This window comes from Myroides fluvii (genome assembly GCF_009792295.1).
Taxonomy (GTDB): domain Bacteria; phylum Bacteroidota; class Bacteroidia; order Flavobacteriales; family Flavobacteriaceae; genus Flavobacterium; species Flavobacterium fluvii_A.
This window is the reverse complement of sequence record NZ_CP039934.1, coordinates 1949633-2007303: the sequence shown is the minus strand read 5'-3', so window position 1 is coordinate 2007303 and position 57671 is coordinate 1949633. Positions and strand designations below refer to the sequence as shown.

41 protein-coding genes and 4 tRNA genes (2 of these 45 running past the window's edge) are annotated in these 57671 nt (G+C 36.8%); 5 read left to right on the top strand and 40 right to left on the bottom strand.

Going from position 1 to position 57671, the window contains the following annotated elements:
* The 23 genes from FBR08_RS09125 to FBR08_RS09015 all read right to left on the bottom strand — a co-directional run.
* Positions 1-1111 carry the 5' portion of a dihydrolipoamide acetyltransferase family protein gene (locus FBR08_RS09125; protein ID WP_158962444.1) on the bottom strand. 518 nt of this gene lie to the left of the window's left edge, so only the first 1111 of its 1629 coding nucleotides appear in the window; the start codon lies at positions 1109-1111; the stop codon falls past the left edge of the window.
* Between the two features lie 9 nt (positions 1112-1120).
* Entirely contained in the window at positions 1121-2119 is a 999-nt protein-coding gene (pdhA, locus tag FBR08_RS09120; protein WP_158962443.1) for a pyruvate dehydrogenase (acetyl-transferring) E1 component subunit alpha, read from the bottom strand.
* A 1045-nt stretch (positions 2120-3164) separates the two neighbouring features.
* Entirely contained in the window at positions 3165-3476 is a 312-nt protein-coding gene (locus tag FBR08_RS09115; protein ID WP_158962442.1) for a DUF3467 domain-containing protein, read from the bottom strand.
* Between the two features lie 3 nt (positions 3477-3479).
* Positions 3480-7775 (bottom strand): DNA-directed RNA polymerase subunit beta', encoded by a 4296-nt coding sequence (gene rpoC, locus FBR08_RS09110; protein WP_158962441.1) that lies wholly within the window; start codon positions 7773-7775, stop codon positions 3480-3482.
* Positions 7776-7845: 70 nt separating this feature from the next.
* Positions 7846-11658, bottom strand: a complete 3813-nt coding sequence (gene rpoB / locus FBR08_RS09105) for a DNA-directed RNA polymerase subunit beta (RefSeq protein ID WP_158962440.1) — start codon at positions 11656-11658, stop codon at positions 7846-7848.
* A 127-nt stretch (positions 11659-11785) separates the two neighbouring features.
* Positions 11786-12154: a 50S ribosomal protein L7/L12 gene (gene rplL / locus FBR08_RS09100; RefSeq protein WP_002987565.1), complete on the bottom strand. Its 369-nt coding sequence runs from the start codon at positions 12152-12154 to the stop codon at positions 11786-11788.
* Positions 12155-12239: 85 nt separating this feature from the next.
* On the bottom strand, positions 12240-12728 hold the full coding sequence (gene rplJ, locus FBR08_RS09095; protein WP_158962439.1) for a 50S ribosomal protein L10: 489 nt from the start codon (positions 12726-12728) through the stop codon (positions 12240-12242).
* A 22-nt stretch (positions 12729-12750) separates the two neighbouring features.
* The gene (gene rplA, locus FBR08_RS09090) at positions 12751-13440 is read right to left on the bottom strand and encodes a 50S ribosomal protein L1 (RefSeq protein WP_115091729.1); all 690 of its coding nucleotides are present in this window, start codon (positions 13438-13440) and stop codon (positions 12751-12753) included.
* Positions 13441-13458: 18 nt separating this feature from the next.
* Positions 13459-13896 (bottom strand): 50S ribosomal protein L11, encoded by a 438-nt coding sequence (gene rplK, locus FBR08_RS09085; protein ID WP_115091730.1) that lies wholly within the window; start codon positions 13894-13896, stop codon positions 13459-13461.
* A 54-nt stretch (positions 13897-13950) separates the two neighbouring features.
* On the bottom strand, positions 13951-14505 hold the full coding sequence (nusG, locus tag FBR08_RS09080; RefSeq protein WP_002987569.1) for a transcription termination/antitermination protein NusG: 555 nt from the start codon (positions 14503-14505) through the stop codon (positions 13951-13953).
* 12 nt (positions 14506-14517) lie between these two features.
* Positions 14518-14715: a preprotein translocase subunit SecE gene (secE, locus tag FBR08_RS09075; RefSeq protein ID WP_158962438.1), complete on the bottom strand. Its 198-nt coding sequence runs from the start codon at positions 14713-14715 to the stop codon at positions 14518-14520.
* 15 nt (positions 14716-14730) lie between these two features.
* Positions 14731-14801 (bottom strand) — tRNA-Trp (locus FBR08_RS09070).
* A gap of 55 nt (positions 14802-14856) precedes the next feature.
* Positions 14857-16044 carry an elongation factor Tu gene (gene tuf / locus FBR08_RS09065; protein ID WP_158962437.1) on the bottom strand — a complete coding sequence of 396 codons (1188 nt, stop codon included), beginning with the start codon at positions 16042-16044 and terminating at the stop codon, positions 14857-14859.
* A gap of 58 nt (positions 16045-16102) precedes the next feature.
* Positions 16103-16174, bottom strand: a tRNA-Thr gene (locus FBR08_RS09060).
* A gap of 23 nt (positions 16175-16197) precedes the next feature.
* Positions 16198-16278 (bottom strand) — tRNA-Tyr (locus FBR08_RS09055).
* 31 nt (positions 16279-16309) lie between these two features.
* Positions 16310-16383 (bottom strand) — tRNA-Thr (locus FBR08_RS09050).
* A 93-nt stretch (positions 16384-16476) separates the two neighbouring features.
* Positions 16477-16776: a ribosome hibernation-promoting factor, HPF/YfiA family gene (gene hpf / locus FBR08_RS09045; protein WP_002987573.1), complete on the bottom strand. Its 300-nt coding sequence runs from the start codon at positions 16774-16776 to the stop codon at positions 16477-16479.
* A 22-nt stretch (positions 16777-16798) separates the two neighbouring features.
* A complete protein-coding gene (locus tag FBR08_RS09040) occupies positions 16799-17698 on the bottom strand; it encodes a tyrosine-type recombinase/integrase (RefSeq protein WP_158962436.1) in 900 nt (299 codons plus the stop codon).
* 68 nt (positions 17699-17766) lie between these two features.
* A complete protein-coding gene (gene rpsU, locus FBR08_RS09035; protein WP_158962435.1) occupies positions 17767-17961 on the bottom strand; it encodes a 30S ribosomal protein S21 in 195 nt (64 codons plus the stop codon).
* A 160-nt stretch (positions 17962-18121) separates the two neighbouring features.
* Positions 18122-18868 (bottom strand): LytR/AlgR family response regulator transcription factor, encoded by a 747-nt coding sequence (locus tag FBR08_RS09030; RefSeq protein WP_158962434.1) that lies wholly within the window; start codon positions 18866-18868, stop codon positions 18122-18124.
* Entirely contained in the window at positions 18865-19950 is a 1086-nt protein-coding gene (locus FBR08_RS09025) for a sensor histidine kinase (protein WP_158962433.1), read from the bottom strand. The genes FBR08_RS09030 and FBR08_RS09025 overlap by 4 nt, the downstream gene beginning before the upstream one ends.
* 53 nt (positions 19951-20003) lie before the next feature.
* Positions 20004-20627, bottom strand: coding sequence for a tetratricopeptide repeat protein (locus FBR08_RS09020; protein ID WP_158962432.1), 624 nt, complete (start codon positions 20625-20627; stop codon positions 20004-20006).
* A 96-nt stretch (positions 20628-20723) separates the two neighbouring features.
* Complete coding sequence (locus FBR08_RS09015) at positions 20724-22856, bottom strand: TonB-dependent receptor (protein WP_158962431.1); 2133 nt, start codon at positions 22854-22856, stop codon at positions 20724-20726.
* 325 nt (positions 22857-23181) lie between these two features.
* On the opposite strand from FBR08_RS09015, the gene FBR08_RS09010 reads away from it, so the two are divergent.
* The gene (locus FBR08_RS09010; protein ID WP_158962430.1) at positions 23182-24369 is read left to right on the top strand and encodes a dicarboxylate/amino acid:cation symporter; all 1188 of its coding nucleotides are present in this window, start codon (positions 23182-23184) and stop codon (positions 24367-24369) included.
* 98 nt (positions 24370-24467) lie between these two features.
* On the opposite strand, the gene FBR08_RS09005 is transcribed toward FBR08_RS09010, so the two are convergent.
* From FBR08_RS09005 to FBR08_RS08955, 11 genes are all read right to left on the bottom strand, one after another.
* Complete coding sequence (locus tag FBR08_RS09005; protein WP_158962429.1) at positions 24468-25610, bottom strand: acyl-CoA dehydrogenase family protein; 1143 nt, start codon at positions 25608-25610, stop codon at positions 24468-24470.
* An 11-nt stretch (positions 25611-25621) separates the two neighbouring features.
* On the bottom strand, positions 25622-26443 hold the full coding sequence (locus tag FBR08_RS09000) for a ComEA family DNA-binding protein (protein WP_233266072.1): 822 nt from the start codon (positions 26441-26443) through the stop codon (positions 25622-25624).
* Between the two features lie 133 nt (positions 26444-26576).
* Positions 26577-26798 (bottom strand): PspC domain-containing protein, encoded by a 222-nt coding sequence (locus tag FBR08_RS08995; protein WP_158962428.1) that lies wholly within the window; start codon positions 26796-26798, stop codon positions 26577-26579.
* 28 nt (positions 26799-26826) lie between these two features.
* Positions 26827-28116 carry a DUF2851 family protein gene (locus FBR08_RS08990; RefSeq protein WP_158962427.1) on the bottom strand — a complete coding sequence of 430 codons (1290 nt, stop codon included), beginning with the start codon at positions 28114-28116 and terminating at the stop codon, positions 26827-26829.
* Between the two features lie 102 nt (positions 28117-28218).
* Positions 28219-30255 carry a putative porin gene (locus FBR08_RS08985; protein ID WP_158962426.1) on the bottom strand — a complete coding sequence of 679 codons (2037 nt, stop codon included), beginning with the start codon at positions 30253-30255 and terminating at the stop codon, positions 28219-28221.
* A 204-nt stretch (positions 30256-30459) separates the two neighbouring features.
* Positions 30460-31917 carry a RagB/SusD family nutrient uptake outer membrane protein gene (locus FBR08_RS08980; protein WP_158962425.1) on the bottom strand — a complete coding sequence of 486 codons (1458 nt, stop codon included), beginning with the start codon at positions 31915-31917 and terminating at the stop codon, positions 30460-30462.
* A gap of 5 nt (positions 31918-31922) precedes the next feature.
* Positions 31923-34970 (bottom strand): SusC/RagA family TonB-linked outer membrane protein, encoded by a 3048-nt coding sequence (locus tag FBR08_RS08975; RefSeq protein ID WP_158962424.1) that lies wholly within the window; start codon positions 34968-34970, stop codon positions 31923-31925.
* Positions 34971-35312: 342 nt separating this feature from the next.
* The gene (locus tag FBR08_RS08970) at positions 35313-36815 is read right to left on the bottom strand and encodes a SusD/RagB family nutrient-binding outer membrane lipoprotein (protein WP_158962423.1); all 1503 of its coding nucleotides are present in this window, start codon (positions 36813-36815) and stop codon (positions 35313-35315) included.
* Between the two features lie 13 nt (positions 36816-36828).
* Positions 36829-40011, bottom strand: coding sequence for a SusC/RagA family TonB-linked outer membrane protein (locus FBR08_RS08965; RefSeq protein ID WP_158962422.1), 3183 nt, complete (start codon positions 40009-40011; stop codon positions 36829-36831).
* A gap of 566 nt (positions 40012-40577) precedes the next feature.
* Positions 40578-42098, bottom strand: coding sequence for a RagB/SusD family nutrient uptake outer membrane protein (locus tag FBR08_RS08960; protein ID WP_158962421.1), 1521 nt, complete (start codon positions 42096-42098; stop codon positions 40578-40580).
* Positions 42099-42104: 6 nt separating this feature from the next.
* Positions 42105-45164, bottom strand: coding sequence for a SusC/RagA family TonB-linked outer membrane protein (locus FBR08_RS08955; RefSeq protein WP_158962420.1), 3060 nt, complete (start codon positions 45162-45164; stop codon positions 42105-42107).
* Positions 45165-45607: 443 nt separating this feature from the next.
* Here FBR08_RS08955 and FBR08_RS08950 point away from each other — a divergent pair, with 443 nt between their 5' ends.
* Positions 45608-46207, top strand: a complete 600-nt coding sequence (locus FBR08_RS08950) for a ribonuclease HII (protein ID WP_158962419.1) — start codon at positions 45608-45610, stop codon at positions 46205-46207.
* Positions 46208-46321: 114 nt separating this feature from the next.
* Here the strand turns inward: FBR08_RS08950 and hemL are convergent, their stop codons facing one another.
* Genes hemL through FBR08_RS08935 form a run of 3 tightly spaced genes read right to left on the bottom strand, consistent with a single transcriptional unit; the run spans position 46322 to position 49421 of the window.
* A complete protein-coding gene (gene hemL / locus FBR08_RS08945; RefSeq protein ID WP_158962418.1) occupies positions 46322-47602 on the bottom strand; it encodes a glutamate-1-semialdehyde 2,1-aminomutase in 1281 nt (426 codons plus the stop codon).
* Between the two features lie 6 nt (positions 47603-47608).
* Complete coding sequence (locus FBR08_RS08940) at positions 47609-48532, bottom strand: glucosaminidase domain-containing protein (protein WP_158962417.1); 924 nt, start codon at positions 48530-48532, stop codon at positions 47609-47611.
* A 4-nt stretch (positions 48533-48536) separates the two neighbouring features.
* Positions 48537-49421 (bottom strand): 1-aminocyclopropane-1-carboxylate deaminase/D-cysteine desulfhydrase, encoded by an 885-nt coding sequence (locus FBR08_RS08935; protein ID WP_158962416.1) that lies wholly within the window; start codon positions 49419-49421, stop codon positions 48537-48539.
* A gap of 218 nt (positions 49422-49639) precedes the next feature.
* Between FBR08_RS08935 and FBR08_RS08930 the strand changes: the two genes are divergently transcribed.
* On the top strand, positions 49640-51628 hold the full coding sequence (locus FBR08_RS08930) for a urocanate hydratase (RefSeq protein WP_158962415.1): 1989 nt from the start codon (positions 49640-49642) through the stop codon (positions 51626-51628).
* Positions 51629-51648: 20 nt separating this feature from the next.
* Positions 51649-52209: a DUF4136 domain-containing protein gene (locus FBR08_RS08925; protein WP_158962414.1), complete on the top strand. Its 561-nt coding sequence runs from the start codon at positions 51649-51651 to the stop codon at positions 52207-52209.
* A gap of 1034 nt (positions 52210-53243) precedes the next feature.
* On the opposite strand, the gene FBR08_RS08920 is transcribed toward FBR08_RS08925, so the two are convergent.
* Positions 53244-54374, bottom strand: a complete 1131-nt coding sequence (locus FBR08_RS08920) for a hypothetical protein (RefSeq protein ID WP_158962413.1) — start codon at positions 54372-54374, stop codon at positions 53244-53246.
* A 345-nt stretch (positions 54375-54719) separates the two neighbouring features.
* Here FBR08_RS08920 and FBR08_RS08915 point away from each other — a divergent pair, with 345 nt between their 5' ends.
* A complete protein-coding gene (locus FBR08_RS08915) occupies positions 54720-56468 on the top strand; it encodes an aromatic amino acid hydroxylase (RefSeq protein WP_158962412.1) in 1749 nt (582 codons plus the stop codon).
* A gap of 1 nt (position 56469) precedes the next feature.
* On the opposite strand, the gene FBR08_RS08910 is transcribed toward FBR08_RS08915, so the two are convergent.
* Both FBR08_RS08910 and FBR08_RS08905 read right to left on the bottom strand, forming a co-directional pair.
* Positions 56470-57102, bottom strand: a complete 633-nt coding sequence (locus FBR08_RS08910; protein WP_158962411.1) for a DUF4230 domain-containing protein — start codon at positions 57100-57102, stop codon at positions 56470-56472.
* Between the two features lie 12 nt (positions 57103-57114).
* Positions 57115-57671 carry the 3' portion of a GSCFA domain-containing protein gene (locus tag FBR08_RS08905; protein WP_158962410.1) on the bottom strand. The gene runs 400 nt beyond the window's last position, so only the last 557 of its 957 coding nucleotides appear in the window; its start codon lies off the right edge, out of view; its stop codon occupies positions 57115-57117.

Here is a 57671-nt window from a genome sequence, read left to right as displayed (position 1 = left end):
CTCTTGTATCTGGTAATTCATTAATCAACTTACGAGAAGTCATGGCATTGTCCATGTCCATTTCGATGGTCAAGTAATAGTGTGGTGCAGTAAATTTAGATTCCGCCAAACGACGTGCAATAGTTTTGCGCATTTGAGAGTTTTTCACTTCTTCGAAGCTTACTTCTCCAGCAGGAATAAATGGCTGTACTGCAGCTACTGTTGCCGTTGCTTGTGCAACTGGAGCAACTGTTTGAGCAGGAGCTTGTGCTGTAGTAGGAGTAAAGTTTTCAACATCGCGTTTGATGATGCGTCCATTTTCTCCACTACCTTTTACTTGCGTCAAGTTAATTCCTTTCTCTTCTGCTATTTTTTTAGCTAAAGGTGAAACAAAAACTCTCCCACCTGTTGCCGTTGCCGTCACTACAGGTGCTACAGTGGATGTTGTTTCTTTTGGTGCTTCCACAACTGTTTCAGTCCCTGTCGCCACAACACCTCCATTTTTAGCTCCTTCTACTAAAGCCGTAACATCTGTTCCCGCAGGACCTAAAATAGCTAATACACTATCAATAGGTGCGGACTGACCTTCTTGTATTCCAACGTATAATAGCGTTCCTGATTCAAAAGCTTCAAATTCCATTGTTGCTTTATCTGTCTCAATCTCTGCTAAAATATCACCTTCTTCAATCTTATCTCCTACTTTTTTAATCCAGCTAGCCACCGTTCCTTCTGTCATTGTATCGCTCAAGCGCGGCATCGTGATTACTTTCACACCTGCTGGAATAGCTGGTGCTGCAGCAGTTGGTTTTTCTTCTGCTTTAGGAGCTTCAACCACTACTGTTTGTTCAGCGACAGCAGCTGTACCACCACTAAGTAAAGCAGAAATATCTTCACCTTCATTTCCAATAATAGCAAGAAGCGAGTCTACTGGAGCAGCTTCCCCTTCTTGTAATCCAATGTATAACAATGTTCCTTCATAGAAAGATTCAAATTCCATTGTTGCTTTGTCTGTTTCAATTTCTGCAAGGATATCTCCTTCTGAAATCTTATCTCCAACTTTCTTTAACCAAGCTGCAACAACACCTTCTGTCATGGTGTCGCTTAAGCGTGGCATTGTAATTACTTCTGCCATATTATTTTATTATAATCTATGAGGTAAAAAAGGGTAATTTTCTTGTTCGTACACTACATCGTACATCACGTTCAACTCTGGGAATGGAGACTCTTCAGCGAATTTTTCACATTCAGCTACTAAATCTTTCACTCGTTGATCCATTGCCTCGATTTCGTTTTCTGACGCATATCCGTTTGTTCTAATTACATCTAAAACTTGTGTAATTGGATCAATCTTTTTGTATTCTTCTACCTCTTCTTTTGTTCGATAATTTTGTGCATCAGACATAGAGTGTCCTCTATAGCGATACGTTTTCATCTCCAATAAAGTAGGTCCATCTCCACGACGTGCTCTTTCAATCGCTTCGTACATCGCTTCTGCTACTTTTACAGGATTCATTCCATCTACTGGTCCACTAGGCATTTCATAACCCAATCCCAATTTCCAGATTTCAGAATGATTAGCTGTACGCTCTACAGAGGTTCCCATTGCATATCCGTTATTTTCAATAATGAATACCACTGGTAACTTCCAGTTCATTGCCATATTAAAAGTTTCGTGCAATGATCCTTGACGTGCCGCACCATCTCCAAAGTAACACATGGTTACTGCTTTTCTATCAAAATATTTATCTGCGAATGCTAATCCAGCTCCCAAAGGAATTTGTCCACCTACAATACCATGTCCGCCATAGAAGTTATGTTCTTTAGAAAAGATGTGCATTGATCCACCTAAACCTTGAGATGTACCAGTACCTTTTCCTAACAACTCTGCCATGATTCTTCTTGGGTCAACACCCAATCCGATAGGTTGTACGTGATTTCTGTATGCTGTAATCATTTTGTCTTTTGACAAATCCATTGCGTGTAAAGCTCCAGCCAAAACCGCTTCTTGCCCATTATATAAATGTAAGAATCCTCTTACTTTTTGTTGAATATATAAAGCGGCAAGCTTGTCTTCAAACTTTCTCCAAAATAGCATGTCTTCATACCACTTTAGATAAACTTCTTTTGTAATTTCTTTCATATGACTTTACTTTTCATGAGTAGATCAGCTACTCTAAATACAGACTTTGCTAAATACCCACTATACTGTGGAAAGGCAAAAATAGCACATCTACTTTAGATTGAAAAATTTATTTGAAGTATTTTAAATTACAGGTATTATTCTTTATATTTTTTAAGAAAATATTTAATATTAGTTAAAAACACCCTCCTTAACATTACTACAAATATAGCGCCCCAAATAGCTTTTAGACTAATTATTCACAGCCGTTTCATTCTTTTTATACGAAAGACACAGCCCAAATACAAACCCCATCATTTTCTTTAAAAATTAATGCAATTACACACTGTGAGCAAACAAAATAAATCGCAAGATACGCGATTACAATACGCTTACTATAAAAACAAAAAATAAGCCCTTCTAGAGAGGATTCTCATCAAAGGGCTCGATTCACGCTTAAAATAAAATATAAATTAGGTCATTACTTGCTGCTTATACGAATATAAAAACGGGCAGTAACAACGACTATCCTAATTTCAGCTTTATTGCAAGGCAAATGAAAGGCTCTATCGCTCACACTTAGCTTTGCTATTTTGCCTATTTTCACACTTACGTGCTATACAAGGTATGCGGTGTAGTTCTTTCATTTTAGTAAGACAAAACAAGTCAATTTCAGGGGCAATTCCAATAAAATCAAATTAAGCTATAGTTAACCCATATCAAATTTAGGTTATGGAATCCATCCAATTCTTCCTATAAAAAACACCCCTTTTCAGATTTCGCAACCGCTATATTTTTACTTTTTCAATAAACATGACAACACATCACCTCATTAATCAAAAGAAACCTTCTATTTGGCAATAAAAAAGCTTGTATCAGCCTAAAAAAGCAATCCGAGCGCTTGGTTATACGCTTTAATATTGGGATAACATTTGGCGACATTTGAGTTGCATGTTAGTAAAACATCAAAAAATTGTAAACAGCAAACGAAACAAAAACCGTCAATCTTCGAACGAACAAAAAAAGCCTCACACTTTCGTGTGAGGCTTTTCTTATATCGCGTTAATTAAGCTTCTCCTTTGGGTCCAAAATTAATTGGTGGCATTGAACTATTACTAGCTTCATAATCCTTTATTTCACCATTAGACTGTTCAAACCTAGTGATATTATCTTCTAGCGCTTGTAAGAGTCTCTTTGCATGTTGTGGAGTTAAGATGATTCTCGACTTCACTTTAGCTTTTGGCACACCAGGCATGATGTTCACAAAATCGACAACAAATTCAGTGTTTGAATGATTGATTATTGCCAGATTTGAATAAGTTCCCTCTGCCGTTACTTCATCCAATTCGATATTGAAGTTATTTTGATCGTCCGTCATGTTTTAGAAATTTAATTCTTGTTCTTGCGTTAATAAATCTCCGTTTTCATTAGAAGAAACAATAATACTTTCATACTCACGCATACCAGTACCAGCAGGGATTCTATGTCCAACAATTACGTTTTCTTTTAATCCCATTAACGTATCAATCTTACCAGCAACAGCTGCTTCGTTTAACACTTTTGTTGTTTCCTGGAACGACGCTGCAGAGATAAATGACTTCGTTTGTAACGATGCTCTAGTAATACCTTGTAGAATTGGCGTACCAGTTGCTGGCATTACATCTCTAGAGATTACTAAGTTTTTATCTTCGCGTTTTAACAATGAGTTTTCATCGCGTAATTCACGCATAGAAACAATTTGTCCTTCTTTCAGATTCTCAGATTCACCAGCATCCACAACAACTTTCATACCGAATAAACGATCGTTTTCAACGATAAAGTCACTTGTGTGAACCAATTGATCTTCTAAGAATAAGGTATCTCCCGGATCTTGAATTTGAACTTTACGCATCATTTGTCTAATAACAACCTCAAAGTGTTTGTCATTAATCTTCACCCCTTGTAAACGGTAAACTTCTTGAATCTCGTTTACTAAGTACTGCTGTACAGCAGAAGGTCCTTGGATACGTAAAATATCATCTGGAGTAATTGCTCCATCTGACAACGGTAAACCAGCTCTTACGAAGTCATTCTCTTGAACTAGAATTTGATTCGAAAGTTTAACTAAATACTTTCTTACATCTCCTGTTCTTGATTCAACTACGATTTCTCTGTTACCTCTCTTCACTTTACCGAAAGATACAACCCCATCAATTTCAGAAACTACAGCTGGATTCGACGGATTACGCGCTTCTAAAAGCTCTGTAATACGAGGTAAACCTCCTGTAATATCCCCTGCTTTTGATGTATGACGAGGAATTTTAACTAATACTTTACCAGCCTTAATTTTCTCTCCGTCATTTACCATTAAGTGAGAACCTACTGGTAAGTTGTATGAACGAATTAACTCACCATCTTTACCGTAAATTAATAAAGTAGGAATTAATTTTTTGTTTCTTGATTCGCTAATTACTTTTTCTTGGAAACCTGTTTGCTCATCGATTTCAACCATGAACGTTTGTCCTTGTTCGATATCTTCATAAGCAACCTTACCGGTGAATTCAGAAACGATTACCCCGTTATATGGATCCCATTTACAGATAGTAGCACCCTCTTCAACAATATCTCCATCGTTTACATAGATTGTTGAACCATAAGGAATATTGTTTGTTGTTAACAAAATTCCAGTATTTGGATCAAATAATTTAACCTCTGTAGAACGAGAAATTACAATATTGATTGCTTTTCCTTCGTTGTCTTCACTTTCAACAGTTCTAAGTTCTTCAATTTCTAAACGACCTTTAAATTTCGTCGTAATTGTAGAAACCTCAGAAATATTTCCTGCAGTACCCCCAACGTGGAACGTTCTTAAGGTTAACTGTGTACCTGGCTCCCCAATTGACTGAGCAGCAACAACTCCAACAGCTTCTCCTTTTTGAACCATTCTAGCCGTAGCTAAGTTACGTCCATAACATTTCGCACAGATACCAACTTTAGCCTCACAAGTTAATGGAGAACGAACTTCAACAGCCTCAATAGGAGATGCATTGATTGCTTTAGCAATAGCTTCTGTGATTTCCTCACCAGCACCAACAATTACTTCAGAGTTCAATGGATTAACTACATTATTCAATGCAACACGTCCTAATACTCTTTCTCCTAACGATTCAATTACTTCTTCGTTTTTCTTTAATGGAGTTACATCAATTCCTCTTAAAGTACCACAATCTACAGAGTTAACGATAACATCTTGTGCAACATCGTGTAGACGACGAGTTAAATATCCGGCATCCGCCGTTTTTAACGCCGTATCCGCAAGACCTTTACGAGCACCGTGGGTAGAAATGAAATACTCTAAAATCGATAAACCTTCCTTAAAGTTAGAAAGAATCGGGTTTTCAATAATTTCACCACCACCAGCTGTTGATTTTTTCGGCTTAGCCATCAAACCACGCATACCAGTTAACTGACGAATTTGCTCTTTTGAACCCCTCGCTCCAGAATCCAACATCATGTATACTGAGTTAAATCCTTGTTTATCTTCGCGAATATTCTTCATTGCTAATTCCGTCAACATCGCGTTAGTAGATGTCCAAACGTCAATAACTTGATTGTAACGCTCATTATTTGTGATAAGCCCCATGTTATAGTTCACTGTAATATGATCTACTTGTAGGTTTGCGTCATCAATCAAATCTTGTTTTTTCTCTGGAACAATAATATCACCCAAACTGAATGACAATCCTCCTCGGAAAGCATAACCATACCCCATTCCTTTGATATCATCTAAGAATGCAGCAGTTGTAGGTACATCAGTTGTAGCCAAAATACCTCCAATAATATCACGTAAAGATTTCTTAGTCAATACCTCATTGATATACCCTGCTTTTTCAGGAACTACCTCGTTAAACAAGATACGTCCAGCGGTTGTTTCAATGATTCTATATGCTAATTCACCTTTTTCGTTATAATCTTTAGCACGTACTCTTACTCCTGCGTTCAAGTCAAGTTTCCCTTCGTTGATTGCGATGTGTACTTCTTCTACTGAATAGAAAGTCAGTCCTTCACCTTTTACGATTTCTTCTGGTGTCGACTTACGTAACTTAGTCATATAATATAGACCAAGTACCATGTCTTGAGAAGGTACCGTGATAGGCGCACCATTCGCAGGGTTCAAGATATTATGTGAAGCCAACATTAATAATTGAGATTCCAAGATTGCCTCAGGCCCTAACGGTAAGTGAACGGCCATCTGGTCACCATCGAAATCGGCGTTGAATGCCGTACACACTAATGGGTGTAACTGAATCGCTTTACCTTCAATCAATTTTGGTTGGAACGCTTGAATACCTAAACGGTGTAAGGTAGGGGCACGGTTCAATAGAACTGGATGTCCTTTAATTACGTTTTCAAGAATATCCCAAACCACTGGTTCTCTCTTATCAATAATTTTCTTAGCAGATTTTACTGTTTTTACAATTCCTCTTTCAATCAATTTACGGATTACGAAAGGTTTGTATAGTTCAGCTGCCATGTCTTTTGGCAATCCACATTCGTATAATTTCAATTCAGGTCCAACGACAATTACCGAACGAGCAGAATAATCCACACGTTTACCTAGTAAGTTTTGACGGAAACGTCCTTGTTTACCTTTTAATGAATCTGACAACGATTTTAATGGTCTGTTTGATTCTGTTTTAACAGCAGACGATTTTCTCGTGTTGTCAAATAGTGAATCTACAGCCTCTTGAAGCATACGTTTTTCGTTACGCAAGATTACTTCAGGAGCTTTGATTTCCATTAAACGTTTTAAACGGTTGTTACGGATAATCACACGACGATATAAATCATTCAAATCCGACGTTGCAAAACGACCACCATCTAATGGCACTAATGGACGTAATTCAGGTGGAATAACAGGAATCACTTTTAAGATCATCCATTCCGGTCTATTCTCGCGATTCTCATTAGATTCACGGAAAGCTTCAACCACTTGAAGGCGTTTTAACGCTTCCGTTTTTCTTTGTTTAGATGTTTCGTTATTAGCTGCGTGACGCAGAGTATAAGACAATTGATCTAAATTAGTTGTCGCTAATAAGTCCATGATACATTCAGCACCCATTTTGGCGATGAATTTATTTGGATCATTATCATCTAAGAATTGATTTTCCATCGGAAGAGAATCAGCAATATTCAAATACTCTTCTTCTGTTAAGAAATCAAGGCGATTTAATGGTTCACCCTCAGCATTTTTAGCAATACCTGGCTGAATTACTACATATCGCTCGTAGTAAATAATCATATCAAGCTTCTTAGAAGGAAGCCCTAAAATGTAACCAATTTTATTAGGTAAAGAACGGAAATACCAAATATGTGCGATAGGCACAACAAGGTTGATATGCCCCACTCTATCTCTACGTACTTTCTTTTCAGTAACTTCAACACCACAGCGGTCACAAACGATCCCTTTGTAGCGAATTCTTTTATACTTACCACAAGCACACTCGTAATCCTTTACAGGTCCAAAAATACGCTCGCAGAATAAACCATCACGTTCTGGTTTATGCGTACGATAGTTAATTGTTTCTGGCTTTAGAACTTCCCCTCTTGATTCTGCAAGAATCGATTCAGGTGAAGCCAAACCAATTGAGATTTTATTAAACCTTTTTACGGTATTTTTCTCTTTATTTCTATTCATGGTAAACTTACTTGTTAAAGTGTATGATAAAGAGTAAGCAGCAAAAACTGCTTACTCTAAAATCTATAGTTTATTCTTCTAATCTGATGTCTAATCCAAGACCTTTTAATTCATGCATTAATACATTGAATGATTCAGGTAATCCTGGTTCTGGCATAGTTTCACCTTTAACGATAGCTTCGTAAGTTTTCGCTCTACCAATAACGTCATCCGATTTTACCGTCAAAATCTCACGTAATGTACTTGATGCTCCGTATGCTTCTAGAGCCCAAACCTCCATCTCACCAAAACGCTGACCTCCAAATTGAGCTTTACCTCCTAATGGTTGTTGCGTAATTAACGAGTATGGTCCGATTGAACGCGCGTGCATCTTATCATCAACCATGTGTCCTAATTTCAACATGTAAATAATTCCTACTGTTGCTCTCTGGTGGAAACGTTCTCCTGTTCCTCCATCGTACAAATAAGTATGTCCAAATCTAGGAATACCAGCTTCATCCGTAAGAGCATTGATTTGATCTAAGTTAGCACCGTCGAAAATTGGAGTAGCATATTTTTTACCCAATTTTTGTCCAGCCCATCCTAATACAGTTTCATAGATCTGACCAATATTCATACGAGATGGTACCCCTAATGGGTTCAACACGATATCAACAGGTGTACCGTCTTCTAAGAATGGCATGTCTTCATCTCTAACGATTCTAGCAACAATACCTTTGTTACCGTGACGTCCTGCCATCTTATCCCCAACTTTCAATTTACGTTTTTTAGCAATATAAACTTTTGCAAGTTTTAAGATTCCCGATGGTAATTCATCCCCAACGGTAATCATAAATTTCTCTCTACGCAAAGCACCTTGTAAGTCATTCAACTTAATTTTGTAGTTGTGAATCAAGTCAGTAATCATACTGTTTGTCTCTTCATCAACTGTCCATTGTCCTTTGGTTAAGTGAGCGAAATCATCTACTGCATGTAACATTTTTTGAGTAAATTTCTTTCCTTTTGGTAAGATTTCCTCTCCTAAATCATTCAATACACCTTGTGAAGTTTTACCATTCACAATAAAGAATAATTTTTCAACTAAACGATCTTTTAATTCATTGAACTTCACTTCGAATTTAGTTTCTAGTAAAGCCAAATCATCTTTATCTTTTGAACGTTTGCGTTTGTCTTTTACAGCTCTTGCAAATAATTTCTTGTCTAATACAACCCCTCTTAATGAAGGTGAAGCTTTTAATGATGCATCTTTAACATCTCCAGCTTTATCTCCGAAGATAGCGCGTAATAACTTCTCTTCAGGTGTTGGATCAGATTCACCTTTCGGTGTAATTTTACCAATCAGGATATCACCAGGTTTAACTTCAGCACCGATGCGGATCATACCGTTTTCATCTAAGTCTTTCGTTGCTTCCTCACTTACGTTCGGGATATCATTAGTCAACTCTTCGTTTCCTAATTTTGTATCTCTCACTTCTAGTGTATAGTCATCGATGTGGATAGATGTAAAGATATCTTCACGCACTACTTTTTCTGAAATTACGATAGCATCCTCGAAGTTGTACCCTTTCCATGGCATAAAAGCCACTTGTAAGTTACGTCCAAGCGCTAACTCTCCATTTTGTGTAGCATATCCCTCACACAATACTTGTCCTCTTGTCACTCTATCTCCCTTGCGAACGATAGGTTTTAAGTTGATACAAGTACTTTGGTTAGTTTTTCTAAACTTAATTAGATTATATACTTTCTCGTCTGGATCGAAGCTGATTAAACGCTCCTCATCCGTACGGTCGTACTTAATAATAATTTTTTGTGCGTCCACATACTCAACAACACCTTCACCTTCTGCATTAATTAAAACACGTGAATCTGAAGCTACTTGTCTTTCTAAACCTGTACCAACGATTGGAGAATCCGCACGCAATAAAGGCACAGCCTGACGCATCATGTTTGATCCCATCAAAGCACGGTTGGCATCATCGTGTTCTAAGAACGGAATCAAAGAAGCCGAAATCGAAGCAATCTGATTCGGAGAAACGTCTGTAAAGTGTAAATCTTTCGGTTCAACCACTGGGAAATCCCCTTCTTCTTTTACAACTACGCGTTCTTCCGTAATTTTCCCTTCGCTATCCATCGGAACGTTCGCTTGCGCGATTAACATTCCTTCTTCTTCTTCTGCACTTAAATATATAGGCGCATTAACGATATCCACTTTTCCATCCACAACTGGACGGTATGGAGTTTCGATGAATCCCATATTGTTCACTTTTGCATACACCGCAAGTGAAGAAATCAAACCAATGTTTGGTCCCTCAGGTGTTTCAATAGGACATAAACGTCCGTAGTGTGTATAGTGAACGTCACGCACCTCAAATCCAGCTCTTTCTCTAGATAAACCTCCAGGTCCTAATGCTGATAAACGACGTTTGTGTGTAATCTCTGCCAATGGATTCGTTTGGTCCATAAACTGAGATAACTGGTTTGTTCCGAAAAATGAATTAATCACTGAAGACAAGGTCTTCGCGTTAATTAAGTCGATTGGAGTAAACACTTCGTTGTCACGTACGTTCATACGCTCGCGAATTGTTCTAGCCATACGTGCCAAACCAACACCAAATTGAGCTGACAACTGCTCACCTACTGTACGTACACGACGGTTTGATAAGTGGTCAATATCATCAATCTCAGCTTTTGAGTTAATCAATTCAATCAAGTATTTAACAATAGTGATAATATCCTCTTTTGTCAATACCTGTTTGTCAATTGGGGTATCAAGATTAAGTTTCTTATTCATTCTGTAACGACCCACCTCACCTAGATTGTAACGTTGATCGGAGAAGAATAATTTATCAATAATACCACGTGCAGTTTCCTCATCAGGCGGTTCTGCGTTACGCAACTGACGGTAGATGTGCTCTACAGCCTCTTTTTCAGAGTTTGTAGGGTCCTTCTGTAATGTATTATGAATGATGGCATAATCTGCCTGATTATTGTCTTCTTTATGTAGGAGGATATTCTTAACGTTCGCCTCAATGATTTCTTCGACATTATCTTTATCTAGGACTGTATCACGGTCTAAGATAATCTCATTTCTCTCAATTGAAACTACTTCTCCTGTATCTTCATCTACGAAGTCTTCATGCCATGTATTTAACACACGCGCAGCAAGACGACGACCGATGTACTTTTTCAACCCTGTTTTTGATACTTTCACCTCTTCTGCTAAGTCGAAAATCTCTAGGATATCCTTGTCTCTTTCGAATCCAATAGCACGGAATAAGGTAGTAACAGGTAATTTTTTCTTTCTATCAATGTAAGCGTACATTACGCTATTGATATCAGTAGCAAACTCAATCCATGATCCTTTGAAAGGAATTACTCTCGCCGAGTACAATTTTGTACCATTAGCATGGAAAGACTGTCCAAAGAACACACCAGGTGAACGGTGTAATTGAGATACTACCACACGCTCAGCTCCATTGATTACGAATGTACCGCTAGGCGTCATATACGGTATTGTTCCTAAATACACATCTTGAACGATAGTTTCAAAATCCTCGTGTTCAGGGTCAGTACAGTACAATTTTAAACGCGCTTTTAACGGAACGCTATACGTTAGTCCTCTATCAATACATTCTTCAATTGAATAGCGAGGAGGATCAACAAAGTAATCAAGAAACTCCAATACAAACTGATTTCTCGTATCAGTGATCGGGAAGTTCTCCATGAAGGTATTATATAAACCTTCATTACCTCTTTCTTCTGATTTCGTTTCTAACTGAAAGAAATCTTTAAAAGACTTAACCTGGATATCCAAGAAATCTGGGTATGCAGGAATATTCTTTGTAGAGGCAAAATTTAATCTTTCATTCTGATTTGTGATCATCAATGGACAATAAATTTTGTTTATAATGTTTAATAAGATTTACGCACAAATCACTTTATACGCAAAATGGTTTAGGCCTTTGGGATTGCTCCCAAGACCTAAACCTAAAATATTTTGGTTAAAAAGCTTATTTAAGCTCAACAACAGCTCCAGCTTCTTCCAATGCTTTTTTAAGACCTTCAGCCTCATCTTTAGAAACACCTTCTTTGATGTTTGCAGGAACTGAATCAACCATATCTTTAGCTTCTTTAAGACCTAAACCAGTTAATTCTTTAACTGCTTTAACTACTGCTAATTTAGAAGCACCAGCTTCTTTTAATACTACTGTGAATTCAGTTTGCTCTTCAGCAGCACCAGCGTCTCCACCAGCAGCTACAACTACAGCAGCAGCTGCAGGCTCAATTCCGTATTCATCTTTTAATATAGTTGCTAACTCGTTAACTTCTTTTACTGTTAAGTTAACTAATTGTTCTGCGAATTGTTTCAAATCTGCCATTTTTTCTATCGTTTAAATGATTTGTAAAAATATAATTTATTAATGTGCGTTCGTTTATGGAACATTCAAACACAAGAATCTTTTTTTATTCTTCGTCTTTGAATTGATTTTGTAGAGCTGAGATAACTCTTTGAGCAGGTGATTGTAGTAATCCGATGATTTCTCCAATAACTTCCTCTTTCGATTTAATTGCTACTAACGCGTCTAATTGATTGTCACCAATATAGATTTCTTCGTTAATATAAGCTCCTTTTAAAGCAGGTTTATCGCTTTTCTTTCTAAAGTCTTTGATGATTTTAGCCGGTCCGTTAGCAACGTCCGAAATAAAGATAGCGCTGTTCCCTTTTAAAACTGAAGCTAAATCTTCATAGTTTCTCTCAGATGCTTCCATTGCTTTAGCAAGCAACGTATTCTTAACTACTTCTACCGTGATTCCCGCTTTGTTACAAGCTCTTCTCAAGTTAGTTGTAACATCTGCATTTAATCCTGAAATATCAGCAATATAAAAGATATTAGCATCTGCTAATTTTCCTTTAATGTCTTCTATCGCTACTGCTTTTTGTTCTCTAGTCATACGTAAAAATTTTTTCTACCAATTATACTGCTTTAGGATCTAAAGCAATAGCAGGGCTCATAGTACTAGATATATGAATAGACTTAACATAAGTACCTTTAGCTGCTGTTGGTTTTAATTTGATTAATGTTTGAATCAATTCAGCTGCATTCTCTTGAATCATATCAGCACTAAACGATACTTTTCCAATACCTGCGTGAACGATTCCCGTTTTATCAACTTTAAAATCGATTTTACCAGCTTTCACTTCTTGAACTGCTTTCGCTACGTCCATAGTTACAGTACCAGTTTTAGGGTTAGGCATTAATCCTCTAGGACCTAAAATACGTCCTAATGGTCCTAATTTACCCATAACAGCAGGCATTGTGATGATAACATCCACATCTGTCCAACCGTCTTTAATTTTTTGTAGGTACTCATCTAATCCAACATAGTCTGCTCCAGCTGCTGTAGCTTCAGCTTCTTTATCCGGAGTAACTAATGCTAACACTCTAACATCTTTTCCAGTTCCGTGTGGTAGTGTAACTACTCCACGCACCATTTGATTTGCTTTACGTGGATCTACACCCAAACGCACAGCGATATCAACAGATTCGTCAAATTTTGCAGAAGCAACTTCTTTAATTAAAGTAGAACCTTCTTTTAAAGAATAAAATCTACCTTTCTCAATTTTAGCAGCAGCTTCCTTTTGCTTTTTTGTTAATTTTGCCATTTCTTTTTTCTTTTACAATTAAAAAGGAGCTGTTCCCGTTACTGATATACCCATAGATCTTGCAGTACCCGCGATCATTGACATCGCTGATTCAACAGAAAATGCGTTCAAATCCGGCATTTTGTCTTCTGCGATAGCACGTACTTGTTCCCAAGTTACGCTAGCTACTTTTTTTCTATTAGGCTCACCAGATCCAGATTTCACTTTTGCAGCCTCTAATAATTGAACAGCAGCAGGTGGCGTTTTAACAACAAATTCAAATGATTTGTCTTTGTACACAGTAATTTGTACTGGTAAAACTTTACCGGGTTTATCTTGTGTTCTAGCATTAAATTGCTTACAGAACTCCATGATGTTAACTCCAGCAGCCCCCAAAGCAGGTCCAACCGGTGGCGAAGGATTCGCAGCACCTCCCTTAACTTGTAGTTTAACTACTTTACTAATTTCTTTTGCCATTTCTAAAAAAATTTAGCACATCTCTTTTGGAAGCAAAGATGCGTCTATGTAACATTATATTTTTTCTACTTGTGTAAAGCTTAATTCTAAAGGTGTTTTTCTTCCAAAAATCTTCACCATTACCTCTAGCTTGCGCTTATCTTCATTTATATTTTCGATGGTTGCATCGAAACCTTTAAATGGACCATCAGTCACTTTTACTGACTCACCAACTTCATAAGGAATTGCACCTGAATCAACTTTAACCGCCAATTCATCGACTTTTCCTAACATGCGATTTACTTCCGATTCTCTTAAAGGAACAGGGTCTCCCCCACGTGTTTCTCCCAAGAATCCAATAACTCCTGTTATCGATTTAATAGCATGCGGAACCTCTCCTGTCAAGTTAGCCTCAATCATCACATAGCCTGGAAAATAGACACGTTCAGTTGTTTTCTTCTTACCATTCTTGTCTTCAGACACCACTTTTTCAGTTGGTACTAAAACTTGCGAAAGATAATCTGACAACCCTAAACGAGAAATTTCAGTTTCGATATAATTCTTCACTTTATTCTCTTGTCCACTTACCGCACGAACCACATACCATTTTTTGACATTTGTATCAGCCATAATATTATCTCCTTATGATCTTATCCAATTATAAAACTTTCCTAATAAGTCCCCAAACAAACTATCTACACCCCATGTAGCAAGTGACAATAGAATTGCAAAAATCGCAATAACGATTGTATACTTTTGCACTTCAGCCCAAGGAGACCAAGTAACGTTTGACTTAAGTTCTGTAAAAGCTTCTGATATGTAATTAAATACCTTTGCCATGTTATATTGTTTTTGCACGGGTGGAGGGATTCGAACCCCCATCAACGGTTTTGGAGACCGCTATTCTACCCTTGAACTACACCCGTTTGTTATAAAAGTCAGCGGTTACCCGCTGACTTTAAAATTTATTTATACTAAAAATTAGTCTAAAATTTCAGTTACCTGACCAGCACCTACTGTTCTACCACCTTCACGGATAGCAAAACGTAGACCTAATGATAATGCGATTGGGCTTAACAACTCAACATTGATAGTTAAGTTATCTCCAGGCATAACCATCTCAGTTCCTTCTGGTAATTGGATTGTTCCAGTTACGTCAGTTGTACGAACGTAGAATTGAGGACGGTAATTGTTATGGAATGGAGTGTGACGTCCACCTTCTTCTTTTTTCAAGATATAAACCTCAGCTTTAAATCTAGCGTGTGGTTTTACTGAACCTGGCTTACAAATAACCATACCACGACGGATATCAGTTTTGTCAATACCTCTCAATAATAAACCTACGTTATCTCCAGCTTCACCACGGTCTAAGATTTTACGGAACATCTCAACTCCTGTTACAGTAGAAGTTAATTTGTCAGCTCCCATACCGATGATTTCAACAGGATCTCCTGTATTAGCAACTCCAGTTTCGATACGTCCTGTAGCAACAGTTCCACGTCCTGTAATTGTAAATACGTCTTCAACTGGCATTAAGAATGGTTTTTCGTTGTCACGTACTGGCTCTTCGATCCAAGCATCAACTTCATCCATTAATTGTAATAATGCATCAACCCATTTTTGCTCTCCGTTTAAAGCTCCTAAAGCAGAACCTTGAACTACTGGTCCATTATCACCGTCATATTGGTAGAAAGATAATAAATCTCTAACTTCCATTTCAACAAGCTCTAATAACTCAGCGTCATCTACTAAGTCAACTTTGTTTAAGAAAACAACAATTCTAGGAATACCTACTTGGCGTCCTAATAAGATGTGCTCGCGAGTTTGTGGCATTGGTCCATCAGTAGCAGCAACTACTAAGATAGCACCATCCATTTGAGCAGCACCAGTAACCATGTTTTTCACGTAATCCGCGTGACCTGGACAGTCAACGTGTGCATAGTGACGGTTTTTAGTTTGGTACTCTACGTGAGAAGTATTAATTGTAATACCACGCTCTTTTTCTTCTGGAGCATTATCAATTGAATCAAATGAACGAGCTTCTGAGAATCCTGCGTCAGCTAAAACTTTAGTAATAGCAGCAGTAGTAGTAGTTTTACCGTGGTCAACGTGTCCGATAGTACCGATATTTAAGTGCGGTTTCGAACGATCAAAAGTTTCCTTTGCCATGATCTAATAATTTAATCTTAGTTATATAATTAGTGTTCAAATATAATAAAAAAACCTGAGCCAATGACGGGATTTGAACCCGTGACCTCTTCCTTACCAAGGAAGCACTCTACCCCTGAGCTACACCGGCTTATGCATTTTTATATTTAGTCGTGGGGAGAGCAGGATTCGAACCTGCGAAGGTTTCCCAACGGATTTACAGTCCGTCCTCGTTGGCCGCTTGAGTATCTCCCCTCAAACCTTGTGTTTGTTGTCTTTTTCTTTGAGCCGATAGAGGGACTCGAACCCACGACCTGCTGATTACAAATCAGCTGCTCTAGCCAACTGAGCTACACCGGCATTTCACTCAATAGAAAAAGTCCGCTATTTCTAACGGACTGCAAATGTATATATTTTATTGATTAAAAAAAACAATTTCCTGATTTTTTTCCATTAATGTGCTTTCATTTTCTCTTTATACTTCACAACCATGCGTTCAATAGCATCGGCTCCTAAATCAACTCCCTCTTCAAAAGTTTTACAAGTTTTTTTCGCCACGATATCGTCTCCCGGAACTAATAATTTCACCTCAACTGTTTTATTTTCTTTCTCATTGGTATTTTCTACTTTCAAAAATACATCAACAGAAATCACTTTATCGTAAAACTTACCTACTTTCAGCATTCTTTCGTTGATAAAATCTACTAACTTACGATCTACGTTAAAATTAACGGCCTGAATGTTTACTTTCATAACTTCCTGTTTTTAAGGTTTTCTAATTTTTTTTCTTCAACCTTGGATGTGTCCTCTTATATGTCTCTTTCAATTCTTTCAAATTTACATGCGCATAAACTTCTGTCGAAGCCAAGCTTTGATGCCCCATCAACTCCTTTATTGAATTGATATCCGCACCATTTTCTAACAGATGCGTAGCAAAAGCATGCCGTAACATATGAGGACTATTTTTCTCCTTTGTTGTTGTCTTACTAAAATATAAATTAATCATTCGATAAACAAATATTTCATCAACTTTAGCACCCTTACTATCTATTAAAAAATCGTTAATTTTCTGAACATCGCTCAAAACAATCTCTCGCTCTGCAAGATAACGCTTCAAGAGCAACGACAAAGGCTCTATCATCGGAACATAGCGAACCTTATTTCCCTTACCTGTTATGCGAATCATTTGTGTATAAAAATCCACATCAGCCAACTGCACACCACATAGTTCACTTCTTCGCAACCCTAGACAGTACAACATTTCTACAATTACCAAATCCCTCAACGCGTCAAATCCCTCTTGTTCTTCCAACGACAACCGCACAGCATCAACCTCCGCCACCGAAAAGGGCAATTGCAATTTCTTTTCAACTTTAAGCGTTTTGTGCTGTTGCAGCGGGCTAACTTCTACAGCCCCCACTTTCATCAAAAATTTATAAAAGGCCTTAAGCGCACTCATCTTTCGATTAATGGAACGCTTACTGATATTTCCCTCCATCAAAGCAACAATCCACAAACGCACCACCTCGTATTTAATTGTCAAGTAATCTCGTGTTGACTCTTCCACAAAAACCAAAAAAGAAGCAACATCATGGTGATATGCCTCAAGGGTATGAGCAGAATAATTCTTCTCCTTCTCTAAATACTCCAGAAATTTCTGTACATTTTTATCCATAAAAAAACCGTTGTAACAAAGATAATACTTTATTACAACGGCTTTATGTTTTAACCCAATGTTTAAGTCTAGATTTCTACTGAATCTCTTAATCCTTGGATATATGCAGCTTTTTGCATTTTGTCTCTTTTTAAAACCGACGGTTTTGTAAAGTGCTGACGAGATCTTAATTGACGTAACGTACCTGTTCTGTCAAATTTTCTTTTGTAGCGCTTTAGTGCTCTATCGATATTTTCTCCGTCTTTAATTGGAATGATCAACATGTTTTCATACACCTCCTCTCATTTGGTGATGCAAAAGTAAGGCTTTTTTCATACAACACAACAAAAAAATAGATTTTTATTCTATAATTTTTTATTCCCCGTTATTCCTCCTCCCTAATTAACTCCTTCACCAACAATTTAAAACAAGTAGATCTAAGGGTTAATTTGCCCCAAGCCACAGTTTAAAATCACTCACGCGTTCTCTGCTGACAATCACCTCATCACTATAGTTCAACAATACTAATTTAAGTCGAGAAGTCGACAGTTGAACGATTTGAACAATATGATCAATCGCCACAACTTGATAGCGATTAACGCGAAAAAACTTAGTTGGATCAACCATTTTTAAAACAGCTTCAATTGAAGATTCTTCTAACAACTGATTTTTCCCTTCTCTCGTCGCCATATACACTCCGCGATCTTCCCTATAAAAACACACTACTTCCTCAAGTAAAACCATTTTGATGTGCATACCCACTTTCGTCATTAGCCGTTTAGCATAAGCAGGAGCATCATGCGCGGTCTTGAGGATTTGTACTTTTTGTCCGATTCTATTCTGTTGTGTTCTGTACTTATTGATTGCAGCTACTAACGCTGTCGGATCAATGGGTTTTAATAAATAATCAATACTGTTTAGTTTAAACGCTTTCACCGCATAATGATCAAAACTCGTCACAAAGATAATAGCGCTGTGTTTCAATACTACCTGCTCGAATATTTCCAATGACAACCCATCTGTCAATTGAATGTCGGCAAAGATTAAATCGGGTTCTTCATTCTGTAGAAACCAAGGAATGGCTTCTCCTACTGAATATAACATCTGCTGCACAGTAAAGCCTAACTTCTCCAACTCGCGCATCAATAATCGCGCAGCAGGTTTTTCGTCTTCTATAATAACTATATTCATATTTCATCTTTACTATACAGTGGTATTTTCACACTAAACCCATCTGTTACATCTTGTATTTCTATCTCTTTTTTCACCAACAACTGGCATCGTTTAGACAAATTTTGCAATCCCACACCTGATGAATACACTTGATTGGGTTTTCCACTTTTTTCATTCCACAGAACCAGATAATCACCCTCCATTTTTAATTCTATTCTCAGCTTCCCTTCGGACGGAATTGTATTGTGCTTCACTACATTCTCTATCAACAATTGCAAGCTTAACGTAGGCACTTGTACTTCGCTATTTTGCATCACCTCTTTTTCAATATGAAAATCAATCGCATTGTCATAGCGAACATTCAACAGATAAACGTAGTCTTTAATAAATAGCAGTTCATCGGCTAACGCACAAGAGGTATCATCAAGACGTTCCAACACATAGCGGTATATTTTAGAAAAAGAACGTGCGAATTGCTCTGCTTTTGCTGAATCTTCTTGAATCGTACTAATTAACACATTTAAATTGTTAAACAAAAAATGAGGAGACAATTGTTCTTTCATGTGTGCTATTTGGGTTTTCTGCAACGCAATTTCCATTTCTTTGTTTTTCAATTCTAGCAGTCTTACCTGATCATTATATGAAAATACAAATACAATCAGAATAATAAAAAAACTAATTAACACCACACCTAGCAAATCAGCTAGATGCAAGTTTCTTCCAGAATAAAAGGAAGAGAAGGAGACATCATAAAAAGCCCACAACAAAACACTCAAGAAAAAATAATACGAGAAAATAGACACCAGTAACCCATTGGCAAAAAATACGATATTGCGCAAATTTCTACGCAATGGAATTTTTGCCTTCTGATCTCGTTTGTTCAGCATAAAATTCAACAATAGCGTAGTAGCAACGTTCGCCCCATAAATAAGTAAGGTAATCAAAAAAGAAAGCAGTGCATTTTTCGAGAATAGATAATCCACATAAGAAAAATCAGTTACATGTCTCGCTTTATTAAAGTAATAATAAGACGTAGACATACAGCTAACTACACCAAAAATCACCACTAATGTTATATGTCGATACCAATTAATACACATGATTTCTTTCCCTTTTTACGATGACCCAAAAATACAATAAAACAAACTATCCCTTAATTTTTATTTACACACAACTCTTGTGTTTTTACAGCCCAATCCTTTCCCCAAGAGGGATAGAAAGGAATCTCACTTGTTTGTTGATCGAATAATTCAATTGATTTATGCAACATCTTACAATAGTAATCTACATCTACTTTCATAAATTTCGCACTATTTAAATGAAAACTAGCAAGGGAATATACTGCTCTTGGATTCTTTGGATTTAATGCTACAGCTTGCTCATAGGCTTGATTAATGATTGGACTTTGAGTCATCCCTTTCGTCATGGGATCAGTAATGAGTTCTAATGTTTCATTCATTCCTTTTAACACATACCATTCTTCCCCTCCTTTATTCAGCCATTGCTCAATGATGATGCGATTGCGTTCAATCTCCTCTTCTACAGCTGCTTCCTGTGGATTGTTGAAACCCTGTGTTATTTCAATAAATACCTGATAATATACAGGCACCCAATTTTCCTTGTCAGAAGCAGCAATGCGCTCCAAAAGAGCTATAGCTTCTTTTATTTGCCCACCTTGCCATTGCTCAAGGGCTTTCTGCATACCTTTTTCGTATTTAGATTGCCCAAAACACACTAAACTAAATACAGTAAAACCTAAAATTAATAACTTTTTCATCGAGTACATTTTTAAATATAAACTAAATGTAGAGCAACATGACCTAAACCAAAAACAACACTGCGCGAATGGTCAAGGAGTACGTCTGAACTGTACTTATAGATTCTCTAATTGATTTGACTTTTTATCTTTGCTAATTGTCCACATAAACCCAACATAGATAAATCGCTTTGCAGAAGCCTGAACCAAATCTGGTTGTCCTCCAATTTGATTAAACTGATAAGCATAGGTAGGATTGCGTCCCAGTAGATTATCCACCGAAGCATAGAGTATTTTCTGTCCGCTTACTAAATAAGCCCAACTTAGACTCACATTGTGAATAGCACTAGTTGTATACCGCACTTGATTTGTGCTATCAACCGAATAAAAATAACGGGGGCTACTGTAGTTATAAGTCATACTTACTTGAGATTTCCATTTTTCTATCCAGTATTTCGTCACAACAGCTACGTGATGCTTTGATACATACGAGGGTTGTATCGATTGCTCCCAATACGCCTCCTTTCGCTTAGAATCGAGATAGGTATAGGTTATCCAATACGCAAAGTTTTTAAAGGTTGTATTGTCTCTCCAAAACAAGTCTAGACCTCTTGCATATCCTTCTCCTAATTGCGTGAATGCTTTTTCTTCTCTTACAGGAGTTAGCAGCAACTTATCATAGGTTTTGTAAAACAATTCAGTCCTTAGCTCTCGTTTTTTAAAGGTGTAAGAATAATTCAGGATATAGTGACTGGCCTGCATCCAATCTTCTTTTTTCACCTCCAATGCCTGTTCGAGTGCTAGTGTTTGATTAAAAATTCCATATGAAAAAGAGAGCTGTTGTTTAGCATCCAATTGATAGGTTACTCTCGTTCTTGGTTCAATCGTCCATGTTGGAATTGCAGTATATTTATTTACTCGCACTCCTGCTCTCAGCGTTAAATCAGGTACAATTGTCCAGTTATTCTCAACAAAGAATGCAGTGTTTGTTGCATCGGCTTCGATATCTTGAGTATATCCCTCTATCCCTCTTGTCAAATCTAATTGAGCACGATGAATATCTACTCCAACCATCGTATGCAACGCTCGATTCCATTGATATGACAACTTTACTTTTTGATTCAAATCCCAATTCTTCCTTCCCATGTACTTTTCATTATAATTTCCTTTATAATGAGTATAGCCTAATCCCGTACCGATATCTAATTTTAAAAACGGCGTTAGTTTTTTAAGGTATACACTATTCAGATAAACGTTATTTGATCGAAAAGATAAGGTATCGATTCGCTGACTTGGCTTTACAGCTTGTTCATATTCCATTTCAGAGAGGTCAACTGCAACATACAGTTTATATCCTCCTTCTTTTATCTCTCGTTTATACACCATTTCACCTGATGTAGTGGCAAATGGTTTTTTCGTTGTATACTGTTGTTTGATAACCTTGGTGTACGCTCCTAAATTTAGGTAGTTCAAATGGTAAGACAACGAGTTTTTCCCCCACTGATGCGTTTCAGCAAAACTAACTCCAACGGTAGAAATAGAACTATCTTTTCGCGATGGATCAATTGCATTCGAAGTATCTAATTCCAATATACCTGATAAAGCGTCTCCAAATTCCGCACTATATCCTCCTGCAGAAAATGACATCCCTTTAAACAAGAACGGATTAAATTTAGATCGAACAGGTACATTTCCTACTGTAGCCGTATAAGGTTGAAATACTTTAATCCCATTGACATACATACCGCTTTCCTCTGCTTTTCCCCCCCGTATTAAAAGTCGTCCGTCTTCCCCATTAGTTTGTGCACCTGGCAAAGTATTCAAAACCCCCATAATATTACCTGGACTCCCTGCAGTACTAACAACATCCATGGCATTAAAAACGAAATGCTCACTTTTTCTTCTTTGATCATTCCCCTCTGTCTTGATGACGATTTCTCCTAGCAACTCTTCACCTTCCTGCATGACAAACTGATGAACAGTATTGGGTTTGATTGCAATGGGAACTGTGAGATGGAGATAATTTGGGTGCTTTAATTTCAACACCCCCTCTACCAGGCTATCTTCAACTTCAAATGAAAAATATCCTTTCGCATCAGACAACGCTCCGTCAAAACTTCCTTCAAGATACACATTGACTTGTTCAATAGGTTTATGCTTCTTATTTAGCACAGTCCCTGCTATTCGTATATGCTGCGCTTGCAGGGTAAACCATCCCAAGGTGACCAACAAACCAAACCGTATTTTCATCTTCTCTCTATTCTCAATTACAATACAAACGTAGTTCACAACTCCTTCCACTCAAAAAAAGGGTGCGCGAATGGTTGATTTAGGTGTGCGAATGGCAAAAAAACAACTAGTTATCATTTTTAAATCAATTCTATTACTCTCTTCTTTTGAGTAGAATAAAAAAGATTTCATTGTTTGATTACAATATTTATAAAAACATACTATTTGAATACTAAATTCTTTAATTCTCCTAGTCTACCATCTATATGGTATTTTACTTTTCAGATGCAAGAAAAACAATCGTTGCTTTTTATTTTTACCCCTAATTCTATATAAAATATTGTCTATGAAAAAAATAGTAAACAACACCATTTTTCGCTTATTACTTGGTGTAATAATTGGTCTTCTCCTTGGGGGGTATCTCAATGATGCACTTCTGCAAATTATCTTATCGACACGTCATATCTTAGGTCAAGTAATTTTGTTTCTAGTTCCTTTAATCATACTTGGCTTTGTAGTTTCTTCGATCACCAAACTCGATAAAGATTCAATAAAGATTATTAGTTTTTCTGTTTTAATTGCTTATCTATCGAGCATAGGCGCTGGTTTTTTTAGCTCCATTTTGGGATATGAATTAATTCCTAGATTAGAGATTGCAAACACAGCTAATGATTTGAGAGAAATACCCGCTATGTTATTTAAATTAGATATTCCTCCAGTATTTGGCGTGATGACTTCACTAACCTTAGCACTGATGATTGGTATTGGCATATTATGGACAGACGCAAGGCCTTTAGAACGGGCTTTTGATCAGTTTAAGGCTATTGTTTTGTTGTTAGTCAATCGCATACTAATTCCTATTCTTCCTTTTTACATCATGAGTAATTTTGCCTTACTCAGTTATGAAGGATCGATTCAATCTCAGCTCCCCGTATTCTTAACGGTGATTTTAATTGTACTAGTGGCTCATTTCGTTTGGTTAGCTGTGCTTTATGCGATTGCGGGAATTTACAGCAGAAAGAACCCCTGGGAGATCTTGAAGCATTATGGTCCAGCCTATTTAACAGCGGTAGGAACCATGTCATCGGCAGCTACTTTAGGTGTAGCGTTGCATGCTGCTAATCAAAGTAAAGTGCTTCACCCGTCCATAACAAACTTCACTATTCCTTTTTTCTCGAACATTCACCTGTGTGGTTCCGTATTGACAGAGGTATTCTTTGTGATGACAGTTTCTTTGGTCTTGTACGGTACTTTACCTGATTTTGGAACGATGATTCTCTTTATTCTGTTATTGGGTATTTTTGCCATTGGTGCTCCTGGAGTTCCTGGAGGTACTGTTATGGCTTCCTTGGGAATTATAACATCCGTACTTGGCTTTGACGATGCGGGAATTGCGCTAACATTAACCATTTTCGCCTTACAAGATAGTTTTGGAACAGCTTGTAATATAACAGGCGATGGTGCCTTGAGCTTACTAGTTACTAAGTTCAGTGAAGGAAATGAACAAACAGGAGAGGAAGGAGAGATGGGATAATTTTTCTCAGTAAAAATCACCTTCTCTTTCAAGGCTTATCTCATAAAAACTAAAAAGGTCAACCCTCGGGTTGACCTTTTTAGTATATAATAAAGAAACTACTCTTTTAAGATATTTCTAGAAATAACTAACTTTTGAATTTCCGTTGTTCCTTCTCCAATGGTACATAGTTTTGAATCACGGAAGAATTTTTCAACTGGGAAATCTTTCGTGTATCCATACCCGCCGTGAATTTGGATTGCATCAGTAGAAACTTTCACACACACTTCAGAAGCATACATTTTTGCCATTGCTCCTAATTTAGTCATGGGTTTATTGTTGTTTTTCAAGAAAGCTGCTTTGTGCAATAACAATTCAGAAGCTTCGATTTCAGTAGCCATATCTGCTAATTTGAATCCGATTGCTTGGAAATCGCTAATTGGTTTTCCAAACTGCACTCTTTCTTTTGAATATTTCAACGCTGCTTCGTAAGCTCCTTTAGCAATTCCTAAAGATAATGCTCCGATTGAGATACGACCACCATCTAATACTTTCATCGCTTGGATAAATCCTTCTCCAACTTCACCTAAGCGGTTTGCATCTGGAACACGACAATTATCAAAAATCAATTCTGCGGTCTCTGAAGCACGCATTCCCAATTTATTTTCTTTTTTTCCACTTGAAAATCCTGGGGTACCTTTTTCAACTACGAAAGCAGTCATTCCACGTGAATCTCCTTTTTCTCCTGTACGAACAATAACAACTGCTACATTACCAGAAATCGCGTGCGTAATAAAGTTTTTAGCTCCATTCAACACCCAATGATCACCATCTTTAACAGCCGTAGTACTCATTCCACCTGCATCAGAACCCGTATTGTGCTCCGTTAATCCCCAAGCACCAATCCACTCTGCAGTTGCTAATTTTGGCAACCATCTTTTCTTTTGCTCCTCATTGGCAAATGTCAAAATGTGGTTTGTACATAATGAATTATGAGCCGCAACAGATAAACCAATTGACGAATCTACTTTTGATATTTCTTCTACAATGGTAATATATTCGTGGTAATTCAGTCCTGATCCTCCGTATTCTTCTGGAACCAGTACTCCCATATAACCCATTTCTCCTAATTTCTTAAATAAATCAACAGGAAAAATCTGTGCTTCATCCCACTCCATAATATATGGACGAATATTTTGTTCTGCGAAATCTCTAATAGACTCAGCAATCATTGCTTGAGTTTCATTGTATTCAAAATTCATGGTTGTTTAATTTAATTCCTAATTTCCAAATATAAACTAATTATATCAATCTTGTCAAGAGGAATTTTTTCAATTTCTTTTAATTGCTCTTTATTAACGAAATCACCGTGTAAACTTCTATATTTAACAATCTCTCTTGCGAGATAATAATTCAAATAAGGTATATTTTTCAAATCATTAATAGTTGAGTTATTCAAATCTATTGGCGTTTTTGCGCTTGGTGTAAGAACGGCAAACTGCAATAAAATTGATTCCACTACTTGCTGAGATAATCCATACACAAACTTGACCTGATCCATGTGGACATATCCCCCCCATCGATCGCGATCATCTAAAATTCGCTTAGATAAGACGGGGCCAATACCGTGGATTTCTTGTAATTCGGTGGCAGTTGCTACATTGATATCGCGTACATCTTTCGCGCTCACCCTTGTTTGGGATTGATTTCCTACAGTACTAGAACGACTAGTAGCGGTAGCGGTCTTTTTTTTGTATCGATTTCCAAATATAAAATAACGTTCATACTTCTCCATCCATCTATTCGAAACACCTGTCAACTGTTGAAACTCTTGAGCAGAATTAATATACTGGTTTTCTGACCTATACACTAATATACGATCAATTTCCACTGGAGTCAATTCGAGTATATATCCCTTGTAATCGGTTATGTAATTTGGATTAAACGGATAAATGGTGTCTTTTTTCTTCGCGTTCATCAGACGCAAACTATCTAGTTCTCTTTGGATGGATTGTTGCTCATCACGAGCTAATACGTACTGATTATTGGTTGTTGGTTGTTGTTGATAATACAAAAACAATAGAAATTGTATCATCAAAAAAATAACTAGGAAAGCAATAAAACCTCGTTTTTGAGATTGGGTATAATAATACCAGTGATAAAAATATTTCATACAACACACAGCGTTGTGCATCACTAGTCAAAGCGGAAAGTTCGTCTATTTAGTTTTACAAATCAAATACAGAACTGCGTTTCGTATAGATTAAATCTTTTAACCTTACAATAAAGGCTAAGGTCAGATAGAGTGCAAAAGCCAATCCCAACGTAAAAAAAGACAGATAAATAAAAAAGAGGCGAATATTAGTCACGCGAATTCCCAAGCGATCACCCAAACGGGTAGATACTTTAAATCCGTGCTTTTCAAAAAAATAACGCAAATTGTTTATCATATTCCAATTTCTTTGTAGCAATACAAATTTAGTTCTTTTTATTTAAAATTGCCATGCCTACTGCGCAAGACAAACATTTATTCCACAGACAGTACTTTTTGTTTAATTGAATCATGGCTTGCGAATCAAAAGCACTTTCTAAATTCACTCCTTCTTTTTGAAATAACGTAGTTACTGCATTCGTTTCTAGTTGGAGTTGCCTACTCATTTCGACAATTTGTTCCACATGTTCTGCATTTCCTTTCTGGCGTTCAAATATAAATTGAATGGGAATAATTGTGTTCAAGAGCAGGAGCTCTTGAAAAGGGGTTGACAATTTTTTTGTTGCTTTTTTTCCTTCTTTTCCAAATGCGTAATGGGTTTGCCAATACGCACTGACATCCGTTTGAAGCATGCTTTTTAATTCACTTATGCCCTGCATTTGAAGCAGTGCAGCAAATTTGTACTTCTGACTATAGATCAACGAGGCTAATTGAGCTAAGCGAATAGTAGGGAAATTAGTGGGTCTCAGTTTAAAGAAATGCATTTCTTGAACATTGCGTTCCTTGAGCTGGTATTTGTGTCGAAAAAACGTCCATCGTTTGGTCAAATCCCAATAGTAACGATCGAGTATTTCCTTTTCTTCCGCATTCAAGAATCCAGCCATTCCAAAGAGCAAGGCTTCAATATTGGGTAACTCATCTCCTTCTTTAAGTAGCGTTTGAATAGGCAGTGCTCTTGCTAGAGAGAAAAAAGCATCCCCATTGATGTTTAATCCAAAGTTTTTAGCGAGCATACACCATAGCACCTGATTCCAATCGCCTTTTGTATCTGTTAGGAGCGACTCAATTTGCATCCCCTTTTCTTCTAAGCGTTCTACATATAAGGTCTCTTTCCATTTATACCAGGCAATTGGAGTTAGACTATCCCCTATTAAGGTTTGGCAATTAATGGTTGCTTTAGGTGCAAAGAGTCGCTGTGTTTGTGTTAATACTGCTGGTTGAATGTAGGTAGGTACAAGCAAAGTAGGTATTTCTATGCCTTGAGAATTAAACACGGGTGTATCATATTCCCATACAACGTGTAAAATTACATTATCATACCGAACATCTCGTTCGTGATGATGCCGATACCAATCCGAAGATTGGAGATGAACTTCAATATTACCAGCCCAAACTTGTCCATCAATGGAAATTTGTGCATTAAAAAAATCAGGGCCAGCCAACGTAGACCATTGCCCTGGATGAATAACGCTAATCTCTTGCTTTTGTTCCGTCTGCAAGAATGGCGTGGTAAACAATTGCTTTTCCCAAACGTAGTGTACAAAAGCTTCTTTCATGATTTCTCCTTTTTTGTCTGTAAAACAAGAGCAACAAAAATCTAACCAAAGCAAATGTCAACCACAAAAAAAGGTTGATCTCTTGATCAACCTTGCTGTATTTTAACTAAAGAAGTTCCAAACTAATCCAAATCTAAATGTAAAATCTTTGTACGGATAATTTGGTGCAGTATAATATTTATATCCTGACATACTTGCATTAAAATGTTCCAGAACAAAGTAAATACGCGCTGTACGCACTTTCATATCAATAAAGAAATCAAAAACGGGATAATCCCCAATCTTCACTTTATCTTGTACATAAAAATCTCCAATCACCGGGTTGTAATCATTACCGTAGAATTTACTAAAATACGTAAATGTAATTCCCGTTTGAAATTTCAGGGCTTTATCAAATAAAGCTCCTTTGTAATAGAATGTATTACGCGTTAACAGTTTTGGAACATTGAGTATATTCTCGTCTTGATCTACTTCTTGATATAAGATAGTATTATCTAACCCAAATCTTCCCAATTTAATTTCTTTGGAAGCCTGAAGCGATAGGAAGTTAATTGTTTTACCATATTGTTTCGGTGTTACCAACAATTGTTTCGCAATACCAAAATCATTGTAAACTGGATTATCATTAGAGAAATACAGTTTGTCTTTGATTACTTGGTAACTCCCTTCCAATGTTACCCACGGCGTGGTAAGCGTAGCATCAAATTGATTAATTTTCTCATTGTTGAAGCTGTTGTTCCAGTTGTAATTCACATAATCACTTTGATACAAATAATAGTTCAAATTTCCCATGCGACTCAACTTTTGATACCCCGCTTGCAATCCGATATTCTCCGCTAAGGCATAATCGATATTCACTTGAATATTACTTGTATTATCGTTTCCTAGGGAATTATACAACAACAAGAATGCTTTCCAATTTTCTTTTTTATAGGTGTATTTCCCTCCAATTAACGTTATGTTTTTTTCTAATACGCTGGGAATAAATTCTTCATTTATCGTAGCAACACTATTGTATTGGTAGTTGTATTTATAAAAATCTGCAAAAACTTCTACTCTTCCTAATAATCCAGATTGAAAAGCAGCGCCTACTTTATTTGACAACGTATAATACTTTGTTTTGTTCGAGATAGAAGATTTAAACGATGCCCCAAAACGATCTTTCTGTGTATAATTGCTATTTAGATTTTCTTGACTGTATTCAAAAAATTTATCTTCATATGTAAATTCATGCGTTAATAGGATTCCATTCGCTAGTGAACTATTCAACTGATACTCGTGATGCAGAAACATGCGTTTTCCTTTTAACAAGGATTCACCATCTCGAAAATACACATTCAAACGTTCGCGTTTATTATAAGGTTTCTCACTTGTTTCAAACAAATTTAAATCGCGAATTCCACCATTCTCTTGATTCAAAATATCTTGAGCCACAAAATGCGTAAACAACACATAGCGTTTGTTTGGGGAATAGTAGCTTCCTCCAATTCTAAAATTCCCTGTTGAAGACAATTGGCTCATGTATTTACCAAGTGAACGCATGCCTTTATAGGCCAAAAACATATTCAGATGTTCGCTTGTATTCAATGTGATAAAGGCATCTAAACTCTGCCCTTGTTTCATTACGGTTTTATAATACATTTCCGTACGAGGCGTTGGGCTGGAATGATAGGTAATATCCTCAGCCTTCATATAATTGAAATGCTTGGCTTCAAAACCAAAACCAGGTAATACACTATTTTCTTTTTGACTATACTTTAAGGTAGCATAAGTTTGTCCTTCATTGGCAAAGGGCAACAAGCCAAAATTATCTTTGCGCAAATAATTGAACTTATAGTAGTTCTTTAAAGTGAGCGCCGTATCTACTGCAATCGTATCGCGTAGAATCGTAATGATTTTATAGTCCTTCATAGGAGCAATAGAATCTTTCTTTACCTTTTCTCGCAGGCTGCGTTTTTCATTATTCTCTTGCTGGATATTTTGGTTACCCAAATTATTTGGATCTCCAAAATTATTTTGATTGCCGTAATTCGAATTATTACCTTGATTTTGTTCACTAAAGTTGTATTTTTTTATTGTCCCCTGAGAGTAAGACAACAAGCTCATGAAACAAAAAAACAAGTAAAGACACTTTCGCATAAAAACTAAATTTAAGCAAAGGTAAATTTATTTTTATTATAATGGTGATACCGAGCTAATTTAAGGGAATAAAAAAGAAGTTGTCTGAAAAGATGGGGGAGTCACTAGAGAATTGAATATTCGAAGTTCCTTCTGTGCGAGGGTGCGAGTGAAAATGGAAAAAAACAAAAGAGGGTGACCTTTGGGACACCCTCTTCTATTTTATTAAAAACCTTTGTTTTGTTGAATTCCGCTTGCATTGATTTCCGACTGAGGTATTGGAAATGACAATCTTTGATCTCCATATTTAACCGGTTCAATTTCTCCTTTCGAATTTCTCAATCGCGGATTAACAACTTCTAAATGAAATCGCATTAAATCTTCAAAGCCAAACCCTTCAAATAACAATTCTTTTTGTCTTTCAAGGCGTATATCTTCTAAATCGTACGAGGCAACATCGGTATAATTTAACAACCTATTTTGTCTCAATGAATTTAATAACTCTAATCCTTCAGCTGAACTTGCATTATTTATACGATAGTCAGCCTCCACAAATGTTAACAGCATTTCTTCGTAGCGTATTAACTTCAGATTAGATTCCATTTTTGGATATTTACCCACATTTCTCAATTCACCATACACAACATTAATCATCGTTCTCTCAGCACGAATATCATTAGCAGGGAGCACTTTAATTACTACTCCATCTTCATCTGTAACATATTCAGGTGCATCATCACCAAATAATTCATCCACATCAAAATTTACTAGCATGTCTCCATACCCAATTGCATGAGTAACATAGATATAGTACAAGGAATCTGTACCTGAGTTAAAAACTTTATCACGAGACATTTCAAATATTGTATTCCCTTGTGGATCACCTGCAATGTAAGAATCCGTAAATAGCGCTCTTTCAATAATACGCCCTGTACTAGCAGACATTGCTAAAGAAGCGTTGTTCTTGGCTACTTCTAAATCGCTTGATTCCCAATTAGAAAAAAACAAGGCCATTCTTGCTTTAAAAGCATAAGCAGCTGCCAATGATACTTTTACTTTACTACCTGTATTCGCTTCTGATAGCAATTCGATTCCTTTATCCAAATCAGCATAAATACTCAATCTATTTTCGCCAACTGTTGAACGGGTAACTTTATCGTCCGTTGCAGCATATTTAGTGATATAAGGCACCCCAAGTCCAGCTAAACCTTTATTATCGACATATTGCTGTCCATATAAACGCATCACATCAAAATGAGCTAAGGCTCTAAGAATATGGGCTTGTCCTCTTAATTTTTTCACTTCTTTACTATCTGGCACTTGAGATTCTAAAGCTCGATTTGTTTCCGAGATAACAAGATAAATCTGCTTCCAAGTGTCTGCTGCATAACGAGCAGTCGAATTGATTGTAAAAGCAGATATACTTCCAACGCGATTTGTTCTATTATCAGAATAGGCGTTTGAACGAGCATCTGAAAATGCTAAAACATTATTTCCATAATATTTAGCATCGGTCATTAACGCATAAGCCCCTATTACAGTTGCATCTAATTGCTTTTCCGTTTGTATTGGATCTTTTGTATAATCAATATTTTCGGATATCTTCGGATCTAATGAACATGATGCTAAAGAAATACTCGCCATAGCAACCAATATCCAAACTTGTTTAAGTGTTCTTTTCATCGTAATTAAAATTTAACGTTAAGAGAAAAAACTACAGACTTCAATGGTGGAGAAGCTAGTTCAATAAATCCTGTAGCGTCTACTTCAGGATCATATTTTAAACGTCCATCTTTCACCCATGTTAAGGGATTTAGAGCGGATACAGAGAAATTAACTCCATCTACTCCAATTGCTTTTACTGCTTGTTTACTCAAATTGTAACCAAAAGTAATTTGTCGTAAGCGAATATGGTCTCCATCATATAAAAATCTGGTTGATGGTTTAGTATAATTATCACTTACATCTTTTTCACCATCATATGTTAGCTTAGGAACATTTGTGATATCTCCAGGTTTTTGCCAACGGTCTAACAATTCGCTATCAGCATTATAAGCATATAACGCTGTACTATTTGGTTCATGAGTAATTTGTGACCACATATCGTACACTTTATACCCTGTTGCAAATGTAAACAATGCATCCAAATAGAACCCTTTGAAATCAATATGTGTATTAAATCCTCCTGTTACTTTAGGCAAAGCACTCGCTCCTTGGAAACGACTTTCAGCATCGCTATACTTATTCGTTTTAGTACCATCTGCCATATACCATTGAGCCGCACCAGTCTGAGCATCTACGCCTGCATAGGTTGGCATATACCATTCATTAATAGCTCTTCCTTCTTTATCAGCCGTGAAGGATTTAATTGCCAATGGCATTTCGGTTAATCGATTGCGAACCGTACCTATATTGGCGCCAATTGACCAATTAAAATCTTTTGAACGAATAATTTCCACATTTAATTCTCCTTCAACTCCGCTATTCTCTAATTTTCCTTGGTTAATCCACTTCTCAGAAAATCCAGAAGTCATTGATAAAGGTTGTCTATACAATAAGTCTTTAGTTTTACTTTGGTAATAAGCAAAACTACCCGTAATGCGATTATCAATAAAACCGAATTCCAATCCAAAATCTAGTTTAGTTTGTTTTTCCCATCCTAAAGCTCCACCAATTTGCGTACTAATTAAACCTGCTTCTAGACTGTAAGAATCTTTAGTAAGTAAATGTTGGTACACATTAGGATTAATAGAGGAGTTCCCCGTAGAACCATATGAACCTCTTAAACGCAACGTACTAATCGCCTTAGAATCTAACAGAAAATCTTCTTGGTGAATATTCCATGCAGCACCAACTGCCCAGAAAGTTCCCCAACGATTATTACTAGAAAAACGAGAAGAACCTTCTTGTCTAATTGTTAAATCAACTAAATACTTATTGGCATACGAATAGTTTATCAATCCTAAATAACTCAACTGCATCCAATCATAATATTCAGAAGCAGCAGTAAAATTTGCAGCAGCACCACCTAAGGTAGTTAATCCTTGTGGCATTACTTGTCCATCCGCAGAAAGTCTATTATACTTATTTTTTTGGTATTCCATCAAGGCTTTCACATCAAAACGATGATTTTCGCCTAAGTAAAAATTGTAGTTCAATGAATTTTGCCATACATAATTGAATACCCTACGATCTGACTGTGCAGCAAAACCATCTGTAGATCTACCGTCTCCATGTAGCGGGTTGTAATAGGCCTGATGATTAGCTAAAGTGTAATCCAAACCAATTGTCGATTCAAATTTCAAATTATCCAAAAGCTTGTACCCGATTGCATTATTTGAAATAACTCGTGTTAAATCATTTTCAGTTAAATTCTCCTTTACTGTATATAGAATATTTGGCAGTCCTCCTAATAAACCTGAATTAATATTATATGATCCATCTTTGTTATAAGGATTTGCCCAAGGATTCATTAATCTTCCAGATAAATTTGGATTACTGAAGAAAGCTCCCCCTTCTAAAATTCCATTTTGTTTGATATTCGAAACATTTGCTCCGATTCTAATATCAATTTTATCACTTAAATTACGGGTAAAACTGAATGAACCTGTTACCCTTCTAAAATCAGTTCCAATTACCGTTCCTTCTGTTTTTTCATGACCAATAGAGGCCATATACGTTCCTTTCTCATCTCCTCCAGTTACAGAGAAATTCAAACTAGACATGGGTGCATTTTTTACTTTGACCATTTCAGACCAATCAAAATCTTGCATCCCATTATCTCTCCAATTCATATAGATGTCATAACGTCCCATTACATCATCTGTCTCATAATTATCAATAACCCATTCTTTGGTAATTCCTGCCTTTTCACCTCCTAATGTATTGTAAAGAGCTTCAATCCACAAATCTCCTTTTTCTTTTGATGATAAGAAACGAGGTCCTTTTACCGCTTTATTTTGAAACCCAATGGATGATCTGAAACTATAACTTGGTTTTCCTTGTTTACCGCGTTTAGTAGTAATTAAGATTACCCCATTCGATCCACGAGCACCATATACTGAAGTAGCCCCTGCATCTTTTAAAACGGTCATAGACTCAATATCTTCAGGATTAATAGCAGCCAATGGAGATAAACTAGTAACATCATCACTATCTGACAAGTTCGAGTTAATAATTGGAATTCCGTCAATCACATACAAAGGCTCATTTGTTGCTGAAACGGAGTTACGTCCACGAATACGGATGTTTTGCACTGCTCCAGGAGAACCAGATGTTGTGGCCATTTGTAAACCCGCCACACGTCCTTGTAAAGCTTGATCAGCAGAAACAACTGGTGTACTCGCAATGACTTCTCCTTTTACAGCAACCACATTACCCGTTACTTCATTTTTAGTCTTCACCTGACCATAAGCTAAAACAACTACCTCCTCTAATTCACTGCCTTCTGCATGAAGAGCAGTATTAAACACATTGGCATTTCCAACCGTGTGTTTTACTTCTTTCATCCCTATAAAAGAAAAAACAAGTACTTGTCCTGGTTTTGCTTTTATTGAGTATTTACCATCTAAATCGGTTTGCGTCCCCAATTGGGTTCCTTGAATCACAACCGTTACTCCTGGCAGCGGCATACCATCTTCTGATACCACTCCAGAAAGTGTTTTCTCTTGTGCGAATCCCACCTGTACCAGCAGGATCATTATGCACGCATAAATCCACTTAATCTTCGATCTCATTCTTAAAAAATTGATTAGTTAGTTAAACAAATCTAAACAATTTTTTAACAAGTAACAAGTAAATTTTAACAAACTTTCAATAGTATTTATACATCATAAGTGTATTCTATAAAAAAACACCAATTTTAAACGTATTTATTCATAATAAAACCAATTTAGTTGCAAACTAGACAAAGATTGTAGAAGACCCATTTCTCCCCACTTTCGATGATCTCAATAAACGCAAGCCACACTAAAAGTTATAATTAAAAATCAACTCCTGACGACCTCTATTTCCTAACCCGTATATAAAAAAAGAGGAAGCCTTTCGACTTCCTCTCTATAAAAATATAATTTTCAGGTTTATCTTGTTCCACCTGCCCACCAAACATCATCCGTATACACATAATTACCATCACCGTAAGCTGCTCTTACATGTGGATTATTTGACACATCCGAGTTTCCATACGAAAAACGCTTAGGGAATTTAGCTGGGTCTTTGTGTTGTAATTCAATTAAATTTTCTCCCATTGCTTTCCATCTTCTGATGTCGTTGTACATCTCTATACTTTCAACCTCAAAAGCGGATAAATACTTCTCTTGAGCAATGCGTTTTAACAAATCATCACCTGCTAAATTAGTAGGTAGATTACGATTATATCCATTAATAGGCTTAGGCTCATTCGGCTTTGGCACATAACGAACGTAAGTAATACTTTGCTTTTTATCTAAGTATCCTGCATCAACTGCTGCTTGTAAGGTAGCGTTCGCCTGTGGAATTCCTAGGCGAGCTTGTGCTTCGGCTTTCAAGAATAACAGTTCATGGTAGCTCATTAAATAAACCGCATTCGTTGCATTTTTCAAATCTGTTGCTGTACTATAACTCAACGCTGAAGGTGAATAAACACTCTGTGATTGTGTGACATCTTTTGCGTGATCCACTAATACCACCTTAGGATCATCCTTCCCTACTTTGATAAAATAATCATTCAAACGCGGATCAGCTGTATCTAACTTTTGCATCAAATCATAATAGGTTTTTGATGCATACATCCCCTTTCTAGCGCGATAAACCAAATAAAAAGGATAGTTTACTCCAGGAACTTGATATTTAAAATCCCCTTCACTAAAAGTAAAAGATTTATCCACATTATCAATAACCCCTTGATAATCAGGATTTTTTAACGACATTCGCATAAGATATCTCGCCTTTAATCCATAAGCTGCTTTTGTCCAACTTGTTACATCTCCATTTGTATAAACCAAATCTTGTTTCCCTAAATTAGGATACTCTGATTTTTTGGCTAAATTTTCAATTCCATCATCTAACAATTGAAATACAGCCTTATAAATATCTTCTTGTCTATCAATTTTCGCTTGCGGATTTTTTAAAGGCTCAAGTGCCTCCGAATAAGGTACATCACCAAATAAATCCGTCAACAATGCTAAATTATATGCCTTTAGGATTTGAGCCACACCTAACGTATGATAGTTACCTGCTTCTTCCCCTCCTGCTGAGCATTTTTGCTCGACAAGCTTCAAGCTTCGCAGGTTGACATAAATAGCATTCCATTGATTATTGTATGTTGTACTAGCCGAAGGCTCTCCCAATCGTTCTTGTGCATTATAAAACTGATTAAACGTTCCTCCTAATAACTCTGTATAAATGGACGCATAAAAAGCTAAATCGCCTCCTGTGATAGAGAATCCTGTTTTAGTCATCACTTCTGTAAGGATAAATTTAGATTCCATGAATTCAGGATCATTTTTATTCTTGTTGATGTCATCCATTTTATCCTCCGAACAAGACTGCAATGCTAAAGCCGCCACGACTATACTTGCTAAAATATATTTAATTCTTTTCATTTTTCTCTTCTAATTAAAATGTAACATTAACGGAGAAACCAATACTCTTGGCTTGCGGTATAGAATAATGTTCAAAACCACCACTCATATTGTTGTTTCCTTGCGAAGACTCTGGATCTAAATTTGGCATTTTTGACCACAACAGTAAGTTACGGGCAAAAGCGGATACTCTTAGATCTACCTTATCTTTCCAAATCTTGTCAAATTTATAGCCCAAACTCACATCGCGTAATTTCACAAAACTCGCATCATACACATTACTCTCCGTAATACCACTCATGATATTTTCGTATTTTGCACGTGTTTCGTTTGTAATTGCTACATTATTTTCAACTGAATTGCCATTTGCATCTTTGTAAACTCCATCAAATACAAACGACTGATCGCGATTTCCTGTACTAGAGTCAACTCCATATAGCTTCATCCCCATATTGGATCCGCTATACATTTTACCTCCATTTTTCCATTCTACCGTTGCACTTAAGTTCCAACTTTTCCAAGTTAAACTCGTAGAACCACCTAAAATAAATTTTGGTGCTACTTCTCCTAAAGCTTTTGCAGTTCCAACGATTGGCATCCCTTTATCATCTACTAAAATTCGACCATTATCATCACGAGCAAAAGAAGTTCCGTAAATTACAGGAAAACGATCCCCTGCTTGTGCGCGAATTTGGGGTTCCACAAACCCTCCTAATACAATATTTTCTACTCCTTCTTTTAATTCATCAACTTTTGAATCAATTTTAGAGAAGTTCGCATTGATGGTCCATTGCCAATCTTGCGTTTGCACTGGTGTTACAAAAGCGGTAATTTCATGGGAAATGGTATGAATTTTCCCCCCATTGGTTACAAAACTCGATGCTCCTGTTGATCCAGCTAATGGCACTGGAAAAATCTGATCTTTTACATCTTGACGTGAGAAAGTATAATCGATTCCAAAACGGTTGTCAAAAAATCTAAAATCCCCTCCAAACTCCCACGATTTCGTATTTTGTGGTTTTAAGTTAGGATCATAAATCATTGTATTAGGAATATACCCAACCGCTCCATCTAATGGGTACAAGATTGGATTAGAGCTCCAGAAACCTCCCGCATAACTAGGTGTATAGTAATAATCTTTTAGATAATCACCTGCTTGCCCTACTTCCGCATAAGATCCTCTTAATTTCGCAAAGCTCAAAACACTGTTTCCTTTTAATCCTTCCAGCTCTGTCAACACAAAACCTAATGATACCGAAGGATAGACGAAATCTCTATTTCCTCTTGGCATAGTCGATACAATATCTTTACGAATCGTACCGTTCAAGAAAATCATATCGCGGTAAGACAATCCTACGTTTGAAAAGAAACCAACATTACGCTTCATTTCACGTATTTCTTTTGTAGTAACACTCATAGCATTTCCAATAGTAGGCCAACCTCCAAAATTCAAACCTCCACCAAAATCATCATACATTTTCAAACTCGTCTCATTGAACTCATTTCCGACCATAATATCAAAGCGGAAATCATCCCCTAATAGCATATCATAGTTAATGGTGAATAAAGAGTTAGCTACCGTATTAGTAATTCCTCTTAATTTAATATTAGCTGTTTCTCCAGAAAGATCATGTCCAGATCCAAACTCATATACATCTCTATAATGTGTCGTATACGTATCTATCCCTGCTTGGTAACGGAAAGTCAAATTTTTTGACCCATCCGCACTAATCTCAGGCGCATAGGCAATATTGGCATTTCCGTAAAAACGACCTGTTTTTTCCGAAAACTCATTGTGTTCTGCAGCCCAGTAAGGATTATTAAAAGACCCAACGCGATAATGAATTTGCTCGTAAATACTCTTATCTGTGTGAATTGGCGTTCCTTTTTGATCAAAACTCACAGGTGCTCCCCAAATTCCAGGTAATACTGAGTTATTTGCTGCAGAGGCTTTTCTTACATCACTGGTGATATAACTACCTGCAAAACCCGTAGTCCATTCAGAATTCAATTTGGTTTCTCCTGAGAATTTAATCGTCGTACGCTTCATTTCTGTACCCGGCATAATACCTTCTTGAGTCGTATTAGCCAAACCAAAGGAATAATTGGTTTTTCCCGTATTTTGACTAATATTAAAATTATTCGTCAAGGTTTTTCCCGTTCTAAAATAAGCATCAATGTTATCATATACGCCTGGTGTTACCCAAGGATTTAACTTTGCTTCTGCCAATTGAGGCACATAATACTGTCCAGGACGTAGAACTCCTCCATTTAAATCATTCGCTACATTACCACCATACTTAGGGTCGTTTGGCAACTCCGAAATTTTTGGTCCCCAAGACATTGAACTATAAGGATCATACTTTCCATCCACCCCTTGTCCATAGGTTTTTTGCAAACTTGGCTTTTTAGACAAGCTCTCAAAACTACTGGTTGATGTAAAACTAATGACCGGCTTTCCTTCTTTTAGTCCTCTACCGCTCTTGGTTGTAATTACCACTACCCCATTGGATGCACGAATACCATACAAAGCAGAAGCTGCTTGTCCTTTTAAGATATTGATGGTTTCGATATCACTTGGATCAATATCAATAGCACGGTTAGCAATATCTGCCCCTGAAGTACTATTTCCTGTTGAAATAGGTGCTGTTGATTCGATTGGCATCCCGTCAATTACATATAAAGGCGTATTATTTCCTGTAAATGAACGAGCTCCGCGAATTACAATTTGAGAAGACGCACCTGGCGCACCACTTGATGGAGTGATTTGAACACCGGCTAGCTTCCCTTGTAATGCTCCTGATAAACTGCTGTTTTCTGTTTTGTTGATATCAGCCGCTTTTAATTCTTGTGTTGCATAACCTAGCGCTTTTGCACTTCGTTTGATTCCCATAGCTGTTACAACTACTTCTTCTAACTGATGCTCATCAGCAACCATAGCTACATTAAACACATTAGCACCCCCAACGGTGTGCTTCACCTCTTTCATTCCAATGAACGAAAAGACAAGCACTTCACCTTGCTTGGCTTTTATGGAATATTTACCATCTAAATCGGTTTGTGTACCCATTTGGGTTCCTTTAATCACAACCGTTACCCCTGGCAGTGGCATGCCTTCCTCTGATACCACTCCAGATAGTGTTTTTTCCTGCGCAAACCCTACTTGTACAAGTAGGATCATGATGGACGCATAAATCCACTTAATCTTCGATCTCATTCTTAAAAAATTGATTAGTTAGTTAAACAAATCTAAACATTTTTTACTAGACCGCCGAAGCCATTTCGTACAAACAGAAACAAAAATACAACTCACAAAAGAATTTACTTACAAAATAACCACATTTTAAGTTAAATAATGAATATAAAAACAATATAAAACACCACACACTTAACTAAAAACAAGTGTCTAAATATTAAACTAATCAAACATTTAATATATTTTTAGCATTCATACTTGTTTTTCATTAACAAAGTCAAACTCAATTTTTAATCACAATATCTCCCAAAAAAAAGGAAGAAAGAAACAAAACATACCCTAAAATAGATAAAAAACAAAAAACAATTCCCAATACAACTAAATCACCACACCTATGTTAAATCAATCTTATCAACTATTTTTATCCTGCTAAATGATCAGCTAGCACCATAATAACCAACCCATTACACACAAACACTAACACAACAAAGCCTTAGAGTATATTCCAATAGAAATCGAATAAACACGGATAAAAACAAAAAAGGGCTGTCCGAAGACAGCCCTTTTGGTATAAGAAACAGAATATACTAATATCCTTCGTTTTGATCAATTTTACTTGCATTAATCTCGTTACGTGGAATAGGGAAAGCTAACTTAGGCGATCCATATTTAATTTCTTTTATTACCTGAGGAGTAATAGCCATGTTTTCCTTATTACGCATTTGATCTTCGAAGCGAAATCCTTCAAAAACTAATTCTTTACGTCTTTCAGTCAATACAGCTTCTAATGTAAGTGTAGTGTATTTAGCTGCTGGTTTACCTAAATAACGCTCTGAAGCTAATTTGTTTAATAAACTTAAAGCTACACCTTCATCAGTATTTGTACGCGCTGCAGCCTCAACATAGTTAAGCAACAATTCTTCGTAACGCATTACTTTGATATTAGCGCTTATTCTCGTGTATTTTCCGAAGTTACGGTAATACTCAAGATCATAACGAATAGAAGGATCCACTGCTACCTCACCATCTAATTCTTCTTTTGTCAACTTGATATATTGATTCGCTCCAATCTTTTTATAGCTCCCTTTCTCATTTTGAACTACATTGTTATATCCTTGCATTTTCTCGGAAGAACGAATATCATTCTGATTTTCAAATAACGCTTGCAAGTTTTCACCTAAACCAACTACATCTCCATAACCATCATATGAAAAGATGTTATACAAGGAGTTATTTCCAGGATTATTAACGTTGTCTTGCGCTAATTCAAATACCGTATTACTTTGTATTCCTTCTGCACTAAATGAACCAATATAAGAACTTTCCGGAATAACATCTCCTCCTAAATCCATGGCTGATTTAGCACTTTCCATTGCGATCGTGTAATCAGATTCATCAAACGCACCGAAAAACAACGCTACTCTTGATTTCACACCATAAATTGCTTGTTGTGTAAAGCGCTTTTTGTTTGAAGCATTTTTATCAACTAATTTCAACGCTTCCTCTAAATCTTTGTAGATATTATCGCGAACCTCTTTTACAGAAATGCGTTTATAGTTTTTCGTATCCAATTCACCAAAACGCGTAATATAAGGAACACCTAAAGCATCTAATCCTTTATCACCAACATATTGCTGACCATAAATACGCAATAAATCGAAATGAGCTAAAGCGCGAATAGCATAAGCTTCCGCTTTTCCTTGCTTAATTTCCGTTTCATTACCTGTTTTAACCTCTGCTCCAATTGCTAAGTTAGCCGAACTAATTACTTCGTAAATTTTCTTCCACGTATCTGCAGGGAATGTATGCGTAGCAGTCAAATTAAATCCAGATACGTTTTGGAAGCGGTTAGAAAATCCAGCCGCTGCATAAGCATTATCTCCACGAACCTCACTATAGATGATGATATCACGCCCATAATAAGCAACATTCACCATTCTATAATACGCTCCAGATACTGTTGCACGCAAATCAGTTGCAGTTTCTATTGGTTTCGCTTCAATGTCGCGAGAACCTTCTAAGGTAGCATCTAAACGATCATCCGAACAACTCGTCAGTCCAGAAGATAGTAAAGCTACCGTTAAAATTGAAAATATAATCTTTTTCATAACTTTTTAAAACTTAACATTTACAGAAAACACAATTGATTTCACTGGAGGAGTAGCTACACTCACATATCCTGTAGCATCCACTTCTGGATCATATTTCAATCCTTTGTCTTTCACCCAAGTCCACAAGTTGGTTCCAATAACTGAAAGTGTCACTCCATCTAAGTTTAATGCTCTTGTGAAAGCTGAATTAAAGTTATATCCTAACGTGACATTTCTCAATCGAATATAATCTCCATCATATAAAAATCGCGTCGATGGGTCTGTGAAATTCTCGTTTCCACCCGTTGCTTTATATTCTACCACAGGTACATCCGTAATATCTCCAGGATTTTGCCATCTATCCAACATTTGCGAAGACGCATTCGATGAAATAATAGCACTTGTAGTACCCGCCGTTTTAAATGCATATTGCTCATATACTTTATGACCACCTGCAAATGTAAACATACCGTCTAAATAGAATCCTTTGTAATCTACGTGTACATTAGCCCCTCCTGTAAATTTAGGCAACGCACTTGCTCCTTGAAATCTAGATTCTGCATTTTTATACACAGAAGTCTTTTTATTATCAGCATCATACCACGTAGGTTGTCCAGTTTGAGCATCTACTCCTGCCCATGTTGGCATGTACCACTCACTAACAGCATGTCCTTTAACATCCGCAGTGTATGATTTATAGTCTGCCATTTCTACACCATCAATCACAGGCATTTCAGTAATTCTATTGCGTACAGTTCCAAAGTTAGCACCAACTGAAATATTGAAATCTTTTGATCGAACGATTTCCGCATTTAATTCAAGTTCAATACCACGGTTGTTCATTGCCCCCATGTTCATCATTTGAGATTCAAATCCAGACATTTTTGACAAACTTTTCTTGTATAACAAATCACTTGTTTTACTTTCAAAGTACGTAGCACCAAAAGTGAAACGATCTTCAAACATACCCATCATGAAACCAACATCCATTTTCTCTTGCTTTTCCCATCCGATAGGTCCACCAATTTGAGTGGGTACTAGAGCAGCCTCACCATCATAAGAAACAACATCAGCACGACGCACATATTGGTTTGGATTAATCTGAGAGTTACCGTTAGTACCATAAGACCCTCTAAAACGCATCGTTGAAATAGTAGATTGATTAGCCATCCAATTTTCTAAATGCATGTTCCAAGCCCCTCCTACTGAATAGAAGTAACCAATGCGATCTGTAAATTTAGACGAACCTTCGCGTCTTCCTGTTAAGTCAACTAAGAATCTGTTTTGGTAATTATAGTTGATGATCCCAACATAACCTAAGTTAGCATCATCCAAAAAGTCATAAGCTACATCTTTATTTGCTGCCGCTGCTGCTAAGGAATTAAATCCTTCTAACAAAATTTGACCTGAGCCCTCGAAGAAACTGCGTTTAGATTTTTGATATTCAACCAAAACTTTTGTATTGAATTGGTGATTTTCTCCTAAATAGAATTTATAATCTAAACCATTCTGAGCCACATAATTGAAGTTATTTCTAGCTGCTTTCACAGTAGTTCCTTGGTAGTTTTTACCGTCTCCATGAACTGGATTTCTATACTCTGAAAAATCAGCTAAAGTATAATCAATAGCCATAGAAGAAGTAAACTTCAAATTATCTGTAATCGCATAACTAATCGAATTTGAATTAATTACACGTGTTACATCATTCAACGTTTGATTGTGTTTCGTTGTATACACTACGTTGTGATACCCTGAATTTGGTAAATAGTAAGAACCATCCTCATTATACAATGGATTCCATGGATTCATTACTAATTTAATATAGTTCGGGTTTGAGAAATAAGCTCCTCCTTCAGAAATACCATTTTGTTTGGTATTCGTCACTTTAATACTCGTATTAAATTCTATTTTATCATTGATTTTTTGCATAAAGCTCAATGAAGCTCCAATACGTCTAAAATCCGAGCCAATTACGGTACTTTCGATTTTATCGTGAGACAATGATGCATAGAAATTGTGACGGTCGCTACCACCAGTAGCTGAAAAGTTCATACTTGTCAGTGGTGCATCTTGATTTTTCACATAATCTCCCCAATCATTATCAGGACGACCAGCAGCGATCCAATTACCGTAGTTTCCAGATTTAGAGAAGTTAGCTAAAGCAAAAGCCCCAGTTTCTTCACGGGCAAAACCACCTTCTTCTCTAGTTCCATAAGTTCTATACACTCCATCTAAGAAAATTTCTTCTTTCTCATTTGAACTCAATAAACGTGGTCCTTTAACCGCATTGTTTTGAAATCCTACACGGGTTGCAAAGTTAAACTTCGTCTCTCCTGTTTTTCCTCTTTTTGTTGTAATCAAAATAACTCCATTGGTACCACGAGCACCATATACTGCTGTTGCACCTGCATCTTTTAAAACAGTCATCGACTCAATATCAGCAGGATTAATTGTTGCTAATAAAGACAAAGATGTTGAAGGAGAGTCTGTCCCTTGGTTTCCTCCAGAAAAGTCACCATCATACATTGGAATACCATCAATAACATATAAAGGCTCATTTGTAGCAGTCATGGAGTTACGTCCACGAATACGAATATTCTGCTTTGCTCCAGGCGAACCAGAAGAAGCAGACATTTGTAAACCAGCCACACGTCCTTGTAACGCTTGATCCGCAGATGCCATTGGCGTAGCCGCTACTGCATCTCCCTTAATTGCAACAGCATTTCCTGTTACTTGGTTTTTTGTTTTAACCTGTCCATAAGCCAAAACAACAACTTCTTCTAACATATCTTCGACTGTAGTCATCGACACATTATAAGCGTTAGCTGCACCTACTTTATAAGTAACATCTTTTAACCCGATAAAGGAAAAAGATACTACATCTCCTTGTTTTACCTTCAAAGAGTAATTACCGTCTAAATCGGTTTGTGTACCCATTTGGGTTCCCTGGATAACCACAGTAACTCCAGGCAAAGGCATACCTTCCTCAGAAACAACCCCTTTTAGCGTCTTTTCCTGAGCGAATGCAAATTGTACCATTAGTGCCATAACTAGCACTAAAGTCCATTTTAGCTTTGATCTCATTATTTAATTTGAATTAGTTAGTTCGCAAACATAAAAAACTAAACTAAAACCTAGTTAAGTTTTCCTATCATTAACTAGAAACAAAGCAATGAAATACTAAAGAATAGACATTAAATCAATATAATTATATAAAAAAAAATAAAACAACTACAAAATAGATTAAAAAATCAAATAATTACCACCAACACTCAAACCAAAAAACTTAACAAAGACTTATCATTGCCCTTACATTTAACAGCTCGAAAAATCTGTTACTAAACCCAAATAACCACAACACACTAAGGCTCAGATAACAAGATAAAAACACCTTAAAAAACAACTTTTTTTCAAAATGTTAAATTTTAAATTCTTAGGATTTATTTAATGGATTTATTAGTTAATATTACCTTTTCAAGACCTAGATTCACCTTTAGAGTCTTACCTTTGTTTTTCATTTTTTAGTTATGTTACTACATCATTATTCAGAAGTATTATACGAGGCTGGAACCGATGAAGCTGGTAGAGGTTGTATTGCCGGACCAGTAACTGCAGCGGCTGTTATTCTCCCTCCAGATTTCACCAATGAAATCTTAAATGACTCCAAACAGCTTTCAGCAAAGAGTCGTTATAGTCTGAGAAGTATTATTGAAGAACAGGCCTTAAGTTATGGTGTAACGCATCTACATGAAGATGTAATTGAGGAATTGAATATCTTACATGCTGCCATCAAGGCTATGCAAGAAAGCGTATACCAATTAAAACCTATGCCCGAATTCTTACTCGTAGATGGCAATAAATTCACCCCTATTCCCAACATTCCCCACCAGTGTATTGTTAAAGGCGATGCCAAGTATTTGAGTTTAGCTGCCGCCTCTGTGTTAGCAAAAACCTATCGCGATGATTACATGAATCAAATACACGAAGAATTTCCGATGTACAATTGGAAGAAAAACAAAGGATATCCAACACAAGAACACCGAGCGGCCATTTTAGAATATGGCCCGTGTAAATATCACCGAAAATCATTCAAACTTTTACCTGATCAATTAAAGTTAGATCTATAATACAGCACTCATCTTGACTTTTTCAGTTGAAGTAAAAAAGTTAAGATGAGTGCATAAAAAAATCTCTTTTACACAACGCAAAAGAGATTTTTGTTTTTATCTGAGGATAAACTATTAAGCGAATACTTTTTCTACCGCTTGAATCGTAAAATCTAAATCTTCATAGGTCAACGCATCCGTAATAAACCAAGTTTCGTAAGAAGATGGGGCAATGTAAACTCCCTCTTTTAGAAGGCCGTGGAAAAATTTCTTAAACGTTTCATTATTTCCATAACCTGCCGTATCGAAATCCACAACTTCGCGTTCATCAAAAAACACGGAAATCATAGATCCTACGCGATTAATGGTATATTTTATTTGTTTTCCATCTAAGACACGGCGCATTCCTTGCTCTAAATAAGCTGTTTTTTCTTCTAAGCGTTGGAATACGGCTAAATCACTATTAATAGCTTGTAACATGGCCAATCCAGCTGCCATAGCCAACGGATTACCAGATAAAGTTCCGGCTTGATATACAGGTCCAACAGGCGCTAAATAATCCATTACTTGAGCAGAACCGGCGAATGCTCCCACAGGTAGCCCACCGCCAATCACTTTACCAAAAGTAACTAAATCTGCGCGTACGCCAAATAACTCTTGTGCTCCACCTCGTGCTAATCGAAATCCCGTCATGACTTCATCAAAAACCAACAAGGCTCCATGTGCATCACACAACTCACGCAATCCTTCTAAAAATCCTGCTTTAGGCGTAACACATCCCATATTTCCTGCAACGGGTTCTATAATAATAGCTGCTATTTCTCCTTTATTTGCCTCGAAAATAGAAGCCACATTAGCCAAATCATTATACGTTGCCAACAAAGTATCTTTAGCTGTTCCTTGTGTCACTCCAGGACTATTAGGAGATCCAAAGGTAACTGCACCACTACCTGCTTGAATCAAAAATGAATCCGAATGCCCGTGATAACAGCCTTTAAACTTGATAATCTTCTCTCTATCTGTATATCCTCTAGCTAATCGAATAGCACTCATACACGCTTCTGTCCCTGAATTAACAAATCGAATCTTATCAATATTTGGCACCATGGAAACAGCTAATGCTGCAATTTCAGTTTCTATTTCTGTTGGCATACCAAAAGAAGTTCCCTTTTTAGCTTTCTCAATGACTGCATCTACCACTGGCGGGTAAGCATGTCCCAATAACATAGGCCCCCATGAGTTAATATAATCAATCAGTCGATTTCCATCCACATCATACAAATAAGCTCCCTTCGCTTCTTTGACAAATATGGGAGTACCTCCTACAGATTTAAATGCTCTAACCGGCGAATTTACTCCCCCGGGAATAACTTTTTCAGCTTCTGCAAAAAGCTGACTACTTCTTTGATATAACATAGTATTTTACAATTTTAAACGTTGACCAATCGAAAGATTAGTTCCATCTAGATTATTGGATTTCTGCAGCTTTGCCACAGTTGTATTGTATTTTTTCGATATAGAATACAACGTATCTCCTTTTTGAACCACATGGGATTTTGCAACGGCCTTCGTATCTATTTTGGTTTTCGTATCTACTTTGACCTCTGCTTTTTTGTCTACTTCCTTTTTAGCACGTGGAGAAGTCAGCCCCAACACTTCACGATCGTATTGATCTAGTGTATAGCGCTCTATCAAACTAATTAATTTATTTGCGTATTTGGGATCCGTAGCATATCCTGCTTTTTTTAGTCCATGTGCCCACCCTTCATAATCATCCTTATCCAAGGCAAACAAATCATTGTAACGACTACGCGATACTAAAAACTGAGAGTGATCGCGGTAGGATTCCTCTGGAGCATCGTATTTTCTGAAACACTCATCAGGGGCATCATCTGTATGTCGAACGGAAGGACCATCCCATTCTTTATGACATTTAATCCCAAAATGATTATTGGCATTTCTACTCAAGGTTCCTTGACCAGAGCCCGATTCTAAAACACCTTGCGCCAACGTAATACTCGCCGGAATTCCATAAGACGACATATTGTCTTTGGCTATATCCTTATACTGTAAAATATAATCCTGAATCATATCTGTTGTAACCGAAATCCGCGAAGTCGCCTCAAGTGTTTCACTGGTTTTAGCCGCAGTGCGCTTGTCTTTTTCACGCTTCGCCTCCTCCTGAATACGACGTTGCTCTTCTACCTTTTTTTGTTGAGCGCGATATTGTTCTTTAGACACCAACTCTTTGGTTTTAGACTTCTTTCCTGTGAATTTGGAATTGTTCTTTACCCCACAACTTACAAGCGTGAGTAAACAGAACAGTAAAAGGATTTTTCTAATCATATAGCTATTTTATTTTTTCATTCCACCCTTGTAAGCCTCCCGTGTGAATAGCGAGAATCTTACTCTTGTTTTTAAATTGGCCACGCTCAATTAAATCAAAGATACCAAAAAGTAGTTTACTTGTATAAATCGGATCCAAAAGAATTCCTGTTTGCCGCTCAAAATCGCCTATAAATTGCAATAAATCAGCATTGTACTTTGCATACCCTCCAAAGTGATACCCCGTTTGCAAGGTCCAATTTTCTTTGGTTGTGTATTTTTTGATTTCATCCAGCAGAAAATCACCTTTCAAGGCAGGGAAACCAATAACTTGTTGATGAGCAAAAGAACGGTTGATAATTCCAGCAATCGTTCCTCCGGTTCCCACCGCACAACACACATAATCATAGACAACATCTTCCTCTTGCAAGATTTCCTCTGTTCCCTTGATTGCCGCTTGATTTGTCCCTCCTTCTGGAACGAGGTAAAAATCACCAAATTCTTCTTCTAGTCTCGCTAAAAAAGCGACTGAATCTTTCATCCTATACTCCGTACGCGTAACAAATTTAAAACGCATGCCATCCTCAGCTGCTTTTTTTAAAGTAGGATTGTCCTGATAATTATCTTTGATTTCTTCTCCGCGAATTACACCTATCGTTTGTACCCCTAATATTCTTCCCGCGGCTGCGGTTGCGGCAATGTGATTGGAATACGCTCCTCCAAAAGTCAATACTTGCTGATAGCCCCCAACCTCTGCCGCCTCCATATTGTATTTCAATTTTCGAAATTTATTACCCGAAACTTCTGGATGCAACAAATCTTCCCTTCGAATAAACAATTCAACGCCGCTACTAAAAGGAAGTTCAACTTGTACGGTAGGCACAGTCTCATTTGAAAACAGATTCTTCATTACATATCACATTTACAAGCCTTTAATTTACGATAGGTTTAACTAAAACCTCTTTTTTTTGTATAAATATTAAAATAAATAATACAAGAGTTTTTAGTAACTTACCTACGGAAATTTGAGTCAAAATCTAAAGCTAGATTACGAGACAAAACTAGTTAATAGTTTTTAGGTTTTTACTTAAAAAACACATAAATAATTAATCACAAAAAACTCAGAAAATGACTTTTAAGGAACAAATTTTACAAGGAATTCCAAATGAGCTACCAGCAAAAAAGGAGTATGATCCTGCAATTAATCACGCTCCAAAACGCAAAGAAATATTGACAGAAGAAGAAAAGAAACTTGCCTTGCGAAATGCTTTACGTTATTTTGATGCTAAACATCACTCCGAGTTAATTCAAGAATTTAAAGACGAATTAGAAACCTATGGTCGCATCTACATGTATCGCTTTAGACCCGACTACAAGATATACGCAAGACCTATAGAAGAATATCCAGGAAACTCTACACAAGCCAAAGCAATCATGCTGATGATTCAAAATAATTTGGATTATGCTGTTGCACAACATCCTCATGAATTAATCACTTACGGAGGTAATGGTGCAGTTTTTTCTAACTGGGCTCAATATCTATTGACCATGCGCTATCTAGCAGAAATGACAGATGAGCAAACACTTGTCATGTATTCTGGACATCCGATGGGACTATTCCCTTCACATGCTAAGGCTCCTCGTGTTGTAGTGACCAATGGAATGATGATCCCGAATTACTCTAAACCCGATGATTGGGAAAAATTCAATGCCTTAGGTGTTACCCAATATGGTCAAATGACAGCGGGAAGCTATATGTATATTGGCCCTCAAGGAATTGTACATGGAACAACAATTACCGTATTGAATGGAGGTAGAAAAATCGCCAAAAATGGAGAAGATTTAACAGGGAAACTATTTGTAACTTCAGGACTAGGAGGCATGAGTGGTGCTCAACCCAAAGCTGGTAATATAGCTGGATGCATCACTATTTGTGCAGAAGTCAATCCGAAAGCCGTACATACAAGACACACTCAAGGCTGGGTAGACGAAGTAATTACAGATATCAATGCCTTGGTTCCTCGCGTAAAACAAGCGCAAGAAAACAAAGAAGTGGTTTCCATTGCCTTTCAAGGTAATATTGTTGAAGTATGGGAGAAATTCGCAGAAGACAACCTTTTTGTACATTTAGGATCGGATCAAACTTCCTTACACAACCCTTGGGCTGGAGGATACTATCCTGTGGGATTATCTTTTGAAGAGGCTAACGATATGATGGCCAATAATCCAACTTTATTCAAAGAAAAAGTACAAGAATCTCTACGCAGACAAGCGGCGGCTATTAACAAGCACACAGCCAAAGGAACGTATTTCTTTGACTATGGAAACGCCTTCTTACTAGAGGCTTCTAGAGCTGGAGCTGATATTATGGCAGAGAATGGCATCGACTTTAAATACCCTAGTTACGTACAAGACATCATGGGTCCTATGTGCTTTGATTACGGCTTTGGTCCTTTCCGTTGGGTTTGCGCTTCAGGAAAACCAGAAGATTTAGCTAAAACGGACGAAATTGCTTGTCGCGTATTAGAAGATATTATGCAAACTTCACCTGCGGAGATTCAGCAACAAATGGCAGATAACATTCGCTGGATTAAAGGTGCACAAGAGAACAAACTTGTCGTTGGATCACAAGCGCGTATTTTATATGCAGATTCAGAAGGTCGAATTAAAATTGCAGAAGCCTTTAACCAGGCAATTAAAGAAGGAATCATCGGCCCTGTAGTATTAGGTCGTGATCACCATGATGTATCAGGAACAGATTCGCCTTACCGTGAAACATCAAACATTTATGATGGATCTCGTTTCACTGCGGATATGGCGATTCACAACGTAATTGGCGATAGCTTCAGAGGCGCTACTTGGGTTTCTATCCACAATGGTGGTGGTGTTGGATGGGGAGAAGTTATCAACGGTGGTTTTGGTATGCTTTTAGATGGTAGTAAAGAAGCAGATGACAAATTAAAATCTATGTTATTCTGGGATGTAAACAACGGTATTGCACGACGCAACTGGGCACGAAATAAAGAAGCTACATTTGCTATCAAACGCGCAATGGAAGTAGAACCTCTTCTAAAGGTAACGCTTCCCCATATCGTTGACGATAGTCTATTAAATTAACTCACATAAATAAGTAAGCGATGAAAACGGTATCAAAATTCCTAATTCTTGCGGCTGTAACTATTTTTTCAGCCTCTTGTAGTAGTGTGCGTGTTAGTGCCGATTACGACAAAAACACCAATTTTACAGCGTATCAAACCTATGCTTTTTTCAAAGAAGGTATTGACAATGTAAAACTAAATGACTTGGATAAAAAGCGTATTCTAAATGCCATTGACCAAGAGATGACGGCGAAAGGCTTTACTAAAACAGATAGTAATCCTCAATTGTTAGTAAACATCTTTACTAAATCACAACAGCAGGTAAACGTAACAACCAATAACGATTACTTCTACTCGAGATACGGCTACTACGGCTGGGGGTATGCTCCATACTGGGGTCCTAACTCTACCACCGTATCTACCTCAATAGAAGGGAAATTGTACATCGATTTCATTGATACGAACAAAAAAGCCTTGATCTGGCAAGGGATTGGAACGGGTTATATTGACAACGCCAATACCCCTGAAAAGAAAGAAGCTAAAATTCAGGATTTTGTACAAAAGATATTGAGTACATATCCGCCTGAAGTAAAGAAATAAACATTTAAAATTACAAAATATAAAACAGTAGTGGGCCTTAGTTCACTACTGTTTTTTTTATACCCTCACAACTTAATATTTTTAATTCCAAACCTCTGATTAGGAATTAAACATTTAATTGACTAGTTGAAGTATCTTGATTATATAGTTTCTACAATTATTTCTGATATCAATTCTCAGTCATTTTTAATTATATTAACCATTATATCCAATGCAGTAAATTTATCATCAACAGAATACTTTTTCTCTTCGAACAAATTAATTTGTTTGAAGAGAAAAAAAATCTTTGTTTTTGCTCTAATATCATCAATCGTGTATTTCTCCTAAGTTAGCTTTTAGTCTTTTCCAAATCAAAGTCACATTATATTGCAATCAATTGCGGATAGTAGACTCACTTTGAATACCATACATTAATTTTGCCTCGGAAAGACGCAGCTCTCCACGTTCTATTTCCTGAACTAATTGGAGTTTGAAACTTAGCGTATAATCTTTTTTGAATACGCTTTACATATGAATTGCTCATAACGATTGTTTTTTATGTATCGCCATTTCAGGACGGGACACATAATAAATAAAAAAAGGATAGCCTCTCTTTTTATATTAAAAATAAAAAAGCGTTATAGGTCAAAACAATTTTCATTTCAAATCACAGTAGTACTTATCTCTATTTTCTTTTTGATTAGGCTAAAAGACTTTCTTAATACACTAAATGCAACGTGGGCTCTTTACAGCTTACAACCGTTACTGCTCTAAAGGAATAACGAAAAAGAATTAGGCCTCTGGTATACTGTAAATCTCCAATCCCCTAACAACTTGCACCAGAAGAATGAAACAATAAAGCTTTAATTTCAAATAAACCTCAAGTTTTATTTCCGATCTATTACACCTTAACCATCTAGCTCTACTGGAACCATTCTGTCCTCTCACCTCTATACAAAAAAATGCCCAAAAGAGAATTCTCTTTTGGGCATTTCAAATTTAGAAAATTATATAAAAATTCTTTATCTCTTACAGATAATTAAACTTTTAAACAATTATTGTTTTCTAGACATTTTAACGTTTTTAACGCCATTTGCATGAGCAGATCTTATTGCGTCAGCAGCAGGAGCGTCTGTTAAAACAACTACTTCACCTTCGTATAAACCAGTAACTTTTTCTTCAGTTCCTGTTAATGCAAATTCGAATACGATTTTTCCATTAGCAGCCACTTTAACACCAGCTTCAACATCTTGAAGATTCATTCCAAAAAGCTCAATACTAGTAGCATTTGTTACTACAGGAACTTCTAATGCTTCTCCATTTGCTCTAAATTGGAATCCACCCCATCCAGCTACACCAATTTGACCATTACCAGGATATACTTGTACACCTGTAGTAGTTCTAGGGAAAGCAACAAGACCTAAAATTCTATTGTTAACTGCTTCACCATCCATATTAACAACAGCCATAATGTATGTATCAATAATACCTCCATTAAAAGGTTGAGTTCCTTGGTAAACGAAAAGAGCCTCATCTACTACATGCTGAATTCCGTCATATTTGAAGAAATTAGTTGTAAGTAATGGTCTAGTTTTTATTACTACAGAAGCCTCATCACTTGTTACATATCCATCTTTTGAAGCAACAAACTTAAATGTTCCAGCTACATCTGAAGAGAAAACTCCACCTGTAACAGCAGTTCCATCAGCATGTTTTACTGTAACACCAGAAACGTTAGCTCCATTTTCGTCTTTTACAGCAAAAGTAATCACCTCACCTACAAAAGCTTCAGCTTTACTTGGAGTTAAAGTTAATTTTAGTTCTGGTTGAGGACCTCCCTCTACTGTTACTTTAATAGTTACAGCAGCACTGTCTTTAAAGTCTTTTTTCTTAGCGATAACTTTATACTCTCCTGCTGTAGCAAAAGTGTGTGGATTTGAAATTTTCTCAGATCCGATGTAAAGCTCAGCTCCACCTTCTTCTTTTCCATCAGCTTTTACAGTAAACTTAACAGTTCCACCTTCTAAAACTGAAGTTTTATCAGCAGATAACACTAACTGTTTTGCTACTGGTGGCTTTACGTCATCCGGAGTATCATCCGTTTTTTTACTGCTATCGTCGCTACTACAAGAAGCTCCGAATGTAGCCAAACCAGCTACAGCCAAAAACATAAATAATTTTTTCATAAATATTTGCTTTAATTAGTTAATAATTGTGTTGCAATATAAAAACATTTTTGAAACTAAAAAAAATATTAGTTAATATTATCTTTAATGTTACCTAATAATATACAATAACAACTTAATATTGTATAATAAAACAACATTCAAGCTAAAATATTTAACACAAAAAAAACATATTAATCAAATATTTAACTCTAAAATTCAATTAATTTAATTTTAACATTTTAAAAATACAAAAACAATCCCCCAATTTCATTATTACCTCTTTCACTCACGAAAACATAAGAGCTTTTAATACATTCATCTTTTTCCTTATATTTACCGCAACCAAACTACTTTTAGAATACTATGAACGCAAAAGAATACGAAAGCAACGAATTAATAGACCGATTACCCCCTCACTTGAAGCAGTTTATCAAGCCACAAGACTATGAGGATTACACTCCTATCAACCAGGCAGTATGGCGCTATGTCATGCGAAAAAATGTCGATTACTTATCTAAAGTAGCACACGATACCTATTTAGAAGGACTAAGTAAGACCGGTATATCGGTAGAATCTATTCCCAGCATGTATGGTATGAATAGAATTCTAAAGGAAATTGGTTGGGCTGCTGTAGCGGTAGATGGTTTTATACCCCCCAATGCTTTTATGGAATTTCAAGCGTATAAGGTACTTGTTATTGCCTCTGACATTCGACAATTAGAAAATATTGAATACACTCCCGCACCCGATATTATTCACGAAGGTGCAGGACATGCCCCTATTATTGCCAATCCTGAATACGCGGAATACTTAAGACGCTTTGGCGAAATTGGGTGTAAAGCGATTTCTTCAGCTCACGATTACGAAATTTATGAAGCTATCCGTTTGCTTTCTATTTTAAAAGAAGCAGAAGGTGTAGCGGAAGAAGAGATAAAAAAAGCGGAAGACGAAGTGGATCGCCTACAAGCCATCACAACGGCTCCTTCTGAAATGGCCTTGATTCGAAATCTACACTGGTGGACGGTTGAATACGGCTTAATCGGAACAGTAGACAATCCGAAGATTTACGGCGCTGGTCTATTATCTTCGATTGGAGAGAGCGCTTGGTGTATGACGGATAATGTAGAAAAACTTCCGTATACGATTGAAGCGGCTCATCAAGGATTCGACATTACAAAACCGCAACCGCAACTTTATGTTACTCCTGATTTCGCTTATTTAAGTGAAGTATTGGAAAACTTTGCAAACAAAATGGCTTTGCGAAAAGGCGGTTTAGAAGGTATTCAAAAGCTAATTGCTTCTAAAGCACTCGGTACAATCGAATTAAATACAGGTATTCAAATTTCAGGGCATTTTACCAACGTAATTGAACATGAAGGTAAACCTGCTTATGTACAAACGACAGGAGCCACTGCTTTATCGTATAGAGAAAAAGAATTAGTTGGACATGGAACCGAAACACACCCTCATGGCTTTGGAACTGCTTTAGGTCGTTTAAAAGGAATCAACCTGGCTATTGAGGATATGAGTCCACGTGATTTAAAAGCGTATAACTTATTCGAAGGACAACCCGTAACATTAGAATTTGAAGGAGACATTACAGTTTCAGGAACCAATATTACTGGAATCAGAAATATTCACGGAAAAATTATCTTAATCAGCTTTAAAGATTGTACAGTTACTCATGGTGATACGGTGTTATTTCAACCAGAATGGGGCACATACGACATGGCTGTTGGAGCTTCTGTTATTTCTGCTTTTTCTGGACCTGCAGATTACAAAAGTTTCGATTTAGTGAATCACGTTCCTTCTTCTAAAACAATCAAGGCAGTACGCGATGAAGATAAAATCAAATTAGAAGGACTTTATCAAGCGGTACGCTTGATGCGCGAAGAAAACAAAACAACGGATTTACACGCAATTTTAGACACTTTAATCGCTTCGTATGCCTCCGATTGGTTATTAACCGTTGAGATTTTGGAGCTAGCAAAAAAGAAACAAGACAATACGTTATATCAAAAGGCAATCAATCGCCTAGAGCACCTAAAAGTAGAACGACCTAAAGTCGCTCATTTAATTCTAGATGGTGTAAGTATTATTGAACAAGCCTAAATTACAAAGGGAAAGTGACGAATAAGTCACTTTCTTTTTTTATGGTATTCCCCTGATATTCCAATCGCCATCCTAGCATATTGGTAACTACTAATAATTTTCCCAATTCACTGGTCAATCGATTTTCTGCATTGGCTTTTAGACTCGACTGTTCAATCTTACGCTGTAAATCTTCTTTGATTTTCGCATTAATCTTGTTGTAATCAGCTCCTGTAAAGGGATTAAATGTACTTGTTTCCACATCGTACAGTTTATAATCGGGATAGATGTGTATTTCAGGTTCTGGAATATGCACCAATTGCACCACTTTATTCTCCTCGTCAATTTGGTATTGCAATTGGGTTAAATCGTATTCTACAGTTGCTTTTGCATTGACAATTACCACAGCCTTTTTAGTAAAGGAAACCAAATTCAACAAATACTTCTGTTGATCTTGGTAGGTCATCACTTGGGTATAATTGGCTTCTGTCACAATCAATTTACTGACATTCTTTAATTGCTCCTGAATTAAATCCGAATTATACTCAACACTATTGTTCGATTTACCAAAAGTATATTGATACATCACTACGCCCATAAACATGAAGAATAGCACAATAAAAAAAGAAAAGATAACTTTAAAAATAAATCTCATAGCTTCAATCGATTATCTAAAACTCATAAATGGATAACGCTCTAATAAATCGTCAATTTTTTCAATCAACGAATCCAAAAACTTCAAATGCTGTTCGGCTGTAGGGTTAAACGGTCGATGATTAAGTCCTTTTTGAACCTCATCTACCTTTTTCATTACCGCATCCATTTGCTCATCAACATAGTGAGCAACAAAACGCTCCCAAACGTATTGAATGGCCATATCATTCGGATGAATCAAATCCTCTTTATAAAAGCGATAATCACGTAATTCATCCATCACAATTTCATACACGGGAATATAGTTCACTTTCGCATCTTGTACAACCGCTAACGCTTGATGCAAAGCTGCAAGCAAAATACTTTTACTGCGTTGATTTTCCACAAAACCATCTTTGATATGACGCACAGGAGAAATAGAACACAAAATATGTGCTTCACTATTTACCGTGCGAATCAAGGTTATGATATGTTTGTAACTTTCTACCACCTCCTCATAAGACAGTAAGCGTTTATCAAATTGCGTATTGGGTACTTTATGGCAATTCGCAACAATCTCGCCCGTTTCTT

What these genes read in the sequence shown, in the direction of transcription:
- pdhA (WP_158962443.1), bottom strand. Translation starts at nt 2,119, where the DNA reads ATGAAAGAAATTACAAAAGAAGTTTATCTAAAGTGGTATGAAGACATG.
- FBR08_RS09115 (WP_158962442.1), bottom strand. Translation starts at nt 3,476, where the DNA reads ATGACGGACGATCAAAATAACTTCAATATCGAATTGGATGAAGTAACG.
- rpoC (WP_158962441.1), bottom strand. Translation starts at nt 7,775, where the DNA reads ATGAATAGAAATAAAGAGAAAAATACCGTAAAAAGGTTTAATAAAATC.
- rpoB (WP_158962440.1), bottom strand. Translation starts at nt 11,658, where the DNA reads ATGATCACAAATCAGAATGAAAGATTAAATTTTGCCTCTACAAAGAAT.
- rplL (WP_002987565.1), bottom strand. Translation starts at nt 12,154, where the DNA reads ATGGCAGATTTGAAACAATTCGCAGAACAATTAGTTAACTTAACAGTA.
- rplJ (WP_158962439.1), bottom strand. Translation starts at nt 12,728, where the DNA reads ATGACTAGAGAACAAAAAGCAGTAGCGATAGAAGACATTAAAGGAAAA.
- rplA (WP_115091729.1), bottom strand. Translation starts at nt 13,440, where the DNA reads ATGGCAAAATTAACAAAAAAGCAAAAGGAAGCTGCTGCTAAAATTGAG.
- rplK (WP_115091730.1), bottom strand. Translation starts at nt 13,896, where the DNA reads ATGGCAAAAGAAATTAGTAAAGTAGTTAAACTACAAGTTAAGGGAGGT.
- nusG (WP_002987569.1), bottom strand. Translation starts at nt 14,505, where the DNA reads ATGGCTGATACAAATGTCAAAAAATGGTATGTGGTTCGTGCGGTAAGT.
- secE (WP_158962438.1), bottom strand. Translation starts at nt 14,715, where the DNA reads ATGGCAAAGGTATTTAATTACATATCAGAAGCTTTTACAGAACTTAAG.
- tuf (WP_158962437.1), bottom strand. Translation starts at nt 16,044, where the DNA reads ATGGCAAAGGAAACTTTTGATCGTTCGAAACCGCACTTAAATATCGGT.
- hpf (WP_002987573.1), bottom strand. Translation starts at nt 16,776, where the DNA reads ATGAAAGTAAACATTCAGGCCGTTAATTTTAACGTAGATCGTAAGTTA.
- FBR08_RS09040 (WP_158962436.1), bottom strand. Translation starts at nt 17,698, where the DNA reads ATGGATAAAAATGTACAGAAATTTCTGGAGTATTTAGAGAAGGAGAAG.
- rpsU (WP_158962435.1), bottom strand. Translation starts at nt 17,961, where the DNA reads ATGTTGATCATTCCAATTAAAGACGGAGAAAATATCGATAGAGCACTA.
- FBR08_RS09030 (WP_158962434.1), bottom strand. Translation starts at nt 18,868, where the DNA reads ATGAATATAGTTATTATAGAAGACGAAAAACCTGCTGCGCGATTATTG.
- FBR08_RS09025 (WP_158962433.1), bottom strand. Translation starts at nt 19,950, where the DNA reads ATGTGTATTAATTGGTATCGACATATAACATTAGTGGTGATTTTTGGT.
- FBR08_RS09020 (WP_158962432.1), bottom strand. Translation starts at nt 20,627, where the DNA reads ATGAAAAAGTTATTAATTTTAGGTTTTACTGTATTTAGTTTAGTGTGT.
- FBR08_RS09015 (WP_158962431.1), bottom strand. Translation starts at nt 22,856, where the DNA reads ATGAAAATACGGTTTGGTTTGTTGGTCACCTTGGGATGGTTTACCCTG.
- FBR08_RS09010 (WP_158962430.1), top strand. Translation starts at nt 23,182, where the DNA reads ATGAAAAAAATAGTAAACAACACCATTTTTCGCTTATTACTTGGTGTA.
- FBR08_RS09005 (WP_158962429.1), bottom strand. Translation starts at nt 25,610, where the DNA reads ATGAATTTTGAATACAATGAAACTCAAGCAATGATTGCTGAGTCTATT.
- FBR08_RS09000 (WP_233266072.1), bottom strand. Translation starts at nt 26,443, where the DNA reads ATGATACAATTTCTATTGTTTTTGTATTATCAACAACAACCAACAACC.
- FBR08_RS08995 (WP_158962428.1), bottom strand. Translation starts at nt 26,798, where the DNA reads ATGATAAACAATTTGCGTTATTTTTTTGAAAAGCACGGATTTAAAGTA.
- FBR08_RS08990 (WP_158962427.1), bottom strand. Translation starts at nt 28,116, where the DNA reads ATGAAAGAAGCTTTTGTACACTACGTTTGGGAAAAGCAATTGTTTACC.
- FBR08_RS08985 (WP_158962426.1), bottom strand. Translation starts at nt 30,255, where the DNA reads ATGCGAAAGTGTCTTTACTTGTTTTTTTGTTTCATGAGCTTGTTGTCT.
- FBR08_RS08980 (WP_158962425.1), bottom strand. Translation starts at nt 31,917, where the DNA reads ATGAAAAGAACACTTAAACAAGTTTGGATATTGGTTGCTATGGCGAGT.
- FBR08_RS08975 (WP_158962424.1), bottom strand. Translation starts at nt 34,970, where the DNA reads ATGAGATCGAAGATTAAGTGGATTTATGCGTGCATAATGATCCTGCTG.
- FBR08_RS08970 (WP_158962423.1), bottom strand. Translation starts at nt 36,815, where the DNA reads ATGAAAAGAATTAAATATATTTTAGCAAGTATAGTCGTGGCGGCTTTA.
- FBR08_RS08965 (WP_158962422.1), bottom strand. Translation starts at nt 40,011, where the DNA reads ATGAGATCGAAGATTAAGTGGATTTATGCGTCCATCATGATCCTACTT.
- FBR08_RS08960 (WP_158962421.1), bottom strand. Translation starts at nt 42,098, where the DNA reads ATGAAAAAGATTATATTTTCAATTTTAACGGTAGCTTTACTATCTTCT.
- FBR08_RS08955 (WP_158962420.1), bottom strand. Translation starts at nt 45,164, where the DNA reads ATGAGATCAAAGCTAAAATGGACTTTAGTGCTAGTTATGGCACTAATG.
- FBR08_RS08950 (WP_158962419.1), top strand. Translation starts at nt 45,608, where the DNA reads ATGTTACTACATCATTATTCAGAAGTATTATACGAGGCTGGAACCGAT.
- hemL (WP_158962418.1), bottom strand. Translation starts at nt 47,602, where the DNA reads ATGTTATATCAAAGAAGTAGTCAGCTTTTTGCAGAAGCTGAAAAAGTT.
- FBR08_RS08940 (WP_158962417.1), bottom strand. Translation starts at nt 48,532, where the DNA reads ATGATTAGAAAAATCCTTTTACTGTTCTGTTTACTCACGCTTGTAAGT.
- FBR08_RS08935 (WP_158962416.1), bottom strand. Translation starts at nt 49,421, where the DNA reads ATGAAGAATCTGTTTTCAAATGAGACTGTGCCTACCGTACAAGTTGAA.
- FBR08_RS08930 (WP_158962415.1), top strand. Translation starts at nt 49,640, where the DNA reads ATGACTTTTAAGGAACAAATTTTACAAGGAATTCCAAATGAGCTACCA.
- FBR08_RS08925 (WP_158962414.1), top strand. Translation starts at nt 51,649, where the DNA reads ATGAAAACGGTATCAAAATTCCTAATTCTTGCGGCTGTAACTATTTTT.
- FBR08_RS08920 (WP_158962413.1), bottom strand. Translation starts at nt 54,374, where the DNA reads ATGAAAAAATTATTTATGTTTTTGGCTGTAGCTGGTTTGGCTACATTC.
- FBR08_RS08915 (WP_158962412.1), top strand. Translation starts at nt 54,720, where the DNA reads ATGAACGCAAAAGAATACGAAAGCAACGAATTAATAGACCGATTACCC.
- FBR08_RS08910 (WP_158962411.1), bottom strand. Translation starts at nt 57,102, where the DNA reads ATGAGATTTATTTTTAAAGTTATCTTTTCTTTTTTTATTGTGCTATTC.